Below are 57,671 nucleotides of genomic sequence, written 5' to 3' on the forward strand. Positions count from 1 at the left end.
GTGTACATGCATGCACCTCCTAGATCCGGTGAGCCTCGATACCCGAATCATTTATTGTCATATTTTTCATTATGCACGTGTCGAAAGGTATCTGTCGATGATCAATTCTTAGAGCATGGTGATGTATTCAAGGGAAAATAAATGATCCCGTCAAGTCAGCGACTTCACGGGATCCATAAAAGCGTTGTGCGTTCATACGACTCGAAATCTTACTCGATAATCTTGCTTGCCACGAACACCAGGTCCTCAATATCAATTTTCAAATCTTTGTTCACATCTAGATGTTTGATGAGTTCCCAATCCGCGCTTGCGGAAGTTTTACCGTAATTCGCCGCGATCATCGCCAAATCTCCGATGCTGACCTTGCCGTCCTGGTTCACGTCGCCCGGCATGCCAGGATGGACGATCTCCGGCTTGATCTGAACGGTAATCGAAGATGGAGATGCCTTGGTTTCCTTTCCTGCATCATCACCCATTGTGGTATCTGTGACAGAGATGGATGCTGCAGTAGCTGCCTCAACCTTGGCTGCCTTGAACTTCAGCTTCAATATCTGTACCTCACCTTTCATGCCGTTGTCGGTTCCGTTGCTTGCTAGAATGAAGCGCAGTTTGCCAGGCGTGTCTTTCACAGTCGACACGAGGTTGATGCCATCCTTAGTCGGATCGGCAGAGATGAATTGGAACAACTTTGAATCGTAGGTCATTGCAATATCCGCCGCATATACACTCTCGGTCACATTACGCAGCCCAAATTGCACGGTAAATTCCTTACTGGCGTATACACTGCTCTCAGACAACAACATTGTTTCTGATGGGTTGAATCCAGGTTCTTTGGCGTAAACCGTACTATACTTGAGACTTTCATCGGATCCTTCGCTTTGAACGGTATAATAGATTCTTCCTGCTGCCGGTCCGAAATCCAACCCTTCAATCGTTAGGGTACCGTCTTTGGAAGCGACTTTCTCCGTCAATGCTTCCGTGCTCTCCAATGATTTGTATAATCGAACCTTCTGACCATTCCGTACGCGTTCCAGGACAACTTTATCCTGCGCACCTTCTTGGTTCTCAGCGGTTACGAAATGCATCATGATGTTATCGGTTTTCGGCAATGCTCCGCGCTCGAACATCTGCCATTCGTAGATCCGGATCGCCCCCCAAGGGGATGAACCGCTATTGTAGACCTGGAGTTTGAATTCTCGCGCAGTGACCGGCTGATCGAGAATAATATCTGTCACCGCACTGTGATTATCGCGAATCCGCTTGGCGCTGATCCAATTCCCCGCATCGTCTTTATACAGCAGTTCGAAATCAATCGTGTTCATGTCCTTCGCTTCTCCGCCATATTCAGCATGTTCGACGCGCCAACGGCGGATCGTCTTCGTCTCGCCTAAATCGATGGACATATAGCCGCTTTGCTTATTCGTTGCACACCATTTGCTATTCCCTGTCACTGTGCCATCAAGTGCCTTCGCAGCAGGCTCAGCTTCGTTCTCGGCCGATACCCCTGTCACTTTGGCGTGCAGCGCGACATTCGGAGAAGCCTCGTGATCGCTGAATTCCGTCGCAGAAATATCCATCCCCCATACAAAGTCGACTTCTGCTGCCGTTCCGCGCTTATAGTCTTGGTTCACAGCCACAACGAGCAGCTTCGTGATGTTGTCTGACGAGGCATTCGCAGCTGTCCGCGAAATGTTCGACGTATAGAAGTGATTGTTCGGCGTGACGCCGATCAATCGTGCACTTCCATCCGCATTTTTCTGATAGATTTCGTAATGCAACACGTTAGATGCCTTCGTCCAGCTCAACCGAGCTTCCGCTTCATACGCCGTACGGATGAGCTGTTCATCCACCTTCGCCTGCTGCGGTGCAGGAAGGACTGGTGCAACTGAATCATAGATTTCCAGTTGTCCTAAGTGAATCGAAGATTGGTCTAACGGCGCTTCGTTACGCACTTGCAGACTTAGCGCATATGCCGTCTTACCCGCTTCACCCCCAAGATCAATGACGGTAGATTGCCATCCTACACCGTGCTTCGGCAGCGCATAATATTTCATTTGTTCCTTTGCATAGTCTGCACCATATGCTACGCCAAGCGATAGATCTGCTCCAGTCGGATTATGATAGACTAATCGAACTTTTGTCTTGTCCGAGATCTGCAGCTTGGTGCTGTAGAGCATCACATCATTCACGGATGCCGCATCGAGTGGTCCGCTGAACTTAAGCGAGTTCCCACCGTTATAAGCTTGGTCGAAATCATACGCTACATTGATCCTGCTGCCAACGCTTCGAATCCACCATCGCCATGTCGGCATAATGTCTTGGACGGAGCGGTTGTTCCATTCCTGTGTGCCTGTTACCGCACCGTCTATGAAATATTGCTTGCCGTGACCACTGTTGAAATTGGTCGTAAACGGCAACGCTTGAATAACGGAAGCGTCCGTCACGAATCGCGCCATCCCCTTCCAGCTAGAAGAATCATCTGCTAATGACGGATCCCCTTGCGGACCTGTCCATAAATATTTCTCTTTTTCATGAAAATCCGCAGGATTTGCAGCTAATCCCATCGTGGAGTTCGGGGTATAGAGCGCGATCGAAACTTTGGGCTGTTTCTGCTCATTCAGGAGTGGGGTCGTATTAATATTGGTGTTATACGAGTTCTGTTGGATTTCGAAGCCTGCATAGGCATCATAAGGATCGCGGTTATGCCCTTTCATCGTCGTGACCGTCGTATTGATCTGACTCGTCCCCCAGTTATAGTTCAAGAAGAACTCATCGACCGCATATGTACCGTCCGCCGCCGGCTTCACATACATATCATTATTGCTGTTGACCGCATTCTGGTAGGAGACATTACCGTTATTGGACTGCGCATCGTACCAGCTGAACCGAAGGTTCGAGTGTCGCTTGACGTAGCGCATCATTTCATTCATCCGTTCAGCCGTCGCTTTACTTACGCCATAGGTTTCTTGATTCATGAAGTACCCATCAAAGCCGTAGTATTCAGCAATCTCGATCATTTTGTCCGCGATAGGAAAAGATCCATCTGGATTCTGCTGTGTGAACGCATTGACTTCTGCCAGCGCACCGGGCGTGCCCGAGCCCCATGGGAAGCCCACGGTAGCATAGACTGGCACCCCATTGCGATGCGCAGCATCAACGATGTCCGGGGATGGGATAGCGAAAATGCCTTCATTCGTACCTGCCCAATAAATATAGGAATCTAGTAATTGCCAATTATCAAAAGCATAGACATTAAACGCATTGCTACCGACGGAGCTTGCTTCATCGTGGTTCCATGTAGTGATTGCGGCTGAGGTAATGCCTGCCTGTGGATGTGCTAGAGGGTTAATCTGAGATCCTTTGAATCGTTGTTTGTTCAGAGGAATGGTGGAGCGGTTCAATAATGCGTCTGGATCTGTATTTGGCGACCATCGCAGCAAGGTTTCGACTCGGAATGCTGGGGCTAGTGGCTGAAGACTCAGCCGATCGGCATAATTCTCATTAATGACATCCGTTCCGTCGCCATTCACTGCGGCATAAGCCTCGGGTGTGAGCATACCTACAACAAGGGGGAGCAGCAATACAATAGATAAAATACGCTTATACCTAGCATTTTTATTGTTCATGTATTCCTCCTAGGATTCAATAATGTGATGCCTCACGTGCCAACCGACCCTCCTTCCCATCGTCTCTAGCTACATATTAACTGATGTAAGCACTTTCATCTACTCAAGAAATACGACATTCGATGGAGAAAATAAACTTTTGAACGTGGAAAAGAAAAGAACCTCATCGATAGATCGATGAGGCTCCACTTGGATGAAGCTGGATTAGTTAGACTTCTTACGGATGTGATCAATATAAGGACTGATTTTCGCATCATATGCAGGATATGAATACTGATATTGCTTGGCAATTTGATGCGCCGTTTCTCTGAATAACGCCACACACGTATCGAGGGCTGCCCACATGGACGGGATGGAGACCATATTATACGTTGATAGCAGTCTCTCCCATATCTCTCGTGTGACGTATTGTTGCAAAAACTTATCTGACTTCCCAATGCTCAAGGTATATTCCGTATCCATACCAACCTTCCACCGCAGCATCGTGAGCAGATTCGGGCGAAATACATTGTTCATCATATCGATCGCGAATAGAATCTCTTGCCTGGCCAGCCCTTTGGCGACATATGTCGCACTCATCCAAAATTCATTGCAACAATCATCGAACGATCGCGCGCTCGGCTTCCGAATATAATATTGACGATCGGATGCGACAACAGGCTGCTTTATCCGATTGTCCTTATCAAGCAATACTTCCACTAGACCGTCGCTCTGTTCGAAGTAATCTCCCACTTCACCCAGCGGAATCAACGTAAGATCAATCTTGGTTCCGTCTTCGAAGATCATGAGATAGGAGAACCAATTCCCAAGCTCTGCCGGGAACAGCTCCATATCCTCGGGCTTCTGCAGGATCATCCGAGGGCCGAAAAAGTCGATCCATTCATCGCTGCGCTTGAAGTGCTCCATATCCGTGACAAAATATGAGAAATCATAGTCTTGAAATTCATCGGGCGGGATATTCACATTGGTAAGCGAGCCTTCCAGTGTAAATAGCCGAATCTGTTCATAGCTATGGGCAAATTGCATGCCTAAGTCCATCATTTCTTGTCTGCTTCTCACGATCGTTATCCTTCCTCGCCATATAAGGTGTTGGTCGTACGTTTGACACATTTCCAACCTATGGTACACCACGTTTCCTTACAGTATATCACGCAAGAAGAAGAACCCCGAATCGAGCCGGGGTTCACATTAACTGAGCTTATCCTAACATAGCAGCTTGCCGTTTATATTGATCTTCGAGTACGAGACAAGCCATCGCTTCGACAACCGGAACAATTCTTGGACAAATGCATGGATCATGCCTGCCCTCCGTCTTAATCTCTTGCTCCTCTCCTGCCACGTTGATCGTTCTCTGAGTTACAGAAATCGACGATGTCGGTTTCACGCTGATTCGAAAGACGATCTCTTGCCCTGTGCTAATTCCTCCAATGATGCCTCCCGCATGGTTACTAAGAAAACCATCGTTGCTCATCGCGTCATTATGCTCGCTGCCAAGCATGGAAGCAGCTTCGAACCCTGCACCGAATTCGATGCCTTTCACTGCGCCAATCGAGAGCATCGCCTTCGCGAGCTCCGCATCCAATTTATCGAATACTGGCTCACCAAGACCAGGGTCCACCCCGCGAATCCGGCATTCGACGATGCCGCCGCAGCTGTCGCCCTGCAATGCCAACTGCTCGATCTTCTGTATCATTTCAGCCGCTGCGGCCGGATCACAAGCGCGAACCGCATTCTGTTCAATCGACGCTTCGTCGAATGTCTGGCATGCAATCCCACCGATCTCGCGGGTATATGCCAGCACTTGAACGCCTCTACGTTCTAACAGCTTACGCGCCACAGCGCCGCCAGCGACACGAGCTGCTGTCTCTCTACCCGAAGCCCGTCCGCTTCCCCGATAATCTCGGATCCCGTATTTCTGCAAATACGTAAAATCCGCATGACCTGGTCGAAAAGCGTGCTGAATTTCATGATACGCGCCGGGATTCATGTCATGATTATGCAGCATGATCGCGAGCGGCGTTCCTGTTGTCCTGCCTTCGAATACACCCGATAGAATCTGAATCTTATCGTATTCCTTGCGCGGCGTCGTCACGGAAGATTGACCTGGTTTCCGCCGGTCCATCTGGCGTTGAATATACGTTTCGTCGATTTCGACGCCCGGCGTCACGCCATCCACGATGACACCGACCGCTGCGCCATGAGACTCACCAAACGTCGTTATTTTGAATACCTCACCATATGTGTTACCTGCCATTATCCCTGTACCTCCTATTTTCAGTACGCTATCGATACGCCTAATGCTGACAATCGCTCAAAATAATCCGGACACGTCTTCGACACGCAACCTGGATCCATAATCCGTACATTCGCGATTCTGAGACCAATTAGTGACAGCGACATCGCCATCCGATGGTCGTCATGTGAATCTAATAAAGCCGGCTTCGGCTGGCCTGGATAGATCGTTAAGCCGTCTTGATGCTCCTCTACCTGAATGCCGAGCTTGCTCAGTTCCTTGCATATCGCGGCGATACGATCACATTCATGATGCCTGATATGTGCAGCGTCCTTCAGTGTAATAGGAGCATCGGCAAATGGAGCCATGGCCGCAATTGTAAGCGTCTGATCTGACCATTTCTTCATGCTTAGCGTAAAACCGCCTTTGAGTTGACTTGGACCTTGCACTTCAATAAAGCTGTCACCCCGATGCACCACACAGCCCATCAATTCCAACGCATCTAAGATCTCAATGTCCGGTTGACTTACACTGTGCGCGTTCACCCCATCGATTCGAATGCATCCCGCCGTGAGTGCTGCGGAGGCCCAGAAGTAACAGCATGTCGAAATGTCCGGCTCCAGCTTATAAGACTGCGCATGATAACGTCCTGTAGGAACTTTAATCGATTGCCCATCATGGGATACCTCAGGTCTTATTCCGAAGGAAGCCATCATATCGAGCGTCATTTGAACATAATCCCGTTGAACGACTTCACCGTCAATGTGTATCGTGATCTGTTCTCTGGCGTACGGGGCGGAAATGAGCAAGCCACTAATGAATTGACTGGAAGTGGATCCTGGCAAATGGACTTCTCCACCTTGCAAACCTGCTGCTTGAAGCGAAAAAGGGAGACAACGTTCCGATTGCTGATAATCGAATTGCGTCCCTAATGCCGTTAGCGCGCTTAACAGCGGAGAGAGCGGTCTATCACTCATACGTTTGCTCCCTCGCAAAGTCCATGATCCATGGCCTATCGCTAATGCTCCCGGCAAAAACCGCGCCAACGTCCCGGCCGCGCCGACGTAAAGTTCACCTGTGCTGTTCGGCCACGCGCCACCTCTCCCATCGACATAAGCCATATCCCCTTCTATGGCGACCTGCACACCAAGCTTCGTTAGCGCATCGATGCACCAGTATGAATCATCGCTTTTTAGAATGCCATGGAGCTCCGAGTTTCCGTCCGCCAATGCGGCGATGATCAATGCGCGATTGGTTAAGCTCTTGCTTCCAGGTACCTGAATGCGCCCATTCACAGGTCTTTCCGGAGGATGAATAGTCACTTCCGCTTTATCATTGTGGGTAGACCACGGGGAACGCGCTTCCCAATCTGGTTCGGTTAATCTCATTTCCGTCCACCTCTTTTGTTTTATCGGTTAACTCCGATTATAATGAGGGATATGAAATAAGTGAAATCGGAATATTATCATATTGTCATAGAGGAGGTCTATATCATGATGAATCTCGAATGGTATCGAATATTTATGCATACCGCGCGCTGCCAAAATTTAACGAAAGCTGCACAGGAGCTCCACATTACACAGCCCTCCGTCAGCTATGCGATCAAGCAGATGGAAGAAGCGCTCGGAATGAAATTGTTCCATCGACAATCCAAAGGTGTAGCGCTCACAGTAGAAGGACAGGCATTACTCCAATATGTGGAGCAATCGTTCGCGTTGCTGGAATCAGGTCACAAGCATCTTCACAATCTGAAGCAGCTGCATGAGGGGGAAATTCGTATCGGGGCGAGTGATTCGCTCATCAAACATCTATTGCTGCCGCAATTAAATGCTTATCACCAAGCCTATCCGGGCATTCGCATCCGTCTCTCACATGGCAAAACGCCCGACATTACGAAGCGCCTAATCGAGGGCGAGATCGACTGTGCAGTGTTGCACCTGCCTATGGATGATCCGAAGCTAAGTATCGAGCCACTTGCTGTGTTGGAGGATTGTTTTGTCGTTGGGGAAGCGTATGATGAGCTGAAGAATCACTCACTTACAATGAAGGAACTTGCTTCACTACCGCTGATTCTATTATCTCCAGGCAGCCGTACAAGAATCTTCGTCGAGCAATGGTTCGCAGATCAGGGCTTCCAGGTAAAGCCGGATATTGAACTCGGTAGTGTGGATCTACTATCAGAATTCGCTAGACTGGGGTACGGTGCTGCGTTCATTAGCCGTTCATTCGTTCGTGAAGAACTCCAGAACGGGAAGCTGTTCGAACTGAAGCTTATCGACCCGCTCCCGCCTCGATGGATTGGTTTTGCTGTGCGGCGTGATATGAAGTTGTCCATGGCGGCCGATGCCTTCGTGCAGCTTCTTCGGACTTCTTCAGAAGGAATGAAATGACAGAACGCCAAAAGATCACCGTCTCCAATGAACATTGGAAGTTGGTGATCTTTTCAATGTAACGCAATCCATTTACCGCTTCGCTGCATATTTTCGCATGTCGAATGCAACCGCTGCCACTATGATGGAACCCTTAATAATGAGCTGCCAGTAGGGGCTGACGCCGATAAAGGTTAGACCATAGTTAATGACGGTGAAGATAAGTACGCCCGTCACGACCCCTGGAACCGTTCCAATTCCGCCGGTCGTTGATACGCCGCCCACGACGCATGCTGCGATGGCATCGAGCTCATACATATTCCCATAGTTATTCGTCGCTCCACCTGTGCGCGCTGCTTCGAGCACCCCTGCCAAACCGTAGAGTGCGCCAGCAATCGAATAGATATAGATGAGATTTCTGCCGACATTAATCCCAGACACTTTGGCTGCTTGCTGGTTGCCGCCGATGGCATACATATTTTTGCCGAGCTTTGTTTTGTTGAAGACGACCCAGACAAGCAATGACACGAGAATGGCAATGAGGACGATATTCGGAATCGAGATGCCGCTGAAGCCAACGCTGCCCGTACCGAATATGTCTGTAAAATCTTCACGAAGACCGCCGATCGGCTGCGAGTTATTCGGATCCATATCAAAATAGAGCGAGTTCACACCATAGACGGCGACCATCGTCCCGAGCGTAGCAATGAACGGAGGAACCTTGAACTTCGCAACGATAACCCCATTGATCAACCCGAAGATCAGTCCAACGAGAATCGCGAGTGCAATCGGAAGGAACAGATTAATCTCGCCAAGATTCGGGAAAAACTTACGCGTATAAACCGTCATCTGAAGCATGGATGCCGATACAACAGCCGTTAATCCAACGATCCGACCTGCGGAGAGGTCTGTTCCACCAGTAATTAATATAAATGCGACGCCTAGCGCGATAATAACCCGAGTAGACGATTGGTTCAACACATCGCGCAACGGGCCTAGCCCGAGGAACGTAGGATCATAGATCGCGATGGCAACAATCAGCAGGACCAATACAATATAAATCGCATTTTGTGAGATAAAGTTCTGAATTCGCTTGGTTTCCATACTACCCTCTCTCCCTTACACACACTTAGTGCTGTGCAGCTAACCGCATAATTTCTTCTTCGGTTGCTTGTTCCCCGTCAATCGTTCCTGTCAGCTTTCCCTCACACATCACGATAATCCGATCCGACATCCCGATCAATTCCGGCATCTCCGAAGAGATCATAATGATGCTCTTCCCTTGCTTCGCAAGCTCAACGATGATGGAATAAATCTCATATTTGGCTCCGACATCAATACCGCGCGTCGGTTCGTCTAATAACAGAATTTCCGGCTCCGTTAACAGCCACCGCGCTAGCAGCACCTTTTGTTGATTGCCGCCCGATAGATTCATGATGAGTTCCTTCGTGGAAGGCGTCTTCGTACGCAACTTCTCTACCATGGCATCCACGGATCGACGCTTCTTCTTTTCATTCAGCAAGAGGAAGGGGCCACGGTATTTGTCGATATTCGCAATCGCGGCATTCTCATGGACCGATAAGACAGGGAAGATTCCCGTTACCCTCCGTTCCTCCGTTAACAGGGCCATGCCATGCTTCTTCGCGACCTCGGGAGACTTGATCTGCACCTGCTGTCCATTGATATGAATCGATCCAGATTCAATCTCGCGAAGTCCGAACAACGCCTCGACCAACTCTGTACGCTGCGCGCCGACTAAGCCGCCGACCCCTAGAATCTCCCCGCGCCGCAGGTCAAAGCTGATATCTCTGAAGGAGTTCGCAAGCGGTGAAGTGAGTCCCTTCACTTGAAGCAGCACCTCGCCAGGAACATGCTCCCGTTCTGGATAGCGATTCGTAAGATCTCGTCCAACCATGCGCGAAATGATCAAGTCGGTCGTTAACTCCGCAGCTGGCCAAGTACCGATTTTATTCCCATCCCGCATGATCGTCACTTCATCCGAAATTCTTAGAATTTCTTCCATCTTGTGTGAGATATAAATGATGGCAACCCCTTGTTCGCGAAGTCCCCGGATGATTCGGAACAGTTGCTCCACTTCCACATCGGTTAGGGATGACGTCGGCTCATCCATCACGATGAGTCGAGATTGGAAAGAGACCGCTTTCGCGATTTCCAAGGATTGTATCTTCGACACCGATAACGTATGCACCATCGTCTCCGGCGACAGATCGATATCCAAACCGCGGAACAGCTCTCGCGTATCTTGGGCCATTTTCCGATGATCAATGAATTGTATCGGTCCGATACCTCTTGTCGGAAATCTGCCTAACCATACATTCTCCATCACATTCCGATATGGAACCGGATGTAATTCTTGATGAATCATAGAGATCCCAAGCCCGAGTGCAACCTTGGAATTGGGGATGACGACAGGCTCGCCATCCAGCTTGATATCCCCGCCATCCGGTGAATAGATCCCGAATAAGCATTTCATTAACGTTGATTTCCCTGCGCCATTCTCTCCCATTAAGGCATGGACCGTGCCCGGCCGCACTTGAAGCGTGACCCGATTGAGTGCCTTGACGCCAGGAAACTCTTTGACAATGTTGTTCATTTCGAGCACATATTCCTGCTGCTGCATCTTAGGTCGCCTCCTAAATCCGAAATGAAGAGGAGAAGCGTCGATAGTTCGAACGCATTCATCCTCCTCAGCATGTACTTACACATTAAGATGAGAATCCAATTTATTTCGCGTCCGCCATGTTGTCTTTCGTAATTTTCTTGTAGGAAATCCAAATATATTGGTTGTCAGAGATATCGAACCCGACGTTCTCTTTCGATGGCGTCTCGCCTTTCGCTAGGACACTCGCAAGTGTAATCGATGCTTTCCCTTGGTTCTTCGCATCATTCAAGACGGTTCCGAGCAGTGTGCCTTGTTCGAGTGCTTGCAGAGCCGGAGCTGTTGCATCCACGCCGACAACCGGCATGAATTTATTGTCTTTGAAGTAGCCATTCGCCTTAAGCGCTTCAATCGCGCCTAATGCCATATCATCGTTGTTCGCGAGCACCGCTTCAATTTTGTCGCCTTGAGATGCGAGGAACGCTGCCATTTTCTCCTGGCCTTTCACACGATCCCACATCGCTGTATCTTCAGCGAGCTTCTCGACTTTGATCCCGGCATCTTCAATCGCCTGCACGGAGAATTTCGTCCGCAGCTCCGCGTCTTGGTGGCCCGGCTCGCCTTTGAGCATGACATATTGCAGGACGCCGTCTTTGTTCTTATCCGCTTCTGGATGGGATTTCCAATAATCCACAATCAACTGACCTGACATCGTACCGGATTCTTCAGCTTTCGCGCCAACGTAGTAGACTTTCTCCCATTTCTTCATGTCTTCAGGCAGTGGTTCGCGATTCAAGAAGACAACAGGAATATCTTTAGGCTTCGCCTTATCGATAATGACGCCAGCAGCCGTGCGGTCTACCGGGTTAATAATCAGCGCCTTCGTGCTTTTCGTGATGAAGAGATCCACTTTATCGTTCTGTGTCGGCTGCGAGTTCTGGCTGTCTACAATTTCAACCTGGGCAATCCCTTTCGCACTCGCTTCGATCGCGTTACGGACCCCTGTCATGAACGTATCATCGAATTTGTAAATGGCGACCCCGACTTTGGGTTCGCTTCCACTGGATCCACCATCTTTGCTGCCTGTCGAACACCCGCTCATCACCGTCACGAGTAGCGCACTCGCTAATAACATCGACGTTAACTTCTTCATCTCTGTAGACCTCCTCATATTCAAATCCATTTGACTACGCTTACATTATCTCGAATCAGGCCAGCAGAATGAATCCAAAATCCTCATCATTTCTATCAAAATCCTCATGAGTTCCTCATCGGACAAATGGAAATAACAACTTCTGATTCTCGGGCCACAGCATATTCTCCAAATCAATAACTTTAATCCCCGTGTCGATCCGATCGGCGATTTTACGGCCCTCCATCAGCTCCATAGCATATTGAACCGCCAGATATCCGTTGTTGAAAGGGTTCTGGATGACGAGCGCCTGCACCGTGCCGTCCTGCAGCATCTCCATCGTCTCTTGAGGACTGTCGAAGGCGATGACTTGGATCAGACCGCCTTGCCCCGCCTCTTTTACGACGCGACCCACACCAATCGATGCTTCCGCATTTAACGCAATGATGCCTCTCAGATCGGGATAAGCCTTGAGCCAATCTCGCGTGATCGCAGAGGCCATCTCCTTACTCGACTGACAGTAGGCGATATTCACGATCTGCACGTCAGGATAACGTGCAATATAATCTAGCAGCCCTTCCTCCCGTTGATTGGCATTGCGCGCTTCTTGGACGAAGTTCATCACGGCAATTTTTCCGCTTCCGCCGATTAGTTGAACCATTCGTTCCGCTGCACGCTGACCTGCCTCGTAATTGTTCGTCCCGATATAGCTCTTCACGCGTGCGGATCCGACCTCCGAGTCGATGGAGATGATCGGGATATTATTGTACGCCGCGCGATCCGTCACTTGTGCCAGCTTCATATAATCACTCGCTGCGAGAAGCAGTGCATCGGGATGCTTCTGGATCGAATCGTTCACAAGGTTAATCTGACCTTGGATATCCCCTTCGTTCGCAGGAGCGAGAAACCGAAGATTCACGTTGAACTCCTTCGCCGCCACTTCTGCGCCCATCCGCAGCGTGCTCCAATAATCGCCATGATCCATCTTCACGATGAGATCGATATGGCGCTCCTGATCATCGGTTAACAATCCACCATCTACAGAACAAGAGGACTGCAGCAGACAGCTCAACCATAGGAAGACGAATAAGCTCTTCTTATACATCATGCCTCACCTTCTTTCTCCACTGGTTCCAATGGCAGGTAGATTCGCACCGTCGTTCCTTCCTCGAGTTCGCTCTCGAAGTGCATCCCGTAATCCGTTCCATAGTGGAGTTGGATCCGTTGATTGACATTCCGCACACCAACACCTGATCCTTGTTCACTTACAAGTTCGTTCGTCAATAACTGATCCAGGACTCGCGGCGACATGCCGAGCCCGTTATCGGCAATTTCGAATAGAAGCTTGCCAGACTCGATTCTCGCAACAATCCGGATCATCCCCATATCAGCCATCTGCTCGATACCGTGCACAATCGCATTCTCGACGATCGGTTGAAGAATTAGCTTCATCGTTAGACATTGCAGGGCACGTTCATCGGCCTCGATCGAATATTGGAATTTATTTTTATAACGTATCGTCTGTATGATCAGATAATGCCGGATATGCTCCAGCTCTTCATGAACCGGAATGAAATTCTTACCTTTGCTTAGACTAATGCGAAAAAATCGTGATAACGACGTGATGGCGGTCACAGCCTCGTTACTTCTTCCCTTCTCCACCAGCCGAATAACCGAATTAAGCGTATTATAGAGAAAATGCGGATTGATCTGCGCTTGCAGAACATCAAGTTCACTCTTGCGCTTCGCTTCTTGTTCCACGATGATCTGCTCCATGAGATGACGAATCTGCTGCAGCATCACATGATATCGCCTGGACAACTGCTCGACTTCATAAATGCCAGAGACGGGAATTGGTGTATTCAGATGGCCTTCACCGATCAACTTCACAGATTTGGCTAATCGCTGGATTGGTGATGCGATACGTGCAGAGACGAAAATCGCTAAGAGCAGCACGAACATGATGACGACGACCAGGAACCAGAGCAAGAACGTGTTCAGTTCCGATTTGGTTGTGAGCAGTTCATCTTTGTAAGCAACCCCGATGACCTTCCAGCCAATGGGATTGACGGTCTTGATCGTAATCATCCGCTGTTCCCCATTCAATTCATCTTGGTAGCTGCCATAGGAGTACGTGAGAACACGTTCCAAATCTTCATATTTTAATCCGGCGTGAATCAGCTGCTGCTGCGGGTGGTACACGATATTGCCATATGAATCGATAATATAGACGTAGCCCCTCTTCCCGAATACGACTTGCCGGCTGAGCTCATCGATCGTCTTGAAGTTCATATCGACGACCAATACCCCAGTATGCGAGAGCCTACCCTGCTGATAGCTCGTCTGCTTGCTGAGCGATACCGCCCATTTGTATTGCGTCTTGAACAAATTCTGAATGTGCGGAGAAGAGACATTGAGTTGATCTGGTGATTCGAGCGCGGCATTGAACCAGCTCTGACGTTGTAACAACGTATACGGACGCATCTCGAGCTTCGGAATATTCACCACCAATTCGCCAGCCTTCGTAAACATGGCAATGGAGATCAAATCCTCCCGCGTCTTCATGATCGAATTTAACTGTTCCTCTAGAATCGAACTCGTGTAAGACGGATTCCGGTTAATCGTCTCTTCTACCACGTCGAAAATACTGGTCATATTCTTGATGTACATCTCCAGATTGTATTTAACCTGTTCGACGACCTGCCCCATGTTCAGATCGGCATTGTCTTCTGCCGTATTCGAGAATTTGTTATATAACATGAAGCTTACAATTAAGACGGTGACCACGGTGATTAAGATAAAAGATGATGTAATGATAAATTGAATTCGTTTGAAATTTTTCATGTTCGGGCACCGTTGCGGTAATCTTTCGGCGAGAGGCCGAATTTCTTACGGAAGCAGAAGCTGAAATAGTTCGCATCGCTATATCCGACTTGCTCCGCAATTTCAAACGCTTTCATATCTGTCGTCCGCAACATTTCCTTCGCGGCTTCCATCCGAAGATCCAATAGATGGTTGACAAAGGTCGTTTTGGCTTCTTTCTTGAAAATGTTGCTGAAATACCCTGCGCTAATATGTAAATGCTGACAGATTCGTTGTATCGACATGTCACTCTCGGCAAAGTGAGCCTTCATATAGGCTTTTGCTTCTTCCACTAGTTTCTTATAGCTGGTCTGTCGGCCTACCGCAATCTGCTCCATTAATCGCAGGCAGACGGCAGTCATCCATTGCCTAGCTTCGTGCACGCTAGGGCATGAAGTGATTTCGGCGATCGGCAATTGATTGCTGCCGAATAAAGACTCCAGTGGAACTTCCATATCCTTTGCCACCCGAATGATCGCCATTAAGATTTCCGTGCAATAGATCTGAAAGTCCTGAATCGAGTAGGCGGACTCCTCCACGAAATGATGAAAAAGGAGCTGAATCATTTCCTGCGCTTCCTCTGCCATCCCAACTTTGATGCACCGAATGAGCGCCTGCTCCTTCATCTCATCCAGAATTAATGGATTGTGCCGTCTTGTCTCCACATCCTGTATCCAGATCACCCGATCATTACCGAGCAGTAATCGATAATTCAGCGCTTGGATAGCGTCAGGATAAGATGCGTGCAGCTCCGTCACGGTGTACTGGATCGATCCTACACCGATGGTGACCGTGAATTTCAAAAATTTATGTACGTTCAATCGAATCTCTTCCATCACTTCCATCGTAGTCTGGCTTAGGCCATGTTCGTCCGCGTCCTGCAGCATCGAGAGAACCACGACATGATTGTGATGGATGAACACATAACCGAGGTTATGATGCTGAACGATCTCCTCAGCAATATTGAGCATAGCGAACTGCAGTAGAAAGGCATCACCTTGCGTGAAGCGATTGTGATCCATTTGAATGACCGAGACCAGATACGGGCCGCATATCAGCTCCATATCATACTGGATACCCTTCTCATGAATCTCAGCTTCCATATAAGAACGCGTGATCAAGGACGAGAGGAATACACTCCGCAATACGGGCAAGCTTTTCTGGTACTTTTCTTGCAATGCATTTAGATTCTGTCTTTCGCATAATTCTTTGTCCATCTGTTCCTTGACCTTGAGCAACGCCTCGATCAAATCCGAAGCGGAGAACGGCTTCAACACATATTCATCAATCTGTAGCTTGATTGCCTTCTGAGCGTATTCAAATTCGTCATATCCCGTGAGGATGATGATCTTCATGGATGGATATGCCTTCCGAACCCATTCCGCCAATTGGAGGCCATTCATGAACGGCATATGAATATCCGTCACGACAATATCGGGCATCACCTTCTCAATCAGCTCCATCGCTTCTTTCCCATTCTCCGCTCGTTCTACCACGTGGAAGCCGTGCGATTCCCAGTCGATCTCTTGCATTAGTCCTTCTCGAACATCCTCTTCATCATCTACGAGTATCAGATTGTACATAGGCAGGGCTCCTCTTCCAGAATTAGAAAAAGGCATGAACTTAAAGAGAAGCCTCCATAAGATCATGCCTTGTAACATTACATTATTAAAATAGGAGAAAATCAGCCAATCGGCAATACTTTCGACAAAACTTCTAGAATTATTTTCATAAGATGAAGTTAATGCTGGCTTAGAATGAAGCCAAGTGAGCAGCTAGCCGGTCTAATGTCTGGTTCCCGCCTTCAATTGCGCCGTACGTCTTGACAACATAATTCCGTTCTTCCGCGGACTTGAAGAGCATCTGCATCGTGATCGCCGTGGTGTCACCTACTTCTTCAAAAGTCACCGTTGTCTGAAATTGTCCCAGACTATCCTCCTCGCCATCACTCGATGCATACACAAGGCGTTCCGGTCTCACAATCTCACGGAACACAATTTGATTTGGAAAGTCAACGCCACCCGGTCCGTGCATCACGAACCTCCACACGCCTCCAGTCCGTAATTCGTACTCCTGTACCGTAATATGAAATCCAGTCGGCCCCCACCAATGCACGAGATGCTCTGGCTTCGTCCATACTTCCCAGACCAGATCGCGCGGCGCGTTGAACGACCGGTTCAACACGATTTGACGATCCTCAATATTATCTACGTTCTGATCCACACCGATCTCACGCATTTGAACATACCTCCATTATGTAGATGATGTTTCATCGGATTGAGGCTTCTTGTTGTGCTGCAGCACTTGCAAATATGCATCTAACCGGTCAAATCGATCCTCCCACAATTGTCGATAAGATGCCAGCCATTCGTCGATTTCCTGAAATGGTTCTTGACGCAGCTTGTATATTCTACGATTGGCATCTGCAATCACCTCTACGATCCCGGCATCCAGAAGTACGCGTAGATGCTTCGAGGCTTGTGGCTGTCGAATCGCTAGGCGTTCGCTGATCTCTCCTACGGTCAGAGAACCAGATTGCAGCAGTTCGACGATTTGAAATCGGCTCGGTTCAGCTAGAGCACTGAATATGCTTGCTTTCATGGATGAACCCGCTTCCTTCCTAAATACACTTTCTTGCTATAATGAATATAACATTTTCCGAATATTCCTGTAAAGGAATATAATTGAAATAAGACGATTCTTGTACCTCTTAGAGCGCATTCATGACTTTAACAATATACTTAGCATCTTCCCCCACGCCGCCGATAAGCGCTGAACCTCTCTCATGCTGCCACGGCAGTCCCACGTAAAATAACCCGGTTACTGGCGAGACGCCACGTCGATGTCTGGGCATTCCCTCATCATTCAACGCACCTGGAAGATGCATATAGCTATAGTCGGATCGGAACCCTGTCGCCCAGATGATATTACGTACAATGACTTGACTACCATCTATGAAGGTGACGGCATCCTGATGGAACCCCGTCGTTCTCGGCTGCAAGTGAATTCGACCTTCCCGTATGCCCCGCTTCAGTTCCATGCCGAAGATCGGATCGCCTTGTCTGCGAATGAAGGCTCCGATCTTGCTGTCACGCGCAGAATGCAAGAGCCCTAGTCGATCGAACCACCAGAAGATGCTCTGACCAAGAAATTGCAGCGGAAAAAACTTCAACGCATGATTCGCCGATAAATATACTTGCCTATCTTTGGACAATTCGACTGCAATTTGCGCTCCAGAGTTCCCAGCTCCGACGACTAGAACGGGTCCTTCCTGCAAGATCGATGGATTCGTGTAAGCCGCTGTGTGCGTCTGGAATATTGATTGCGGCACCTGACAAGCGATCTCGGGAAGGAACGGCTTCTGGAACGGTCCCGTCGCTATGATCACTTGTTTCGCGATGTATTCTACCGCAGCCGTGCGGATATGGAACGATTCCCCCATCTTTGATATTCCAAGAATCTCTGTATTGAGCTGTACTGGCAAGCTCATGGATTCCGCATACCGTTCCATATAATCTGCAATTTCATTCTTCGTCGCGAATCCATTCGGATCGCCCTCCAGCCTTCGTCCAGGCAAGGCGCTGAACCATCTCGGCGTGAACAGAACCAAGGAATCATACCGATGTCGCCAGACATTGCCGATTCGGCGCTCCTTACTGATGATAAGAAAGGATTTCGCAGTATGTTTCAAATAATATCCTGCCGCTAACCCCGCTTGACCCCCACCGATGACCAGAATATCAATTTCTTCCATCATCTTGTTATCTCCTTTGAATAGCGCTCTTTTACATGCGTATATGAGCATATTATCATATATAGAATACTACAGTGTCAATAGGTAGGTCCATTGCCATCTGAGTGCTACTAACTACACAAAAAAGCCGCCTTGATGTCAAGGCAGCTCTCAGAACGATTCAATTATTTCTTCAAATGATAAGGTACCGTCGTAATGATCACATTGCGTCGGAAGAGCAAATGGGCACGGATCAGCAAGCTCGACTGATTGTGAAGAAAATTATGCCAACCCTTCTTCGGAATGAACTGTGGGATAATGACGGTCACTTGATAATTCGATTCGCTCGCTTTCCGTTGAACGGTATCAATAAATTTCGTTAACGGATTAATGATACTGCGATAGGGTGAATGCAACGTGACAAGTCTGACATCCGGCTGCCATTTATTCCACTTCTCCTCGAAGATTTGTTCGCCTTCCCGCTCAAAAGGCACATGAACCGCGATCAGTTGATACGGTTTCAACGATTTCGCATAGTTCAGCGAGTTCTCAACGGCATGGGTGATGCCGGCTACTGGAACAATGATGACATTCCCCTCGATCGGTGGCGCAGGCTCACAATCCGTAATGCGCAGCTGCTCGCCAACTGCATCATAGTGCTTACGAATTTGATGGAAGAGCGCAATGATTAACGGCAAGAAGATGAGTACGGACCATATTTGCGAGAACTTCGTAATGAAGAATACTAAAGTAACGACTAAACTGATCGTTGCGCCGGTCGTATTAATGATGAACTTCGTTACCCAACCCTTCGGCTTCTCACGAAGCCATTTCAACAGCATCCCGGTCTGAGATAGTGTGAACGGAATGAACACCCCGACAGCATAGAGCGGAATTAGCTGCTCCGTCTTCCCTTCGAAGGCTACAATCAAGATGATGGACATGACGGCCAAGAAAATAATCCCATTCGAATATCCTAAGCGATCGCCGCGCATCGTGAACATTCTTGGAATGAACTTATCTTTCGCCAGATTCACAGCAAGCAGCGGGAATGCGGAATATCCGGTATTGGCGGCAAGAATCAAGATAAGCGCCGTCGTGCCTTGAATGAAGAAGTACATAAAGTTCCGTCCGAAGGTCATCTCAGCAATCTGGGAGACAACCGTAACCTCTTCTTTCGGAGCAATGCCGTAATAATAAGCCAAGAAAATAATGCCCGAGAATAATAACGCGAGCAGCGTTCCCATCGCAATTAATGTCTTTGCTGCGTTATTCGGCGCCGGATCCTTGAAGTTAGGTATCGCGTTCGAGATCGCCTCTACCCCTGTTAACGCAGAACTACCTGATGCGAATGCTCTTAAGAGCAGGAACAAGCTGATTCCAGCCACGGGTGTTCCGAGCGATGTATGCAGCTCAGGCGATATTTGACCGGTTAGAATTTTGTAAATCCCTACACCCGATAGGATGAATAAGGCAAGGACGAACAGATACACCGGATAAGCCAGGATCGACGCCGATTCTGTGACGCCTCGTAAGTTCAAGATCGTAATAAATACGACGAATAGGATCGCAATGCCTACGTTATGTTCGTGCAGACTTGGAAAAGCAGACGTAATCGCATCGGTCCCAGCCGATACACTCACGGCCACGGTCAGAATATAATCAACAAGAAGAGATCCGCCTGCGACCAAGCCCGGGTACATACCCAAATTTTCTTTGGATACGACGTAAGCTCCGCCACCATGCGGATAAGCGAATATTATTTGCCGATAGGATAAGATAAGTGCTGTCAATAGAATTAATACGCCAATACCAATGGGGATGGAGTACCAGAAAGCTGCAGTGCTGATGGTAACCAGAACGAGCAATATTTGCTCAGGTCCATAGGCAACGGAAGATAACGCATCAGAAGATAAGATAGCTAATGCTTTGGTCTTGTTGATTTTCTGCTCTCCTAACTCCGTTGACTTCAGTGGTCTACCAATTAATAATCGTTTGATAATGGATAACATCGTGAATCTTGCTCCCCTTTTGGTTAATACATAGATGTGATTATGAAGCTATAATCCCTTGTTTCGCACGCTTTTATCCATAACAGCAACCTACCCCCAAACCGCTAATTATGTTTTTTGGCAATAAAAAACCACAGAGGCTTGAACCTCCGTGGTCATATTGACATGATCACAGTATTCATATCCCCTCTCTTACGACGCTTACGAGGTTAGCTGTCGGATTCGGATGGCGAGAGTCACCCTACTGCATGCCTGCAGATTCACCCCATGTGATGGACTTTCATGTTCATCACGTTGGTTCCCCCGTTTTCCCTTCTGGAAAACTCAGCGAATATGAGAATATAGTTGAACGATATTTTGTGCTATGCGCATTTCCAAGATTGAATATTACGCCTTTCTGTTCTCCTTGTAAAATGCTAAAAAGTTGGTTGCAAAGAATAATTCAGACGATTCATCACCAAGTAAACGCTTACTTGATTCTTACTCTTTTATTATCTATTTCACACGCAAGTTCTCTTTGATTTTTATCAAAAGTCCTCTTCCGTCAAGTCATAGTTAACCGTCATCGCAACTTTACTCCCCGCTGCCGCAGCAATTACAACCTGAGAAGGTCTCACATAAGCCGCATCTCCAGCCGCATACAACCCTGCTACGGAACTTCTCCCTGCTGCATCCGTTCGAATTCCACCTTGCTCCGTCACCTCATAACCGAGTTGTTCGCGGAATGTTGCTTTATTCACGAACGTGGGACTAACGAATCCGCCACGGCGCTCAATCCAACTCCCATCCGTGAAAGAAACACGTTCTAGCTGTCCGTGCTGTCCTTCAAAGGCTGCAATAGGTGTCTGAATCACCCGGATCCCTCTAGACATCAGGAGGTCTTGCTGCTCATCGGATAATATCGTGCGGCCATTCGTGCTTACGATTAGATCTTCGCTCCAGTTATATAGCAATTTAGCGGTATGGAAGATGCCAGCATCCTCAGATATGGCGATCAGAGGCTGATCACGCATCTCCCATGCGTCGCAATATGGGCAGTTAAATATGCTTTTCCCATAAAAATCGTGAAATCCTTCGATAGCGGGGAAGATCTCCTTCAGTCCCGTTGCGATGATCACCTTGCGCGCCTGCAACTGGTTGCCGGAAGACATAACAATGTCGAATCCCTGCCCTGCTGCATGAACATCGGTTACATCAAGCTGCCAATGGTGCACAGACGGATAGCGCAGTACTTCTTCATAGGCCACTCGTCTGAACTCAGCTGGCGCGACATTGTCCCTTGTAATAAATCCATGCGAAGCATGGGTAACGCTATTCCTCGGCTGGTTGTTATCCAGCAGCGCGACACGTCTCCTTGCTCTCCCTAACACTAGCGCCGCATTAAGACCTGCAGGTCCTCCGCCTATAATGGCACAATCATACATCATTAGACTCATCCTTTCTTATATCATCGTTATTAAAGATATATTATGTCTATAATAATCCCAAAAAATAACGATGTCTTACTCAGACAACGTTATTGCTCGGGCAATCTCGAAGAGTTTCCTACGGCGAAGCTCCTGCTCCATCGCTCCTTCAGCAGATACCATCACTTTCTGGATTTCGCATTCTGTATCGTCATGAAGCCCGCAGTGGAACAAGGATGCCGTTCCTTCGATCGCATGAATGACATCAAGGAATGAGATCTCTTCCTTCTTCGCTTTAAGCCGATACCCTCCATTCGCACCGGAAGCCGATTCAATCAACCCTGCCTTAACCAGCTTGGTCAAAATCTTCGACAGGTACGTCGATGAGACGCCCTGCCTATCCGCGAGCTGCGATACACCAACTGGTTTGCCTGGAGCGACAGATATCAACAGCAGCATCGTATGCAGCGCATAGTTCGTTGCCTTGGAGAACTTCATCTTCACACCTCGAATCATAGACTATATCTATCTACAATAACCCTAAAATGAAGATTCGTCAAGATTTGCCGAACTTTACGAGTTTTGATTTTGAACGGTGTTGTCCTGTGATGATGTCTTAACTCAGCATTCCGATGATCGTCCCCCCAACCGCTCCTGCCACGACCACGACCCATGGCGGCAGCTTCCAGAAGACGAGCAACAAGAACAACAGTGATGTGAAGGCAAAATCAACAGGCGTAAGAATGGCCGTCGTCCAGAGCGGATGATATAACGCTGCGAGCAAAATACCGACAACCGCCGCATTGATGCCAATAAAAGCACCCTGCATCTTACGATTTTTACGAATCGTATTCCAGAATGGCAAGGTTCCTGCAATCAATAAAAACGCGGGCAGGAAGATCGCAACCGTTGCCAGCAGTGCTCCGCTTACCCCGCTTTTCATCGCACCTAAATAGCTGGCAAAGGTGAACAATGGACCGGGAACGGCCTGTGCCGCGCCATACCCTGCCAGGAAGTCAGCCTTCGTAATCCAGCCTGTCGGTACGACTTCACGTTCAAGCATTGGAAGGACAACATGTCCTCCTCCAAAAACAAGGGAGCCTGATCGATAGAAGCTATCAAATAGAGATAATCCATCAGCATTCACAATCGGCCTTAGGATAGGCAGAATTATGAGCAATCCGAAGAAGAGCATCAAGCAAATGATCGCTACGCTACGACGAATCGGGATGATGACATCTGTAATCATCGATTGCTCTGTTCTCTGGTAGAGCAGTATCCCCATGATACCTGCAGCAAGGATAATAACGATTTGACTCAGTGCAGTCTGCCATAGAAGTGCTGTCGCCATGGCGATGATCGCGATCGTTGCACGACTGCGGTCTGGCGTTAGCTTCTGCCCCATGCTCCATACGGCCTGTGCCACGATCGCTACAGCGACAAGCTTAAGACCGTGAATCCATCCGGCGTTGCCTACATCCAATCCCTGGATTAAGAAGGCGAAGAGCATCAACATGATAACGGATGGCAAGGTAAATCCAATCCAGGCTACGACTCCTCCGAGCAGGCCGCCTCGCACAAGGCCGATGCCCATGCCGACTTGGCTGCTGGCAGGCCCGGGCAACAACTGACACAATGCAACCAAGTCCGCATAGCTCCGTTCGTCCATCCATTGACGACGACGAACATATTCATCATGGAAGTAACCCAGATGCGCGATTGGCCCTCCAAATGAAGTCAAACCAAGCATCAATGACACCCCGAACACTTCAACCAACCTCTGTAATTTTGATGCTTGATCGTCGTTCCGCGGCGTTTGTTCTACTTCTTTCACGTGTTAATGACCCTCCTTAGCTGTGTAGAGCTTATATAGATATCATTATAGAAGGGAAATATTCGGGGATTGTTAACGTTTCACCTTTCAATTTTGTAAGGCGCATGTAAGTGAATCCAATAGTACCTTGATTCGGGTTGCCTTAAAATGTGGTGTAGTGGAATAGCTGGATTTACGCTGCTGCAAGAGGAGGACCAAGACATCATGAGAACTGGACTAACCGAAGAGCAAGTACGTTTACGAATCAAGCAAGGGCAAGTCAATAAGCAACCACAAGAACCATCCCGAACAATCTGGGAGATCATACGAACCCATTTATTTACAACGTTTAACTTCCTAAATGCGGTGCTAGCCATCGCCGTCTTGATTGCAGGATCCCCGAAAAATGCACTATTCGTTGGTGTGATCCTATTCAATACGTTTATAGGACTGTTCCAGGAATTACGAGCCAAGGCAACGTTAGAGAAACTGTCTGTTCTTCACGTTACACAGGTTCAAGTGTGTCGTAGCGCTCAGGACCGAGCCATCCCAGCAGAAGAACTGGTCATGGATGATATGATGATTCTGAAGCCTGGGGATCGCATCGCTGCAGATGCCATTGTGCTGTCTGATGGTTCACTTGAAGTAGACGAATCCCTGCTTACAGGTGAAGCGGACCCGATTGGCAAGCGTGAAGGATCGCAGATTCTAGCTGGGAGCTTCGTCGTGGCGGGCACGGGTTATGCGAAGGTCAGTAAGGTCGGTGCTGGCACCTATGCAGCGAAGCTCGCCAATGAGGCCAAACGCTTCAAACGGATTAATTCTGAACTGCAAGGCGCAGTAAATAAGCTGTTCAAGTTCATTATGTGGCTCGTCGTCCCCATCGGAGCCATGCTCATTCTGACACAATTGTTCTTTACCCATGCCACTTGGCAGGAAGCTGTCATTGCTGCTGTCTCCGGCATCGTAAGCATGGTTCCGGAAGGATTGGTATTATTAACTAGCGCAACCTTTGTTATGGCGATTGCCAAGCTTGCGAAGCATCATACGCTTGTACAGGAACTGCCTGCGACAGAGGTCCTCGCCCGGGTTGATGTCCTATGTCTTGATAAGACGGGCACCATTACGGAAGGAAATCTGGAGCTTGTGGATGTTGTCCTGCTGGATCATGATCCTGCGGAACGGGTGGATGCTGTATTATCTGGCATTGTGCATGCCTTGCCGAGTATGAATCCAACTCAAGATGCGATTCGGGAAAGGTATAATCAAGCATCTAGCCTTGATGTCATCGATAAAGTCCCCTTCTCCTCAGATAGAAAATGGAGCGGCGCCGCATTCGAATCTGAAGGTGCTTGGGTGCTTGGCGCTCCCGAGATGATCCTAAAAGATGATTATGCTCGAATCCAAAAGGATGTCGAGCGTGAAGCATCGCAAGGCAGACGCGTGCTCGTGCTTGCTCAAGTGGATCATGAAACATTTCAGAACGAGAGGATTCAAGGCGCTCGCGTTGCTGCCCTGCTGCTCATTGCGGATCGCATTCGGGAAGAGGCGCCAGAAGCCTTAGGTTATTTTGCGAAAGAAGGCGTAACGATCAAGGTGATATCAGGAGACAATCCGGTTACCGTTTCTGCAGTTGCGTCTCGAGCTGGTGTGTTTGGCGCGGAGAGGTACATCGATGCTAGAACATTGCCGGAAGATCCGGATCAATTGGCCAGCATCGCTGAAGCATATACGATATTCGGACGTGTGACGCCGCATCAAAAGAAATTACTCGTCCAAGCATTGCAGTCGCGAGGGCATACCGTAGCCATGACGGGGGATGGTGTCAATGATGTCCTCGCGCTCAAAGAGGCCGATTGCGGAATCGCAATGGCGAGCGGCTCGGATGCAGCCAAGGCGGTATCCCAACTCGTGCTGCTAACATCTGATTTTAGTGTACTGCCTAAGGTGGTCATGGAAGGACGGAAAATCATCAATAACTTGGAGAAAGTATCTGTTCTCTTCTTATCGAAGACGGTATACTCCATCTTATTATCCATCATCTTTACTTGTATTTTGATGCCTTACCCGATGATGCCAATCCATGTCACACTCATTGGTGGATTAATGATTGGAATTCCAGCGTTCTTCTTAGCGATGAGTTCGAACCATGCCCGTGTGCAGCCGGGATTCCTTCGAAGAGTCTTGCGATCGGCCATTCCCAATGCAGTCATCCTGACAAGCGTGACCCTTGCGATGTTCTTATATGCGCACAACAGCGGAGTGAGCACTGCGGAGGCCCGGACCCTTGCCGTTCTTGTCCTCGGGGGCGCCAGTGTCGTCGTGCTCACGCGAATCGCCAGACCGCTGAACGGCTACAAGATCCAATTGGTGATCGCTATGCTGATGTTGTTCACGGCAGCATTTGTAACCCCTTTGGGTAAAGAAATCTTCATGTTAACGACCGATACCTTATCCCATCTCATCCCTGCGTTCTCGTTGGTCTTCCTCACATGGCCGATGCTGTCACTGAGCAACCGCCTGGTGAGGCGAATCATATAGTTATTCGATACCAAGCTGAATACGGCGTGTCTGAGCAATCCCTTGCAGTCCTGTAGGGTCCTCTTGAACTTTATGATGAACGAACCGCTCTGCTGCTTCCGATGTCCGGAGCCGGAGCGGTTTTATTTCCATTCGAGTGAGCTCCAGCATCAGGTCAGCGATCGATTCAGGCGTTTGAGGCACAGCATTGCGTTTGGTGAAGCTATCGATATACGTCTGAACAATCGGCTTATATTCGTCATCCAGTACACCGCCTGTCTGAGCGACTTGATCCATTGCTGTCTGGACAAATTGCGTTGCAATGGCACCAGGCTCAATCAGAGTCACATCGATATTGAACAGAGGCTTGTAGTACGTGGCGAGACTTTCCAACAAACCTTCAACGGCAAATTTACTTGCGCAATAGATCTCGTTCAACGGTTGACCGACCAACCCGCCGACGCTGGAAGTCGCCACGATGTGTCCTGACTCCGCCTGGGTTAATAGAGGTAGTGCAGCACGAATCGTATGCATAACGCCATACACATTGGTGTCGAAGACGCTCTGTATTTGCTCGAATGAAGCTTGACCTAACGTTCGAATAAATCCAAATCCCGCATTACAGAATAATAGATCAATTCTTCCCTGCTCATCTGAAATTACGCGCATCGCGCGTTCAATCGAAGCAGGATCCACCACATCGATTTCCAGGAAATGCAGATTCTCCTCCGCTGCATATAAAGCCTGATCACGCTCCAAGTTCCGAGTTCCGGCATAGACGCTCCATCCGTTTTTGGCAAACGTTAACGCAGTCGCTAACCCGACACCAGATGAAGCACCTGTGATACATATGATTTTATTCATGATTAGCATCTCCTTTGTTCAAAAAATATATTGTTTAGTATCTAAACAGTATAAAATCTAAACATAGTTGTCAAGCGAAATTTTCTTCATTTAGAAAGGCAATTTATCAAGCAATTGACGCAGCAGCTTGATCTCTTCAGGCGTATAGTCCGCGAACAACCGCACAATTTTTTGATCATAATCAGCCAGAATCGAGTCGCTTAGACGCTGCCCTTTATCCGTCACTTGGATGAGCAGACTCCTGCGGCTTATCGGGTGCGGTTTGCGTTGAACCAGATGATCCTGTTCCAATTTATCGAGTAATTGTGTCACTGCACCGCGGGTTAATCCAAACTCATTTGCAATATCCACGGCAATGGAATCGGGATTTCTTCGTAAAAATTGCAACGTATATATCATAATGGGCGTAACCTCGTATTGAGGCAGCACTTGTGTAAAATAAGTAGATAATACACTCTTAATTTCTCTAAATTTCGTCGTTACGTGTTGTAGATCTTCCATGTCGATCCCCCTTCTTTTGTTAAGTTTCTATACAGTATAGCAAATGTAATAATCGTTTTGAATAAAGAAAAGAGGCAGCTCTCCACATGTGTTCGTGGCAAGCTACCTCTTCCTATTCTGTCAATCAACCAATGATCTCGACGACATTTCCCTCTTGATCTTTTATCTCGGTTTTATCAATTCGAATGGATGTCCCTGCAATAAATGGAAACGCGAATATCCCTGCCTCCGGCTGAAGCAGCTTGCGTAGTTCAGTGACACAATTCTCATTCAACGTGAAATGAACTTCCCCATCTTCCAAGTTACAAGCTGCGTGTTCCCCTGGTTGAAAAACAATCCGGATTTCTGGACCGATTAGCATGAGATCTTTGCCCTTCGGAATTCGTCCCTGCAGCAATGTTCCGATAATCCCCGCCTGCTTGGCTCCTAGGGTAAGGATATCAGGCGACTTTTTCAGCCATCCCTTCTTCCCAGCTTCCCAATTCAATTGTTCCACGAATAAATAGCCTGTATTGGAACCTTCTGCTTCCAACCCAAGTTGTACAGTGGAGGCAATTGATTCCACTTGGAGTAACGATTCACGCGATAAATCTGTTATGTATAGCGGCATATAGGGCTTACAAGCATTTAGTACGCCGAGCGTATTCCAGGTCTGCATCGCTTCCAGCTCATCCACGGTAATACCTACCATTTGGAGGAATTCAACGCGTCCATTCGGTGTATCGATAGCCGACAGTTCGGGATCCTCAATGAAGGACAACGCCATAAGCAACGTATCCGAATGAAGGCAGATCGGACCATTCGCATCCAAATAATCCCCCGCTCGGAAAACATTCCCGCTGCGGAACACATATCTTCCCATATTCTGCAAAAGATTCAGCGCCCATGCAGGCGGTTCTTCTTCATCCGCCGACCTCGTTAACCGAAACGTCAACTCAAAGCCATACCCACTCGTATCTGCATCCTGTTGTTCCTTATCATAGAGTTCGGAGAATCCATACGTCACGAAATGCCAATGCGGCTCAGGCGAATCAGAGGCATACACACTGATGCCGTCTAAAGGGTCGTCTCCCCCTAAAGCGTAGGGAATAACGGTTCCATAGTGCTTGGGTTCTTGTTCGCCATAGCGCTTCTGTAATATTTCATCTATTGCGTCCCAACCCGTTGTGTTCACTTCTTCTGTCATTCTTCATTCCTCCCAAATGATCCGTACCTCTTCATGTTAATCTCACGTGTGTCTTATCGCAATGCGTCGTTGTTCGTGATTCTCTTCGAAGGGAGCATTTTTGCGTAAAAAAAGAGCCACTACTGAGTGGCTCGCAGCTTGTAATAATGGTACGCTTGTTCTTCTAGCATGAGATCTTGCTGGAGCTGAAACCCGCATTTCTGGAGCACGCGGTTCGATGCCGGATTGCGAACCTGAGCGATCGCGATAAGCTCCTGCACCCGAGTATGCTCGAACAAAAAGCGGATCAACGCCTGCGCGGCTTGCGTCGTATACCCTCGATTCCGTGCATGCTCGGAAATCCCATAATAGATCTCGCGGTTCGCCGGCGAGACGCGATCTAGGATGCCCGATCCGCACACGCCAATGAACTCGCCGGTTGTCCGGTGCAGAATCGATAGACGCAGCCTGAGCTCGCCAATGTCGCTGCCTTCTGCTACCGCTCGAAGAAATCGCTGATTCTCCGGAATTTCATATTCCTTCATCCACGCTACGCGCTGCTCGAGCGATACATTCCAGTCGATCAAGAACTGATGGAAATGAGGCTGCCAGGTAAGTTGATACAACGCATCGACGTCCTCCAATCGATATTCACGCAGATAAATGTCTTCACATTCGATCCTAATCCTGTTCTCGCTAATCAAATGTCCTTTCCCCTCTCCATGCTTCTAATCGTGATTGTATCAACTGTGATGGAGATCGGACTATGTCAAAAATAATTATAACGAACATTACGACTTAGACTTGGGCAGCACCTCTACGGCAATCTCCGCCCATTTTACCGATCCATAAGGCAAAGTCATGCCACCCACGAACACATCCGGACTATAGATGTTGATCAGATAAGATCCCGGTTCATCAATCTTCACGGAACCGCTAAAAGCTTTATTTGAATCAAGCTTCAAGACGGTCTGATTCCCAATCACTTTAAAGTCGCCATCTTGAAACTTCGACACACGAAATGAGACAACGTTGCTTTGCGTATCCTCTTCCGTCGTCACCGTACCTGCGATTGGAATCACTTCTCCAGCCGGAACCTGAAGATAGCCTTGCGTAGGCTCTTCGAATGTAATGCTCTTCGCATATTCGTCATGATTATATCGAATAGGAATGGACGCCGGGTTCGCGACTTTGCGGTAGACCATCACATCCCCAGCCCCCATGTAGTTGGAATACAACTGCAGCGGATTCGGTCCTGGACGCAGATCCACCGTATATTCGATTCGGTTAAATTCCCGGTTACCCACTTTGATCGCTCTGTCGATCGTTCGCTCCGAACCTTTTAAGGAGCCGATGCCACCTCCAATAACGCTGGTCATGCCGCCGACGCCCATGTTCTGCATGAGATAGACCCGATCATACCCTTTCTGCACGAGCGCCCGGAATGTGATCCGTTCCTTGTCCGTCGTATACGTCGGATGCAGCACAGTGACCGATTTATCGGTCCATGTCCACTTCAGTATTCCTTTTTCCGAGCTATAGTTAATCCCCATCCGCGGCAATAGCGACACCGGGAGGTATAACGTGTTATTTTTCATAAAAGGGGCTGGTATCGTCGTATCTTCCAGAGGCGTAAGTTTGCCGTTCGATTCGGTATACAATTGGGTGCTATTCGGCTTGAAATGAAAAAATGAAAAATAGGTCGCATTTCCCGGATTAAATTCCGCCCAATAACTGTTCGTTTTCGTCTTTTTCATGATTTTGGCCAGCTTGGCGGTTTCTAGCCATTTCGCTGGAAAATAGAGACGACCATTCTGACGGAGTAAAGAATTGACTTTCGTCGATACCCCATCGATCGTTACGGTCGATTTATTCAACGCTGCCGTTAATGTATGAGGAACCAACTGGAACACGGCCGTATCTTCAGACGTAATCGGGAGGTCCGACTGTACCGAAGCGGCATAACCGACAGTGCCGGGACCGGGGATCGTAACCGAAGAAGCTAGTATGCTTAGACCGATAAAGACAGGGAGTACAATGCGTCGCATGTTATGAACACCACTTTCATGTATTTTCCATATAGACGCAAATCGACAAGAAAGGTTGCGCCGTACAACAAAAAACAGACTGCCTGGTGGCAGCCTGTCTCGTTAATCCTACGGATCGATTAACCCATATTTCACTTTGATACGTTCCAGCTTCTCAAACATCGGTCGCGCTAGAATAAACAAGAAAAACACCGTTGCCACTGCATGCACCATATCGAACCAAAAGCCTGATGCGTACACTGCAAGCAGTCCTTCCCATGTAAAATGAGGCGTAAACATGAGCAGCGATCCAAGGTTGATGATGCCGCCATAGACGAGCAGCGTGGATATGCCGCCGAAAAGGCATAACGAGAGCCTTGTCTTACGCAGCCAGCCTCGCTGGAACAAAATGCCGGCAATGAATCCGATGATGCCAAAGCAGAACATCTGCCAAGGCGTCCAAGGTCCTTGGCCGAAAAAAAAGTTCGACGCGAAGCCTGCCATCGCGCCGACGAGGAATCCCGACTCGGCTCCGAAACAGATGCCGGCGATGATCACGATGGCCACCACTGGCTTGAACTGCGGCAGCATGAAGAAGGCACCCCGCCCCGCGACGGCGATAGCTGTAAGTACGGCAATGACAATCAGCTCCCGCGCTTGCGGCTTCCTCCGCTCGAAGACGATCGCAAATGGCACCATCGTGTAGAGCAGGATGAGTAGACTGATGAAAAAATATTTACGATCATCCAGGACGAAGATGCCAATCCCGATCGTGATCGGGATAACGATAAGAATGAGCAAGGAAGCGAGCAGCGTTCTACGGCTTAGGCGAGATTTGGTGTCGGATTGGCCTGACATCGTGCGATCACCCCTTCCATTGTCACCGCTTCGGGCCATAGATGTCTTGCCATGCGATTGGCTGCCGTCGTATAGAACCGGTTCCCTGCGAAGAACTGCTGCGCAGGATGCGACGCGATGATGCTGCCATCAAAGAACATGGCGCAACGCTCGCCGTACATTGCGCAGAACTCGACATCATGCGAGACCATCACGATGGTTACACCTTGACGCTGCAGCTTCCTTAGGAACAGACCGAGCTTCTGTTTGAAGAAGCTATCTAGTCCTTTGGTCGGTTCATCGAGCAGGAGGATCTTCGGATCTAACAGCAGAACTTTGGCTAATGCGGCACGCTGCTGCTCCCCGCCGCTAAGATCGTAGGGATGCATCGCCAGTAAATGTCCGAGTTCCGTAAATTCAACGACGGCGTCGACTTTTTGCTTCTTCTCTTCCTTGCTGATCGGCACATCCGTAAGCATCTCATATAAATCGAGCTCCACGGTCTTTTTCACGAACAGCGACGACGGGTTCTGCGGAAGAACCCCTAATCGGTGCTTCACGATCGGATGACGCTCCCGCTTCGCATGCTTCTCACCTTGCATCGTGATCTTGCCACGATACGGTTGCAGGACGCCGCTGATGAGCGACAAAGTCGTCGTCTTCCCGGTGCCGTTCCCGCCGACCATGCAGTAGAATTCCCCATCCCGCACGTCGAACGAGAGGTCTTTAATCACATCCGGTCCGCTCCGGTCGTGCTTGAACCAGACGTCTTGGAAATGAATCACTACAGGTGCTGAAGTTCGTGATTCCTTCGTGCTAGTCGCTGCGATGCGTTCAACCTTTCGATCGTGCGTATAGGCATTGAGCCACTTCCGACCTTCTTTCACGGTCAACGGACGCTCGCCCCCTCGCGCTACACCCGCATGAATCTGCATCGGCGTCGGCATCGATGCGAACATCGGATGCTGCATCGCATGCAGCTTCTCTCCCGCTAGGGCTGGCGTGTCGTCAACGATCACGCGGCCTTGATCCAGCACGATAAGTCGGTCCGATAGTGGCAAGACTTCTTCCAGGCGATGCTCCGATAGAATAATCGTCGTGCCCAACTCCCGATTAATCTTGCTGATCGTCTCCAGGAAATCGACGGCCGCGATCGGATCGAGCTGCGATGTCGGTTCATCCAAGATTAAGACGGACGGATTCATCGCCATGATAGAGGCCAGATTCAATAGCTGCTTCTGCCCACCAGATAGTTCCGTGACGTTCTTGTGGAACCAGGCCTGGATGCCGAAGAAGCTTGCCATCTCGGCGACGCGGAGGCGGATCGTCTGCTGATCGACCCCTAAGCTCTCAAGGCCGAATGCGAGCTCATGCCAGACTTTATCCGTCACAATTTGATTATCCGGTTGCTGCAGCACGAATCCGATCTCGGCGGCCTGCGTCCGTTGTTCCACGTCCTTCAGCGGTCTTCCCTGGAACAGGACCGTACCTTGCGTCTGTCCATGCGGCGTCAAGATCGACTTCAGCTGCCGGAGCAAGGTGCTCTTCCCGCAGCCAGACTTGCCGCATACCGTGATGAACTCTCCGCTCTTTATCGTTAGGTCGATTTCCGACAGTGCATGGCCTGAAGCGAGCGGAAACGTAAAGCTTACATTTTCGATTCGATAGATTTCCATTTCATATCCTCCACAAGTCGTATCGCCACCGGCAGCAAGCAGAAGCAGCCATAAGCGGCAAAGCCGAAGATGCTCCCCGTCGTCATCGATGACATTCGAATCGACGGAAAGAAGCGAATCGCGTTCTGACCGAAGCAAGCCGATCCGACGATCCCTCCGATGAGCCCCAGCATGATGATCAGCACGACCCGATCCCTGCGATCGAATCGGTACATGGAGAAGCTGGTGCGTCCCGGCAGCCCATAACCTCTCGATTTCATCGAATCGGCTGTCTCAATCGCATTCTCGAGCGCCCATGTGATCATGATCGATAGGATGCGTATGCCGTGGCGTGCTCTTGCGAGGATGCTGCCTTGCGTGATATCCCTGCCGATTGACCGCTGCGCGTAGGTAATCACTTTGACCTGTGCCGCATAGCGCGGAACGAATCGAAGCACCATCGAGAAGATCAACGACAGCGCAGGGATGATTCTTCCGAAGAGATAGATGAACTTATCGGAGGTCATCACGGCGTTGTAACATGAGAACCACAGGATGACCGTCACATACATTACAGCTGCGGCAATTCCATACATGATGGATTCGAGCGTCATCGGATTGCCGTTCCGCAGATAGAACAGAATTGTTACTCCTGCATGGTTGAAGAGCGGATTCATGACCGCCATGACGATCAGCAGCGGCAGCATATAGAGCAGCTGAAATCGAACCGCTCTTCTCCCTTTCAACAGAATGGAATAGATCATGGCGCTGAGTAGAGCGATGAGCTGAAAGACAGGATGCATGAACAACATACTGCATGCCAATACCGCGACGAAATAGATTAGATTGATGATGGGATGGTACGTAGAGAAGGAATCTCGCATTTTAACCCTTCCCTCCTCCGGCAGCCGTATCGCCGCCTACATCTCGCCCGAGATCACAGGTATACACCCATTCGATCACATCGCCTTCTTGCAGCATGTAACGGCTTGCGCCGTAATTCGGAAACCAGCCGTTCACCTTATACATCCAGCCGCTGAGCTCACCGCAGTCGAACTCATAAATATTGTGAATGCCCTCAATATAATTGCTGTTATAAATCGGTGTCATCGAAAATTCCATATGAATTTTGTTCTTTCGCATTTCCCGGAGCAGCACATCGAAGACGGATTCGCCTTCATAGAACGTGACCTTTTGTGCGGGATAGATCACACCGTCCTCCGGCAGCATCTCGAGCTTATCGGGATTGAAATCGTCCAAATGATCCAGAATTGTCTTGCTGGAGACCGATAACGTTGCGGTATGCTTCTTCTTTTTATCGACCGTCACGTCTTGCCATTCCACCGGCTTCGGCTTCCCGGTCGGGACAGGATCGGTCAAGTATTTATCCTTCTTGGCCTCCGGCTTTTTGGCTGCTGCAGGCACCTGATCCGACTTGCCTTTTTTGCCGTCCGCAGCCTCTTTCACATCTTTAGCTTTCGATGCAGCAGCCGGTGAATTGGATGCCTTCGCCTTCTCCGCAGCGTTTGTTTTTTCTGCGTCTGTCGTGTTGGCTGGCTCTTGTAGCTTCGCCTCTTGCGTATTCTCGTGCTTCGGCTCGGTGATCGCCTTCTTCTCTTCCTCAGGATGCTTCTCTGAGGAAAGCTGTTCCTGGTGTGCAGACTGCGGATCAGCTTGCGGCACAGCATGCTCGGACTCCTCAGGCTGCTGTTTCGTGCCGGACTCGATTAGATCCGACGGCTTCACAACGCTGCTGACCGCCGTTCGATCGGATGACTTCGGCACGTTGCCGCCCCAGAAGTAGCTCAACACGAGTAGACCTACAATTCCGCAGGCAACAAGCCATTTCTTAATCGACATGAATGACCACCTCAAATGATAAAGCAAGGGCGATGAATCGCCCCTGCTTCACAGCTTTTCTATCCTTCTATTTCTTCTTCACGTCCGACATATCGTACAGTCGTGTCTTACCATTCAGCAAGCGGTCATAAGCGACCAAGGCATACATCGCCTGATCGGTTGCCATCGGATCGACTTCGCCCGGCTTGGCGCCACCATTATCCACGCCGCCCGGCTTCACGTGATAGAACCCACCGCTCTCTGCCGCGAAGCTAAGCAGCGCATCGACAACGGATTTGCCGCTCTTCACGAATCTCGCATCCGTATGCGGGTTGATGCCTAGTCCCGTTAAGGCAACGATGACTTGCGCGCTGCTCTCGGAGTTCGCCGACGCCCAGCTCGCATATCCGCCATCGACCGTCTGTGCTTGCGATAACCACGTAATCGCGCGATCGACAGCCGCTTTGACCTCTTGATTCGTTGCATAGTACGGCGTTAAGCCTTGAATCGCCATGGATGTAATGTCCGGATCCGGCGTCGTCGCCTTCTCGCCTAAGGCCCAACCGCCGCCTGCGATTTCTCTTTTCAGGATGAAATCGATCAGCAGCTCTCTGGTCGTCTGCGTCTTCACGCTAGGAACAACCGGGATATCGTAAGATTTGCTGTCCAGCGCGATCAATGCGAAAATCGGACCGTTAATCCCTTGCTTGATCAGCGTATTGTAGTCTGCAAGCCATTCGCGAAGATTGTATCCGGCGACCTGGTCTACGTTTTTGCCGATGGCCGTTAAGCCAAGGATAACGCGATCATATTCCGTATATTTGACGGCATGCAATTTGCCAGTTTGCTCTTTCATGATCTTCTCGACATTCGCATAGTACTTAGCATAATAGGCATCAGGAACAGAGATCCCCGAGCGTGCCAGACCGAATACCGTCCAATCGCCGCCAAGCGTACCGATCACCGGATCGGTGATCGTCTTCTGCATGAATGCTGCCGTTTTGCTGATTTGCTGCTTCACTTGATCTTTTAACGATGGCGAAGCATCCTGCACAGGCTTCGTCGTCTGTTCAGGTTTCGGTTGCGAGGTTACTGCATGATCTTTTTTGTATTGATAGGAACGCATCGCGACCACAGTCGCCATCTCGCGCGTCACTTGGCCAGCTGGTTCGAACCGATTATTGGCACCAGTTATGACGCCGTGAGCAATCACGGCTTGAACCTCTGCTTTTGCCCAAGTAGATACTTGAGCGAGGTCTTGCAGGGCAACCGATTGGTCGGCAGCTTGAAGGCCTAGTGATTTGTATAAAATGACTGCCATTTGTTCACGGGTCAGCTTGTCATTCGGACGGAACTGATTCCCATCCCCTTTGATGAACCCGGCTTGATAAGCCGCATTGACGTATGGATAGAACCAATCGGTTATCTTGACGTCTTTGAAGGCGATAGCCTGATCGGACGTTGGTTCGAGTCCTAGCACAAGAGCCAGCATTTTCGCGAACTCTGCTCTAGTCACTGTCGCTTGCGGGTTGAATTGCCCTTCACTGCCGCTGACGAAATGATTCCGGCTTGCTTCACGGATCGCTTCGGCGGCCCAAGGCGAGATCGACTTCGCATCCGAATATAACTGCTCTAACGATAATGGCTGCTCCGTGTTCAACGTATCCACGGTGTAGCTAACGAATTGCGTGAAATGATTCGTCCGGATGACGATATCATTATCTTTGGTGTATGCATACGTGATTTGAGCTTTGCCTTTCGCCGCTTCGATGCCTTTGCTCTCGGACTCGTAGATCGAAATTGGCGTGAACGCGTTGCCTTCGATATACCCCACAAATTGTCCTTTTGCGCCTTTGAGCACGAGCGTAAGCGTACGATCGAATTGTACGGATGCCTTGGCATTTCCCATCACGAAAGCATGAATCAGCTTCGCTTGCTTGCGGCTCTCGCTGCTTAGCGTTGCCTGTACGAGCTTCTGTACGGCAGCATCGCCCGTATCGACCGGCGTGAGCACTTCGACGAGCGGATCTCCGGATTTCAGTACCGTTCCTTTATCGATCGTGAGTGTCGTATTGCCTTTGACAGCGGTGATCGACGGCAAGTTGTCCTGTACATTCGCCAGATTGAGGATCACTTTCGGGCTTGCTTTCGGGATATTGATTGTCACTTTATCCAAGCTGCGCATTTCTTTCGTCACGTTCAAGATATAATCTTGCTTACCATCAGCTGGAACCGTGATTACCGGGTTTTTATTGGATGCATCCAGTGTTGGCGTCACGCTACCTGCAGGCGGCGGTGGTACGTTCGGTTGAGGGTCTTCTGGTATTTTCCAACCCAGATCCTTGCCAAGATCCGTTGTATAACGCCATTCTAGCTTATCACCATCCTTTAGAACGTAAAGGCTAGCGCCATAGTTCGGGTAAGTACCATTGACATTGTACATCCAACCACTACCACTGCCGTGGTCAAATTCGCCGTCTCCTGCGATGGATTGAACGTAGATGCTATTGTATTGGCTATTCCAAGTTGATCTATAATCGATACCTCGACGATCCAGTTCACGCTGCAGAACCGTCCACGCCGTATCCCCCGCCTGCAGGTCAATGCTAGTCTGAGGGATCACGTAGCCTTTCTTGATCGTTAACTTATCAACGGATAACGTCACATGCTTCGTTGGCTTCGGCGTCGTGCCTCCATCGCCTGGGTTTGTTACTGTACTTGTCGCGTAGACAACGAAATCAGTAAAATGCTTCGTCTTCACGATAAGATCGTTCCCACGATCATAAGCGAAGACATCTTTGCCACTCTTCTTACCTTCAGATTCACTGCTGTACTTGTCGATAGCGTTAGGTACGCCGTTCTGAATGAACGATGCATCCTTACCTTTCATACCGGCAAACGTCAATGTGACGTGCTGATCGAATGCGACCTGTGCAGCTCCACCGATCGTCACCGCTTGGTTGATTTGCTCCAACTTCTTCTCTTTTGGAACGAGCGAAGTGATCTTATTCTTCAAATCTGTATTGGCTGCATCCAACGCTGTCATCAATTCGATGGCCGATGCATCGCCGTCTGTTACCTTCGTTCCCTTCGGAATCGTTAACGATACATTACCTTTCACGGCTTGAATGCCTGGCAGATTGCCGTCAGAGGAAAGGTTCAATTGCGTTTTGGACGGCGTATTGCTTGGGATCTCAATGCTGATATCCTTCGCTGCATCTTCTTTCGAAATGTTGACGATGTAATTGTTGTACCCCGTCGGAATAACAACTTTAGGTTGATCCCCGCCTGGAATCAGTACTTCAATATCGTCCGGTGCATCCGGAGTTTCTTTGGTCACATCAGTCATGTCATATAAGCGATTTTGGCCTTTCATGAATCGATCATAAGCCGCGAGGGCGTATGAACCTTGATCAGTTGCCATGCCATCGGCTTTCGGAGGGTTGCCTGATACCGGTTTGGTATGCATAAACCCTCCGTCAGGTAGAGCAAATGATAATAAAGCTTCCATTGCCGAGTGACCGTTCTTGATGAATCTTCGGTCAGTACTTGCATCTATGCCAATGGATGATAAAGCAGTAACCACTTGAGACAGGCTTTCACTGCTAGTGCTACCCCAAGCTGTATAACTGCCTTCATTATTTTGCTGTATCGATAACCAGTTGACTGCTCGATCTACAGCTGATTTAACTTTTTCTTGCGTAACATAGTATGGTGCAAGGGCTTGAATCGTCATGCTTGTAATGTCTACATCTGGCTTTGAACCTAATCCCCATCCGCCTGCATTACTTGTGTTCACATTCGCTTCTTTACTCAAAATATTTCCGATGAGATTATTTCTTGTAGTCTGTATTTTACCTGCCTTCGCGGTTGGTATGGCATAATTTCTAGTGTCTAAGGCGATCAGTGCAAACACTGGTCCATTGATGCCTTGTTTATTCACGACATAGTCGTAATCAGACAATCCTTGTGTTAGATCAATGCCGCCGACATTCTTAGGATTTTTGCCAATCGAAGCAAGAGCTATTATTACTCTTGAGTTTTCCGTGCTTTTTGAAGGATCCAATATACCGTTATTTGCTGCGGCTAGTTGTTTGACCTTTTCTACCACATTATTGTAGTAATATGCATAATAACCATCCGGTACAGGATAATTCCCTCGTGCCAGTGAAAGGACTGACCATTCCCCATTCAGCGTCCCAAATTGAGGTTTTGATACTTTGTTAAGAATATAATTAAGATTTTTATCCAGTTGTTCTTTAGGCGTATTCGTATTAACAGGTGCTGGCTTATATGTAATCTTAAAAGTTTTTTCACTCGAATTTGATTTGTCGTCTGTTGCCTTGATCGAAACGGTATTCTCTCCTAATTGCAGCGAAAGATTATATTTGCCATTCTCGACCGAGACAAGTTTCCCATTAAACGTAACCACTGGTGTAATCGCATTGGCTTTGTAATCGGTAGCAATCACGTTAAAGCTTAGTTCAGGTTGGTTTACTTCCTGTTTATCTTGCAATCCGTTAACGGTGATGCGAGGATTCATGGACTTCGTCAACTCAGTGAGCGTACTATCGACGCTAAATTGCGGACTCTCCATGGTGCGAAGCACGGTATAAGCTTGATCATATGCGGATCTTACCGCAGGGTTTGAGAGAATTGAACCCTTTTGCGGGTCACTGTTAATGTCCCCGATAGCCGCAGTTAAAGCGTCTTTGTTCGCCGGTTGAATGTAGGCCGGATTCGAATCGCTTCGTCGCCCAAGATCTGCCCCACTTCCGTATAACGTGAATTGCGTACGTATAACATCTCCATCATGTGGCTCATATTGTGAAAATCCAACATTCAGGAATTGGTTGTTTACTTGATACATCCAGCCTGACATAGGAGTATAATCTTTCTCTCCCAGCCAGTCACTGTCCATCTTCGTTCCGATATTTAAACCATTTAAATGAATTTGATCTAAAATATACTGCGGAACATCTATACCATAGGTAGAATCTTGAACACTGGATAGATAGAAACTGTCTTTAATTCTACCTTGATAATCAATATTATCTTCCCCCAGCACGCGCGTGAGCACCGTGGCTCCATTCTCGCCCGCATAGAAAGGCACTTTGACCGGCTCACGGTAGTACCCTTGCCCAAGGGTGAACTTCTCCACCGACACCGTGACATAGCCATTCGGCGATACATCAGTCCCCGCCGCGAATACGTTGATTCCATTTGTAAAGAATACCGTAAATAACATGCTGAACAAGAGCAGCCATGTCATCCACTTATTATTTTGTCGCATTGTCTTGCTTCCCTTCCTTCAACAGAAATCTAATCATGCTTACGATTGCTAGAGAGGCATTTGCCCCTATACAGCAACAAAACCTCTTAACGGGTAGCGTTAAGAGGTTTACTCAAATAAACAGCTTGAATAAGCGTTCAAGAAACACCCCCTATCGCTCGTAGAGTTCATGGTGTATCAAGACAGGCAGGTCTTCTGACTCGAGTATCATTGCCCTTGCTTCCTTCCCGGTTAACCCAGTGGATTCTAGCAAGAACTCCTCTCTTACAGCGGCGGGACCGTGTGGGATTTGCACCCAACTTCCCTTTTAAGCAATGCATGGTTACAGATCTCTACCAACATTGCACCTGAATTTGATATTCGATTATATGATGATTATGATAGCTAATTATTTCATATTTGTCATTGCAAAATTTTATACCCGTACGTCAAAAAAAAGACAGGCCGCGAGCGGCCTGTCTCCTCATCCGATCCTATGCGGAATATTTCTCTCTAGCGATTTGCGTAGCTTCGACCATGTTGCGAAGTGATGCAACCGTCTCTTCGAGCCCGCGTGTCTTCAAACCGCAGTCCGGGTTGATCCAGAACAGTTGCGGATTCAAAACGCGGAGCGCACGATCGATCATGCCTGTCATTTCTTCCACTTCCGGTACCCGAGGGCTATGGATGTCATATACGCCGAGACCGATACCAAGCTCATACGTGTTCTCTTCGAAGCTATGAATCAGCTCGCCATGGCTGCGCGAAGTCTCAATCGAGATGACGTCCGCATCCATCGCTTCAATCGAATCGATCATGTCATGGAATTCACAGTAGCACATATGCGTGTGGATTTGCGTCGTCTCTTGCACCGTGCATGTGGTCATGCGGAATGCTTTGACAGCCCAGTCGAGGTATGTCGCTTGATCTTGTTCCTTGAGCGGTAAGCCTTCACGAACGGCTGGTTCATCCACCTGAATCATGCCGATGCCTGCTTGTTCCAGTGATTCTACTTCTTGTCTTAAAGCATACGCCAGCTGATATGCGATCTGCTCGCGGGTAATATCTTCACGAACGAATGACCAGTTCATGATCGTAATCGGACCGGTAAGCATCCCTTTGACCGGACGCGTGGTCTTCGATTGTGCATATTTTGTCTCTTCGACCGTCATCGGCTCGACAAAAGCCACATCCCCGAAAATAACCGGCGGCTTCACGCAGCGTGATCCATACGACTGCACCCATCCATATTGCGTGAAGGCAAACCCGGCCAGCTTCTCCCCGAAGAACTCCACCATATCCGTACGCTCGAATTCCCCATGTACAAGAACGTCCAATCCAATCTCTTCCTGCAACTTGACCCAGATATCGATTTGATCCCGAATGAAGCTTTCGTATTGCTCAGGCGACCATTCTCCTTTACGCCAGAGCTGACGCGCCTTGCGGACTTCAGCCGATTGCGGGAAGCTCCCGATCGTCGTCGTTGGCAGAATCGGCAATTGCCACTTGTCCTGCTGCGCGATATGGCGTTCCGCGAATGGGCGGCTGCGCTGCGGCTGCTGTGCGCTGATCGCAGCAACGGTCTGCTGCACGTCTTTACGATTCCGTTCATTCGATTGTTTCAGACCGAGCAGCGCCGCATCACATTGAGCAAGCGCATCTTCAATGCTCGTACCACCGGACACAATTCCTTTCGTGAGTAGAACAATCTCGTCCAGCTTCTCATCGGCAAAGGCAAGGGCTTCCTTCAGTTCAGGCAAGAGTTTCGCTTCATTCGCTACGGTCACTGGAACATGCAGCAGACTGCAGGAGGACTGCACGAGGATACGATCTTCCGAGACGATCTTCGACAACACTTCGAGTAGACCCAGCTTCTCACGCAAATCTGCTCTCCAGATACCGCGGCCGTCAATAACCCCTGCACCCAGGAATTTGTCCGCCGGGAATCCGATGTCCTGGATCGCTTTCAAGTTGCCTGTTAGTCCGTGTACGAAATCAAGTCCGATCCCTTGCACTGGCAGTTGAATGATCTCGCTATAGTGCTCGACAGATTCAAAATAAGTCTGCAATAACACATTCAGCCCTGGAACCGCCGTAGCGAATGTCTCATAAATCGTCTTCAGTCTCGCGATATCATCGCCGCCTATTTTCGTAACAAGAATCGGTTCATCGATCTGTACCCACTGTACACCCGCTTCCGCAAGTTCTTTAAGGACTTGCACATAGAGAGGGACAAGGCGATCCAGCCACGCATCTGTCTCTTCAACCTTATACCCTTTGGATAATTTCAAGAAAGTCAGCGGCCCGAGAATGACGGGTTTGCCTTCAATGCCAAGTTTCTCTTTCGCCTCTCGGTATGCATTAAGCGGTTTATTCTCTGTCAACGTCGGTGTCGCACCATTCAACTCCGGCACAATATAGTGATAGTTCGTATTGAACCATTTCGTCATTTCGCTTGCCGTCGCATCTTTTGTACCGCGAGCAATGCCATAATAGAGTGACAACGGCACCGCACCGCCCTCATATTCAAACCGACTTGGGACAATCCCGAACATCGTCGCGGTATCCAATACATGATCATAATAGCTAAAATCATTAACCGCGATGAGGTCGATCCCCTTCTCCTGCTGCTTGCGCAAATGATTCAATCGAAGCTCTTGCAGTCGACTCTGAAATGCGGATTCATCCAGCTTCCCTGCCCAGAATGCTTCAAGCGCCTTCTTCCATTCCCGATCTGCACCTATCCGTGGATATCCCAATACACTACTCTTTGCCATCTCGTAACACTCCTTGCCAAATGTTGTTACAAGAAAGATACCATGTTTACTCGGATATAGTGTAACTGGATAATACTATATCCAGTTATAGCCAACAGCTATACCAAACAGCAGAATTGGCAGACTCCAAATTACTTCATGCATGTTCCTTAGAGTATGGTCCGCCGAATTATTGACGCGAATATAACGACAAGAAAATATACTCATTAGCGACATGAATATCCCGACAATAGAAAAAAGCATGTATGTATAGTGTTCTATACTGGTAATTAACGTAAGCTCTCTGACGAAAAATAACTGGTTATCTTGATATAAATGAATTATTACCTAAGCATTTGAACACATGCACTGCGTCAATAATTGAATCTGGCCTTATAGAAAGTACAGCACCATATTTCTTTATTGTGTAGATTCGACCTCATTTGCAAACAACCATAAATTCATAGCAGCCATCGGCAGCATCGATACGATCAGAATAGCTTCACGGGATTGCCTTCTACTTCAATGCTTTCAACATAGCGGAGACATTGCCCACATGATTTGACGCATGCAGAGCTGTGGAAACGACCAGCCCCCCGAACGTTTCGGCGCTGAAGAAATTATCTTTCACGGGCTGCATCAGCCTATCCTTCAGCCATTCCCGCAGTTGGTCGGGCTGCACCTTCAGTTGCTCGATCAGCGTTTCCCAGGTTGGAGGTTCGTTAAGCCAATCCGAAGGCTTCGTGCCGTAACCGAAATAAGCCATATACTCGGGCGGAAGCGTCATCGCTTGCATATTGCCAGATAAATAGAAAATATGAAATTCTGTGGAGACGAGCACGTGGCCTATATGCCAGTGAATCGAATTGTTGAAGCCGTCCGGCACCTTATTACGCCCGTCCGCTGGGCATCTCTCTGCAAGCTCCAGAAGCTTGGCGTATTGATCGTTTAGAATATGGAATACAAAGTCCTCTCTCATCGTGGTTGTTCCTCCCCTTGTCCATCATCCGTCGGTTTTGCTCCGACTTCCTATGGAATGATTGTAGCAAGGACGGCACCCGAGCAAACGTGCGAAAAGTAATGAATAATCAAGGGGAATCTCTATACCAAAAGTAATGTCATTTCCTTATAAGAGACGGCGAACCGCAAAAATAGCCGCCTGCGTTCGATCACGCAGTCCCAGCTTCGCCATCACGCTGGACAGGTGGTTTTTGGCGGTGCCTTCCGTAATATGCAGGGCATCCGCGATCTCTTTATTGTTTAAGCCTTCGGCAAGGAAGGTCAACACATTCTTCTCACGTTCAGTCAAGCTGGCAAGCCCTTCCTCCTCATCCTTCAAGAAAGCAGGAATCGGCATGGAGCTCCCAGCAATCCCCTTGTTCAGCCCCTTCAGCAGCATTGACGTAATCTCGGGCTGAAGAACTGTTCCTCCGTTGCAGACGGTGTGAATCGCGCTGACGATCGCCTCGGACGGCATATCCTTCAGGAGATATCCGTGCACACCTTGCTCCAAAGCTCTCAGAATCAGCTCCTCGTCGTCAAACGTGGTCAGGATCAGGATTTTGGTCTCGGGAAAATGCTTGAGGATGAGCGCGGAAGCCTCTACACCATCCATTACCTGCATTCGGATATCCATCAACACAACGTCGGGACGCCACTCCATCACTTTGGCATAGGCGTCTCTCCCGTCCACCGCCGTGTCTACCACCTCCATGTCCGGTTCCAATTCCAGAATCGTCGCTAACCCTTCCCGCATGAGCCTCTGATCATCTACTACGAGAATCTTCATTGTCTCTCTCCTTCCATGCCTGCAGCCGGATACGGTAGACTCGCTCTCACCGAGAAGGTCCTATCGCCTTCCTTCCCGAACGAAACCTCTCCGTGCCATTCCTTTACTCTTTCTTGCATATTCAACAAGCCGAAACCCAGCTTCATCTCTCCCGGTACAACTCCATCATTGCTTATTACTATCGAAAGCCCACCCGTGTCATAGGCCAGTTGAATAGAGGCTTTGTTCGCGCGTCCGTGTTTCTTCGCGTTCGTCAACGATTCCTGGGTGATACGGTACGCCGTGAGCTGAAATTCACCGGGAAGTGGAACCGGGTCGCCCTTGAGGTAAAACCGGGTCTCGACCTCCGCATACCTCGTGAACTCCTCGGACAGCTTATCCAAACTTTCGGGCAGGAATGTCGATTGCACAGGCTCGTCCCGTATCGTCCGTACCGCCAACCGTATCTCCTGCAAGGAGGCCCGCAGCAATTCCTCACATTCCGAATAGATCCGTCCGCTACGCTCCGAATCCACCCGGCTCAGCTTGCGAGCCGCTTGCATCTGAACGATCAGTCCAGTTAATTTATGGCCTACCGAGTCATGCAGCTCTCTTGCGATCGTGACCCTTTCCCGTTCCGCTCCCCATTCTTCGGCTTGGAGAGCATATTCCTGCAGCCTCTCGTGGGATTCCCTCAGCTGCGCGTACAAGTGAAGTGCATCCTGCCTCGCGCGTTGATAGAAATGAAGCAAGAAGCACACGATGCCCGCAAAAACGATAAAAGAACAAGTCATAAAATAACTAACTTCGTCCAGCTGTTGGAATACATACCAATCGATAGCGATCATGATCGCTAAATAGACGGCAAGCAATACTACACAGGTGATGATGATGGATCGGAAGCTCTTTGGGAACATCAGAATGGCCAAAGCCGTAATCCCGACCAGCAGTTGATTGGGAACTTGTCCTCCAATAAAGACGTAGCCGTAAGCCGCCGAAACTAGAAAATCCAGAATCAGAACCCGAATAAGCACGTTCCTACGCGCCTTCGCCTTGGGCAGCCGAAACCGAACGAACAAAAACACAGCTATCGAAAGAACGATAAAGCTCAGCCGCCAGAAGAACGCGGTCGATGTTTCATAGTAAACGACCCCCGTCACGGCGAGACTCACGATCAGCTTCAGCACGAAGAACAACTGCCAGAATAGAAGGCCATTTCTCGTTAAATATCCTGTCAGATCCATAATCGCGTTCCTTCCTTTCGATCGCCTTGAACTAGCACATTAAGCAAAAACGCCTTCGGCCTCCTTATGGACGCTGGAGAAGCTTTACGGAGACGATTCAGATAAAGACAGGATTAATCTTATCTTTCAGAATCGTTAAGTAAAATCGTCAATGATCACCCTACCGACTCTTTGACTTTTGTGTCTATCAGCGTAGATGTATGCGTAGCCATGTAACCTTTATTGTTCACCTGGCACAGACTCCTCCTGAGGCTTAACAGGCAAATTACGGTGGCCCGTCGAATGCCATCCAATATGTAAAATCAAAAAGCGTTCAAAATAGATAAAATCTCCTAACAGAGGTACAGTTAGCCTGTCCTAATCTAGGAGATATCCACATGGTCAAGAATACACGACTCACTTCATTTGGTAAATGGGTTGCGAATATAATTTCTGAAATTCTTCAAGATAAGGAAAATACGACTGCTACTCTCGACCGCTAATTTTCTTGCTTCTATGTTTGGAAGCATTTAATATGGATCCCTGAACATATTCTTGACACAGAGAATCGACAAATGTGTAGTGATCAAGTCACTTGATGGTTTTGGAAACTATGTGATACAATGCATCCTAAATTGAATACGGACCTTCGGGGCAGGGTGAAATTCCTGACCGGCGGTGAAGGGCCATTTTGATAGGCTCCAGCCCGCGACTCGTCGATTTCCTCTAAGGAAGGGACGACTGACTTGGTGAAATTCCAAGGCCGACGGTTACAGTCCGGATGGAAGAAGGTCACAACTAAGCATGAATCGTTTTTGAAAACGACTACGATCCATGTTTGTTTGGATATGCCCCGTTATTCTAATAACGGGGCATACTTCTTTAGAAGTGTCCTATTCAAAAACCGTAGGAGGTTGTTGAATATGGAAAATGCAACGAATTCAATCTATTTTTTGACTGCTCTTTTTCTCGTTCTTTTATCTGGATTTCTGCATGCGTTGTGGAATCTTTTTACGAAGAGTAGTATAAAAAAAGACGTATTTTTGTGGTTATGTCAATGGGCGGGGGTAATTGTTTATTTACCTTTGGTTGTACTTTATATTCCCCAATCAGTCGCGGACATAAAAAGTTATTCTTTACTATTTGCTTCTATGATTTTGCACGGAATCTATGTAATACTGCTCGCTAAAACGTATTCATTAGGAGATCTTTCTCAAGTCTATCCAATCATGCGTGGAACAAGTCTATTACTGGTTCCACTAATATCTGTATTTTTTTTAGGACTTCACCTAGGTATCGTAAGCTGGATAGGTATATCTTTAATTGTTTTGGGGATTTTTTTCATTAGTGGAGCTAAGATTAACAAAATTTCGCCTCGACCGAGAGTGGAAATACTCCTCGCAAGTGCAGTAGGTATTTGTATTGCAAGTTATATTCTGGTGGACGCAATATCTATTAATTATTGGCCACCTTTCGTACTGAATGAAGCAACAAACTTGGGGAATGGAATAGCTTTATCATTTTCAGTTTTTCGTTCCCGAACAATAAGGAATGAATGGAAAATCAATTGGAAAACGGTTCTATTAGGGGGGATTTTTGCACAGGGTGGCTATCTGTTATTTTTATATGCTGTAACAATTGCCCCTGTCGGACAGCTAGCACCAATGCGAGAGATTGGGACAGTTTTTGGCACAATGCTTGGAATTGCTATTCTTAAAGAGAAACAAGGTAAGAGTCGAATTATTGCTTCTATTTTCATTACAACGGGGATCATTATTCTTGGATTCTCAGGACGCTAATTTAATTTTTAACGTGTCAGTAAAAAACGGCGTTGTGATACTCTATTTGTTGAATGATCGTTTCGTTTAGCTAGCATATTAAAACGTCATCTTTCTGCCGTACCCGTCAATGAACTTATGTCATCCTTAATCGCCTTACCCCGATCTTCCATTTTCGCATTGAATTTCGGGAAACATGACTTCTTGCATAGAGCATGAAAACATTCACCAAAAGTCATACTCGTCCTCATACGTTTATCTATCTTTTCGCACATTTGCCTCCTTTCTTTTCTTGATAACATAAAGGTGAAAGGAAAAACGGATGCGAGGAGCTGTAAAATGAAAAATATTAAAATGATCAACTGGATTCTTGTGGCCATTGTTGCTTTATATTTCTTTTTAAGTGCTTATATAGATTTGGCCCATACTCCGCAAGCCGTAGAGACGGTGAAGAAGTTAGGTTATTCGGAGTACTTTTTAGATATACTTGGAATCGCAAAAGTTCTGGGAATTATCGCACTTCTTGCTCCAAAATTCAATAGATTAAAAGAGTGGGCGTATGCCGGATTTACTTTCGATGCGATTTCAGCTATCTGGTCAAACATTGCTAGTGGCTACCCTTCGGAAAGTATTGCAGCTGTAATAGCAATTGTGCTTCTTATGGCCTCCTACATTGTGTCCCGCAAGCTACAGAACGAAATCCTTGCGGAATCCGCCAATAAATATTCGTTCATTAAGAGAGAAACAAAAATTCGTCCTTTATGAAAGAAACAAAATAAGCATATTCCCGAACTTCGAGTGATAATGTCAACCCAAGGCGCGTTTGCTTTGGGTTTTTTGGCACTAACCCGACTCGGTAAAAAGCCAGATTCCATACGAGCATTTGGAAATATTAAAGAACCCGCTCCAGAACAACGGAATGCGGGTTTACTTCTCTGTATCTAAGTGATTGCAATAAGCAATGCTCCAAATATAACTATAAGGCTACCGTTTTCGTAGCTACTTTTTTTTGAAATGTCTGGTCATGCTCAACAAAAACCATTGTTGGATTAAAGCTTTGAATAAGTTCTTCAATTTGCATACGTGAATAAACATCAATAAAATTTAGTGGCTCATCCCAAATATATAAATGTGCTTTTTCACATAAACTTTTGGCTATAAGCAACTTTTTCTTTTGTCCACCAGAATAGTGGGATATATCTTTTTCAAACTGAATACGGTCAAAATCCATTTTTCGTAGAATAGATTTAAATAACTGTTCATCAATCTGATTTTCTTCAATAAAGTCAGATAACTTTCCCTTTAAATGAGAGGTATCTTGTTGTACATAAGATATGACAAGGTCTGAACCAACGTTCAAAGCACCTGTATGTTGGAGTGGCTTCTTTAGAATTAGTTTTAAAATACTACTTTTTCCACTACCATTCTTTCCATCAAGCACAACTCGGTCACCTGGTTCAACATGAAAACTTATTGGCGTATTAACGAATTCACCATTATACATAACAGACACATCCGTTAACTGAATTAGTTCTTTAGAGTTGTATTCCAATGGCTCTAACTGTAATGACTCCGTTTTTTCCACATTTTTTAGCAACTTTGACTTTTCTTCAATAGCTTTCTGTTGCCTTGACTCCAGGTTCTTTGCACGTTTCATCAATTTTGCTGCTTTATGTCCTACATAGCCCTTGTCTAATTTAGAACCAGAATTTGTTGTACCATTTTTGGAAGCTTCTACTTGATCAGACCAATTGGCTGAACGCTTTGAAGATTGTTGCAGCCTCCCAATATCTTTTTGCAAACGCTCATTTGTTGCTTCCTCATGTTCCTGCTGTCTATCAAAATTCAGCTTCCAAGAAGAATAATTACCACTTTGAATTTCTATATTGGCTCTGTTTATTGACAAGATGTGATCAACACAGCCATCCAAAAAGTTTCTATCATGTGAAATTAAAATGAATCCTTTTTTCCTTTTTAAATAATTAGAAACCATCTTTCGTGTATGGGTATCTAGGTGATTGGTCGGCTCATCAATTAATAAAAATTGCCCTTCATTCAAAAACAGTGCAGCAAGTAAAACCTTCGTTTGTTCCCCATTCGATAATGTTTCAAATGGCCGGTACATCACTTCGGCATCGACATCTAAATAAGATATTTCTCGAAGAAACTCCCAATCTTCTGCCTGAGGACATATCTCTTCTAAAATATCATGTGTGAATCTGCTTTTATCCGAGACTGGATATGGAAAATAATTAAATTCTACCGAAGAAATAATTTTTCCGCTGTATTCATATTTCCCCAATAATAGATTAAAAAAAGTTGTCTTGCCTCGTCCATTTCGACCAATAAAGCCAAGTTTCCAATCCGTATCTATTTGGAAGCTAACATCTTCAAAAATATTATCAAAGCTGCTTGGATAAGAAAAAGTCAGGTTTTGTACTTGAATCATTGACATGTGTGAAGTTCCTCCTTTTTATAACACATTACTTCTTTATAAAAAGTCGGTACATATCCATCTATTCTCATTTAACTCCGTATAAGTTTAATGGATATTAACGACTTATACGGAGTGAGTCATGTGTAACAACCGTGTCTGTGCTCATGTTATCCCTCCATCATAAAATTTTTTGTTTATACAAAACGATACAGAGACATTTGGTGTACAGTGTGTTACGAAGTTATTTGATATTCTATGTGTACGGAAGAAATATTCCCGGCGTTGAAACCGTAATAATTACTGAAATGAATACAAGATGATCTTAGTTTCCAATCCGTTGCAATTATCTCTGATGAAAGGAGGAATATTCATGGCATTTGACGGGTTACTAATGCATCAACTTGCCAAAGAAATCAAGACTAATCTACCGATGACAATCAATAAGATTGTACAAATTTCCGATAAAGAGATTCTCCTGGATGGACTATCAAACGAACGTAATATTAGACTGATTATCAGCATTCATCCACAAAATAACCGTATAAATTTCACAGAAGAAAATTATTCGGAATCGAAGCAGGAAAATGAATTTTTATTATTACTGGCAAAACATCTACGCGCTGGTGTCATCCAAAGTATGGAACAAGTCGGTGTTGAACGAATATACTGCTTTCAAATCAGTGCTAAGGCAGTTCGCTACTCACTTTATATTGAATTGCTAGGCAAAGATGCCAACATCATACTTGTCGATGAAGCGAATAAAATTATTGGTGCAATGAAACAAACATCGCTCAGCAAAACTAGTACGCGGACACTCACGCCTGAGGCCGTATATCACCTTCCATTTGATTATAGCGGAAAACAGAATCCTTTTCAGCCGTCATCCATAAATGAATCAGAGTCACTTGTAACACAATTTCATGGTTTCTCGCCTCTGTTAAATCGTGAATTTCAATACCGCTTGCAACAGGGGCAGTCATTCTACGAAATTATGCATGAGCTAAATAGTAGCGACAAGCTTTATTTGTCGGAAACAGAGCAGGGTATCCAGTTTCATTCCATTCCGCTTACACACTTGAGGGGGGAATCGACTTTTTATCCAATTATGGAGGGCGTAGATATTGCCTTGTATAAAATGCTAACTCGTCGGCGAACTGACAGTTTACACCTACTGGTACGTAAAGAATTAATTAAACGATCCCGAAAACTTTCAAAATTGGAGAAAGCAGTACTTGAAGTCGGGCATTTTGAGCAGTATCGTACCTATGCGGATCTACTTTACACATACTATCATCTGCTCCCCCGCAACGCCGCTTCTGCCGATCTCGAGGATTTTGTGACAGGAGAACTGCTTCATATTCCGTTAGACACCAAACTGAGTGCAAAACAAAATGCTCAAAAATACTATGAAAAATACCACAAAGGAAAATTTGCTTATACCAAACTCAAGGAGCAAATTGTGCTTAGTAAAATGGAATCAGATTATTTTTGTATGCTTGAGTCCCGGCTTGAACAGGCTGATAGCATAGATGCATTAGAAATTCGCAGGGAACTTGAAAAACACGGCTATTTCAAAGCAAAAAAAAATCAATCAACGAAGAAAAAGCAGAACAGGAAGCCTAGCATTATGACTTTTCAATTCGATCATGATATTAAAATCTTCGTAGGTAAGAACAGTATTCAGAATGATTACCTAACATTCCATTATGCCAAGAAAGAGGATATATGGCTGCACGTGAAAAGTTATCACGGAGCACATGTTGTTATAAATAACGCAACACCTGATGAAGAAACGTTATATTATGGGGCTTTATTGGCTGCTTACTTTTCACAAATCAAGGCCTCTGGTTCGGTCGAAGTAAACTATTGTCAAGTCAAGACTCTTAAAAAGCCTAAAGGCGCCCCTATGGGAATGGTGTTACTTGGAGCCCATAAAACAATTTATGTCAGGCCAATGGAAGATGTTATTCAAAAGCTCCTAACCGAAAATTTAGTTCAGATGGCGTAACTTATTAAGTGATTTTATTTTCGGACAATTCTATTTGTGCTGTTCCTAAATGGTATTTTTCTATTGGAAAACCCTATCAGGAGCTAGTTGCCAGTTATCGCTAAAAGCCTGCCCTCTCATAGGACGGGCTTTCGTTTTGAGAGAAATAGCAACTATTCTCAGACCATTGGATTGAGACTCTCAATCGGACTTCTGTTGCTTTGCTTAAGGTAGCATGTGTGAATATATAAAAACAGCAGCTCAAAGGCAACTTTGAACTGCTGTTTTTATATAACTCATGTATTCGCATAATGAAATCCATCACTTTTTACCGTTTCAGGCATGTTCCTTATACTGTTCATCGATGATTTCATAGAGCTTCGCCTGCTCCAGATAATGCTTTGGTGCTTGAAAGGTTACAGTGACGACGCCAGGGTGGCGGCCAATCTCAATCGAGCCGGTAATCGTGGCGCGGTTCATAATCTCGGGCACCGTTACGTTAAACAGCCTTGCGGCGCGAGCGAGCCCGTTTTCAGTAGCTGCATTCAAATCTGGTGCCGTTCCGACTATAGAAAGCGGAAGCGATGTTTCAATCTCCTTCAAGCCCCACTTGGCCGCGAGGTTTCCTGCAATGCGCTTCTCTGCTGTGGACAGCGGCTTGGCCGTGTAGGGCAAATCCTCCACGTTCGGCAGCAGAATCGGTCCTTCAAGTTTAACGTTCTTCAGCACTTTGACCTGGAGATGGACGATCCCTGCAACGTCGGCCGTGTGACCCGCAATTTCACCGTCGCCTTGCAACGCATGCATGTCACCCAGATAGACACCGCCACCCGGAACTTTGACCGGACAGATTAGCACTGCGCCTGCACGTACACGACTGATATCCATGTGCCCATCTGTGCGATGCTCGTCCAGTTCCTCTTGGGTCACGGCATACGAATGTGGCGCCCCGATCAGGAACGAGCCGTAATCACCAGCATTGTGCGAATCGGGCAACGCTTTGGAAGGAGTAGTGCCGAGTTGGCCCAGAAACGGCCGCATGCGCGCGACGACGCCAACCAGATCATGCGGGGCAAACGTCACAATCGGATTCTGCACCGACGCATCCGGTGTCCGCATATAATGGCGGCCTTCATGCGCAATTTGTTCGGCTGCTTCCTTCGGCAAGGTGACTCCGACTTGACCATCTTCATCAAATGTAATAGTATAACCATTCGTAAAAATAAAAGGAGTAATGTCTACACCGCAGTTGGCACAGCGGATCGCCTCTTGTCCGATGCCTTTAATGACCGTATCCGGGTTCAGCGTGGTGCACTCGGGGCATTTCACGGCTACAAAAGGATCACCAAGGAAACGACCTTCAACCGATTTTTCGTTCCCCGAGGAAGTTGCGATAGAGGTTACTTCGATTGATTTGATTTGAATAACAATTGCATCACCTATTTCCGCTCCTTCCACAAAGATCGGCTTCGTAACCTCATGCCCGCCTTTCAGGCAAGGCGTAATCATCGGTCCCCAACAGCCGGGTGCCGTATTGGCAACAATATGACCGCCATCCTTGACAGGGCCAAGCATTTCTATGTCCGGGTCCAGAATTCCATCCGTAAAGGTATTGACGAACAGTGTTTCAACAGCTTGTTTCATAGTTGATTACCATCCTTTATATATGTATTTTATTAAATTCACATTATTTTCGGCCTGTCATACATTACGTACACTTAGAATATCAAACTACTTCATAACTCACTATACACAAAACGTCTCTGTATCGTTTTGTATAAACAAAATAATACGAGTTACCTCAGATTATTCATCTTTGCTACATAATTTTTCTAAACATAGGAAAGGACCGAAATCCGGAGGAGCTGCAGCTTTGAACGTTCCAAGCGGGTCGCCATCAAGTAATATTGGAAGGACGCATTAAACAACCTTATGAATAAGACACTCATTTTCCTGGTTTAGAACATAATCATCAATTCCGATCTTTAAAGCGGAAACCGCATAATCGTAATAGTCATATCCCATCATGATGGCGATTCTGGCGTTTGGTTTCAGCTCCTTGGCTTTTCTGGTATAATCTAAGCCGTTTCAATTTGGGAACTTTAATGTCCAACAAGACGATGTCCGGACGATGGGTTTGAAAGAGATCAAGCCCTTCCTGACCAATTCTTCATCTTTCACGATCAGCAAAGTGTACATAAAGCCAGATCCCTTCCGATTTATTCAACTGTTGATCGTAAATATCCATAGCCTGCCTGCTGCATGTCATCCAGCGGGACAAACCGGATAGAGGCGCTGTCGATGCAAAATCTTTTGCCACCTTTATCTTTAGGTCCGTCGTCGAACACATGGCCTAGATAAATTTTCCCTACGCGGCTAATAACCCTCGTGCGAACCATATGGTAGCTCTTATCTTCAGCGTATGTCACTACTTCCGGATCAATGGGTTTCGTAAAACTCGGCCAGCCACAGCCGGCATCGAACTTATCGCGACTGGAGAACAATGGCTCGCCTGTTGCAACATCGACATAGATGCCTGGATCGAACATATTCCAGTAATCGTTGGAATAAGCTATCTCTTCACCTCCAAGAACTGCCACATTGTACTGAATATCTGTTAATTTCTTTTTTAGTTCTTCGTCGCTGGGCCGGGAATACAAGGTAGAATCAACTTTAATCGGTTCATCCAGAATCGTGAGATCAATATGGCAGTACCCATCCGGGTTTTTCTCCAAATAATCTTGATGATATTCCTCTGCCAAGTAGTAATTCGTTAACGGCAGCACTTCGGTGACGATCTTTTTAGAATATTTCACCTGTTCTTTGGCTACCACTGCGTTGATAACCGGGACGTCACTTTCATTTACATAATAAATGCCCGACCGATAATCGATACCTACATCGTTCCCCTGCTTGTTCACGCTTGTCGGGTTTATCACTTTAAAGTAATCGGTCAACACATCGGATAACTGAATTCGCGCAGGGTCATACTTCACCTCAACTGTTTCGGCAAACCCTCGATCTCCGCGATTCACTTCTTCATAGGTTGGATTTTCTCCTGTTCCGTTAGCGTAGCCTACGGTTACGTCCTGTACACCATAAATGCGCGAAATATAAGCTTCCAATCCCCAAAAGCAGCCTCCCGCCAAATAGATCGTTTGCAGATCACTGTGCGTGTAATCAATCTTGGCATTCGGGTTTTCGGATAGCGAAGTCGTGGGTCCCCTCTCAGCAGCCATCGTTAAGCCCTCCTTCTGATTACCGCAAGCCGCGACCAACAACAATAGCAGCAATGAACTTGCAAATAAAAGTCGCTTCACGGCATTCCCTCCATTAATTTTTTGGTACTCAAGATACCTCTTTGAATGTATTGATTATGACATCATTGGAGTTATGGCCCGGTGTAGTTTTAACTAAAACACCATCAGAGCCGATGTACAGCGAGGTGGGATATCCCCTTATTCCGAACTTTTGAGCATATTTTCCGCCTTCATCCAGTAATACTGTTAGATTATTGCCCTTTTGTTCAGCCTGAAGCCCCTTAAACCATTGCGTGAAGTCGTCTGTTGATTGTTCCCCTTTAAAATTGGGACTGACGATTGTGATCACCTTGAAATCATTATTTTGACCCGCTAAAGTATTCAATTCATCAATCCCGCTCAAGCAAATCGGACACCAGGAAGCCCAATATTTCACATACACTTTTTTACCAGCAAAGCTGGCCAAAGTAACCTGACTCCCATTCAAATCTTTTAGCTCTACCATAGGAGCAACTTGCCCGTTGTTCAACGTTGTCTGCGATGAAGGCTTATTCCCACAAGCTGCAAGGAGCAGCACGTAGAGCAGCACCATTGTTATTACAGTCCATTTTTTATTAATCACCATAATCAGCCTCCTATCATATAGTCCAACTATTGAAACATGCTTGTAATCGTGTTCAGTTTATCCGTCATGAGAAGCACACCCATGATAATAAGCAGGAATCCGGAAATCACTTTCAACATACGCAAGTGCTTATTGATCGCCTTCAGCCGCATTAACAATAGATCCGAAAAGAGCGAAAGGAGCAGAAACGGAATAGCTAATCCAAGTGCGTAAATCAGCATATACCATCCGCCCTGTGCCGAAGAACCTTCACTGGCAGAAAGGCTAAGCACAGCCGCGAGGATCGGCCCGATACAAGGTGTCCAACCGAAGCTGAACGCGAATCCTAGCAAAAATGCTGCAGAAAAACCCCTTTTACCCTTGATTTCGATCGCCAACTTTTTTTCGCGCTCCATAAAAATCAGCTTAAATATTCCCGTTTGGTAGATCCCGAATAAAACCACTATAGTCCCACAGATGACGATAAACCAGGAGCTGTTTACAACACTCCCCAATGCCCCAGCACCGAAACCGAGAAGTGCATAAACAGTGGAGACTCCGAGTATAAAGAACACGGTATTTCCGATTAAGATGGGTTGAATCCGAATCTTTCCAAATTTGATTCCTGCCAAATGACTTCCCGCAACAACGCCACCGAGATGGGCTACATATACAGGCAATAACGGCAAAATGCAGGGCGAAAAAAAGGAGAGCAAACCTGCCATTAACACACTTCCCACGAATACATGGTCCGTCAACACGAGAACCACCTCCCTTCATTTTTAGTTATGGGCAATTGGAAGAGTCAAATCATTGAGTTCCTTGAAAGCAAATGGCTAGCAACCGGGATTCTTGCGATTTCTGCTTCGTAGTTTACCGAAGTGAGCCTTGGGGTCGGGTGGCTTTCGCTCTCCATTATCTCAAGAAGGTAGTAGTGAACCAAGAATGCACAATGGCGGCGCGAGAGTAGCATCCCTAGCGCCGCCATTAATCAAATAAATACCCTTTTTCTCAAATGAGCTGTTCTCAATGTGAACTAGAACTTACTGTTGAGTCAGCCTCTATTCTATATAAAAGCCATTATGGATTGACGAAATTAATGATCTCTTGGTTGTACTTGTCTTTTTCCTCATAGAAGATGGCGTGTCCGCTGTGATCAAAAGGTATCAACGTGGAGTTTTTGATTCCCTTATGCAATGCTTCCGCAACTGCAAATGGGACGGTTTTATCTTGAATGCCGTGCATAATAAGAGTCGGCACTTTGATTTGATTCAATTTTCCGCTCAAATCCGTAGCAGCCACCGATTTAATGCTTTCGATGGATGCATGGGAATCCGCTTCGAGTTCCAACTGGCCGAGCCACGCCAAAAAC

General features: G+C 47.3%; 43 protein-coding genes and 3 riboswitches (2 of these 46 running past the window's edge). Of the genes, 5 read left to right on the forward strand and 38 right to left on the reverse strand.

Features of this window, described 5'->3' with window-relative positions; translation table 11 throughout:
• The 5 genes from GCU39_RS10500 to aroA form a co-directional block, all read right to left on the reverse strand.
• A protein-coding gene (locus GCU39_RS10500; RefSeq protein WP_152393457.1) for a response regulator crosses the window boundary here: on the reverse strand, positions 1-8 show its start. It extends 1,624 nt beyond the left edge of the window; the window shows 8 of its 1,632 coding nt (coding positions 1-8); the start codon lies at positions 6-8; its stop codon lies off the left edge, out of view.
• Between the two features lie 201 nt (positions 9-209).
• On the reverse strand, positions 210-3,626 hold the full coding sequence (locus tag GCU39_RS10505) for an endo-beta-N-acetylglucosaminidase (RefSeq protein ID WP_152393458.1): 3,417 nt from the start codon (positions 3,624-3,626) through the stop codon (positions 210-212).
• Positions 3,627-3,830: 204 nt separating this feature from the next.
• Positions 3,831-4,685: an aminoglycoside 6-adenylyltransferase gene (gene ant(6), locus GCU39_RS10510; protein ID WP_152393459.1), complete on the reverse strand. Its 855-nt coding sequence runs from the start codon at positions 4,683-4,685 to the stop codon at positions 3,831-3,833.
• A gap of 139 nt (positions 4,686-4,824) precedes the next feature.
• Positions 4,825-5,880 (reverse strand): chorismate synthase, encoded by a 1,056-nt coding sequence (gene aroC / locus GCU39_RS10515; RefSeq protein WP_152393460.1) that lies wholly within the window; start codon positions 5,878-5,880, stop codon positions 4,825-4,827.
• 20 nt (positions 5,881-5,900) lie between these two features.
• Positions 5,901-7,247: a 3-phosphoshikimate 1-carboxyvinyltransferase gene (gene aroA, locus GCU39_RS10520; RefSeq protein ID WP_152393461.1), complete on the reverse strand. Its 1,347-nt coding sequence runs from the start codon at positions 7,245-7,247 to the stop codon at positions 5,901-5,903.
• Positions 7,248-7,352: 105 nt separating this feature from the next.
• Between aroA and GCU39_RS10525 the strand changes: the two genes are divergently transcribed.
• Positions 7,353-8,249: a LysR family transcriptional regulator gene (locus tag GCU39_RS10525; protein WP_152393462.1), complete on the forward strand. Its 897-nt coding sequence runs from the start codon at positions 7,353-7,355 to the stop codon at positions 8,247-8,249.
• Positions 8,250-8,321: 72 nt separating this feature from the next.
• Here the strand turns inward: GCU39_RS10525 and mglC are convergent, their stop codons facing one another.
• From mglC to chrA, 13 genes are all read right to left on the reverse strand, one after another.
• Positions 8,322-9,332 (reverse strand): galactose/methyl galactoside ABC transporter permease MglC, encoded by a 1,011-nt coding sequence (gene mglC, locus GCU39_RS10530; protein WP_152393463.1) that lies wholly within the window; start codon positions 9,330-9,332, stop codon positions 8,322-8,324.
• Positions 9,333-9,357: 25 nt separating this feature from the next.
• The gene (locus GCU39_RS10535; protein ID WP_152393464.1) at positions 9,358-10,869 is read right to left on the reverse strand and encodes a sugar ABC transporter ATP-binding protein; all 1,512 of its coding nucleotides are present in this window, start codon (positions 10,867-10,869) and stop codon (positions 9,358-9,360) included.
• 103 nt (positions 10,870-10,972) lie between these two features.
• Positions 10,973-12,001 (reverse strand): galactose ABC transporter substrate-binding protein, encoded by a 1,029-nt coding sequence (locus GCU39_RS10540; protein WP_152393465.1) that lies wholly within the window; start codon positions 11,999-12,001, stop codon positions 10,973-10,975.
• Between the two features lie 115 nt (positions 12,002-12,116).
• The gene (locus tag GCU39_RS10545; protein WP_227793534.1) at positions 12,117-13,088 is read right to left on the reverse strand and encodes a substrate-binding domain-containing protein; all 972 of its coding nucleotides are present in this window, start codon (positions 13,086-13,088) and stop codon (positions 12,117-12,119) included.
• A complete protein-coding gene (locus tag GCU39_RS10550) occupies positions 13,085-14,824 on the reverse strand; it encodes a sensor histidine kinase (protein WP_152393466.1) in 1,740 nt (579 codons plus the stop codon). The genes GCU39_RS10545 and GCU39_RS10550 overlap by 4 nt, the downstream gene beginning before the upstream one ends.
• Positions 14,821-16,425 (reverse strand): response regulator, encoded by a 1,605-nt coding sequence (locus GCU39_RS10555; protein ID WP_152393467.1) that lies wholly within the window; start codon positions 16,423-16,425, stop codon positions 14,821-14,823. Before GCU39_RS10555 ends, GCU39_RS10550 begins: the two co-directional genes overlap by 4 nt.
• 169 nt (positions 16,426-16,594) lie before the next feature.
• Positions 16,595-17,080: an SRPBCC family protein gene (locus GCU39_RS10560; protein ID WP_152393468.1), complete on the reverse strand. Its 486-nt coding sequence runs from the start codon at positions 17,078-17,080 to the stop codon at positions 16,595-16,597.
• A gap of 15 nt (positions 17,081-17,095) precedes the next feature.
• Positions 17,096-17,443, reverse strand: a complete 348-nt coding sequence (locus tag GCU39_RS10565; RefSeq protein WP_152393469.1) for an ArsR/SmtB family transcription factor — start codon at positions 17,441-17,443, stop codon at positions 17,096-17,098.
• A 109-nt stretch (positions 17,444-17,552) separates the two neighbouring features.
• Positions 17,553-18,599: a flavin-containing monooxygenase gene (locus GCU39_RS10570; RefSeq protein ID WP_152393470.1), complete on the reverse strand. Its 1,047-nt coding sequence runs from the start codon at positions 18,597-18,599 to the stop codon at positions 17,553-17,555.
• A 161-nt stretch (positions 18,600-18,760) separates the two neighbouring features.
• A complete protein-coding gene (locus GCU39_RS10575) occupies positions 18,761-20,587 on the reverse strand; it encodes an APC family permease (RefSeq protein ID WP_152393471.1) in 1,827 nt (608 codons plus the stop codon).
• 182 nt (positions 20,588-20,769) lie between these two features.
• Positions 20,770-20,927, reverse strand: a riboswitch (cyclic di-AMP (ydaO/yuaA leader).
• A gap of 187 nt (positions 20,928-21,114) precedes the next feature.
• Positions 21,115-22,014 (reverse strand): NAD(P)/FAD-dependent oxidoreductase, encoded by a 900-nt coding sequence (locus GCU39_RS10580; RefSeq protein ID WP_152393472.1) that lies wholly within the window; start codon positions 22,012-22,014, stop codon positions 21,115-21,117.
• A gap of 75 nt (positions 22,015-22,089) precedes the next feature.
• Positions 22,090-22,491 (reverse strand): Rrf2 family transcriptional regulator, encoded by a 402-nt coding sequence (locus tag GCU39_RS10585; RefSeq protein ID WP_152397186.1) that lies wholly within the window; start codon positions 22,489-22,491, stop codon positions 22,090-22,092.
• 118 nt (positions 22,492-22,609) lie between these two features.
• On the reverse strand, positions 22,610-23,743 hold the full coding sequence (gene chrA / locus GCU39_RS10590) for a chromate efflux transporter (RefSeq protein WP_152397187.1): 1,134 nt from the start codon (positions 23,741-23,743) through the stop codon (positions 22,610-22,612).
• A gap of 288 nt (positions 23,744-24,031) precedes the next feature.
• On the opposite strand from chrA, the gene GCU39_RS10595 reads away from it, so the two are divergent.
• Positions 24,032-26,347, forward strand: coding sequence for a cation-translocating P-type ATPase (locus GCU39_RS10595; RefSeq protein ID WP_227793536.1), 2,316 nt, complete (start codon positions 24,032-24,034; stop codon positions 26,345-26,347).
• On the opposite strand, the gene GCU39_RS10600 is transcribed toward GCU39_RS10595, so the two are convergent.
• The 14 genes from GCU39_RS10600 to GCU39_RS10665 all read right to left on the reverse strand — a co-directional run bounded on the left by GCU39_RS10600 (position 26,348) and on the right by GCU39_RS10665 (position 46,254).
• Positions 26,348-27,190: an SDR family oxidoreductase gene (locus GCU39_RS10600; RefSeq protein ID WP_152393474.1), complete on the reverse strand. Its 843-nt coding sequence runs from the start codon at positions 27,188-27,190 to the stop codon at positions 26,348-26,350.
• A 90-nt stretch (positions 27,191-27,280) separates the two neighbouring features.
• Complete coding sequence (locus GCU39_RS10605) at positions 27,281-27,691, reverse strand: MarR family winged helix-turn-helix transcriptional regulator (protein WP_152393475.1); 411 nt, start codon at positions 27,689-27,691, stop codon at positions 27,281-27,283.
• Positions 27,692-27,815: 124 nt separating this feature from the next.
• Positions 27,816-28,877, reverse strand: coding sequence for a suppressor of fused domain protein (locus tag GCU39_RS10610; RefSeq protein ID WP_152393476.1), 1,062 nt, complete (start codon positions 28,875-28,877; stop codon positions 27,816-27,818).
• Positions 28,878-28,996: 119 nt separating this feature from the next.
• Complete coding sequence (locus tag GCU39_RS10615) at positions 28,997-29,560, reverse strand: GNAT family N-acetyltransferase (protein WP_193726865.1); 564 nt, start codon at positions 29,558-29,560, stop codon at positions 28,997-28,999.
• 87 nt (positions 29,561-29,647) lie between these two features.
• Positions 29,648-30,904, reverse strand: a complete 1,257-nt coding sequence (locus GCU39_RS10620; RefSeq protein ID WP_152393477.1) for a hypothetical protein — start codon at positions 30,902-30,904, stop codon at positions 29,648-29,650.
• 108 nt (positions 30,905-31,012) lie between these two features.
• Positions 31,013-31,741 carry an ECF transporter S component gene (locus tag GCU39_RS10625; RefSeq protein ID WP_152393478.1) on the reverse strand — a complete coding sequence of 243 codons (729 nt, stop codon included), beginning with the start codon at positions 31,739-31,741 and terminating at the stop codon, positions 31,013-31,015.
• A complete protein-coding gene (locus GCU39_RS10630) occupies positions 31,708-33,396 on the reverse strand; it encodes an ABC transporter ATP-binding protein (RefSeq protein ID WP_152393479.1) in 1,689 nt (562 codons plus the stop codon). The genes GCU39_RS10625 and GCU39_RS10630 overlap by 34 nt, the downstream gene beginning before the upstream one ends.
• Positions 33,369-34,259, reverse strand: a complete 891-nt coding sequence (locus GCU39_RS10635; RefSeq protein WP_152393480.1) for an energy-coupling factor transporter transmembrane component T — start codon at positions 34,257-34,259, stop codon at positions 33,369-33,371. Before GCU39_RS10635 ends, GCU39_RS10630 begins: the two co-directional genes overlap by 28 nt.
• A gap of 1 nt (position 34,260) precedes the next feature.
• On the reverse strand, positions 34,261-35,235 hold the full coding sequence (locus GCU39_RS10640; protein WP_152393481.1) for a DUF4430 domain-containing protein: 975 nt from the start codon (positions 35,233-35,235) through the stop codon (positions 34,261-34,263).
• Between the two features lie 67 nt (positions 35,236-35,302).
• Entirely contained in the window at positions 35,303-40,507 is a 5,205-nt protein-coding gene (locus GCU39_RS10645) for an S-layer homology domain-containing protein (RefSeq protein WP_152393482.1), read from the reverse strand.
• A 169-nt stretch (positions 40,508-40,676) separates the two neighbouring features.
• Positions 40,677-40,873: riboswitch (cobalamin riboswitch) on the reverse strand.
• A gap of 107 nt (positions 40,874-40,980) precedes the next feature.
• The gene (metE, locus tag GCU39_RS10650) at positions 40,981-43,263 is read right to left on the reverse strand and encodes a 5-methyltetrahydropteroyltriglutamate--homocysteine S-methyltransferase (protein WP_152393483.1); all 2,283 of its coding nucleotides are present in this window, start codon (positions 43,261-43,263) and stop codon (positions 40,981-40,983) included.
• A gap of 496 nt (positions 43,264-43,759) precedes the next feature.
• A complete protein-coding gene (locus tag GCU39_RS10655; RefSeq protein ID WP_152393484.1) occupies positions 43,760-44,221 on the reverse strand; it encodes a DinB family protein in 462 nt (153 codons plus the stop codon).
• Positions 44,222-44,368: 147 nt separating this feature from the next.
• Positions 44,369-45,031 (reverse strand): response regulator, encoded by a 663-nt coding sequence (locus GCU39_RS10660; RefSeq protein WP_152393485.1) that lies wholly within the window; start codon positions 45,029-45,031, stop codon positions 44,369-44,371.
• Entirely contained in the window at positions 45,028-46,254 is a 1,227-nt protein-coding gene (locus tag GCU39_RS10665) for a sensor histidine kinase (RefSeq protein WP_152393486.1), read from the reverse strand. Before GCU39_RS10665 ends, GCU39_RS10660 begins: the two co-directional genes overlap by 4 nt.
• Before the next feature lie 620 nt (positions 46,255-46,874).
• Positions 46,875-47,030: riboswitch (FMN riboswitch) on the forward strand.
• A 126-nt stretch (positions 47,031-47,156) separates the two neighbouring features.
• On the opposite strand from GCU39_RS10665, the gene GCU39_RS10670 reads away from it, so the two are divergent.
• Together GCU39_RS10670 and GCU39_RS10675 are read left to right on the forward strand one after the other, a co-directional pair.
• Positions 47,157-48,032: a DMT family transporter gene (locus tag GCU39_RS10670; protein WP_193726866.1), complete on the forward strand. Its 876-nt coding sequence runs from the start codon at positions 47,157-47,159 to the stop codon at positions 48,030-48,032.
• Positions 48,033-48,350: 318 nt separating this feature from the next.
• Positions 48,351-48,776 carry a DoxX family protein gene (locus GCU39_RS10675; protein ID WP_152393488.1) on the forward strand — a complete coding sequence of 142 codons (426 nt, stop codon included), beginning with the start codon at positions 48,351-48,353 and terminating at the stop codon, positions 48,774-48,776.
• 211 nt (positions 48,777-48,987) lie between these two features.
• Here GCU39_RS10675 and GCU39_RS10680 read toward each other — a convergent pair whose 3' ends face one another.
• Positions 48,988-50,466, reverse strand: a complete 1,479-nt coding sequence (locus tag GCU39_RS10680; protein WP_152393489.1) for an Lsa family ABC-F type ribosomal protection protein — start codon at positions 50,464-50,466, stop codon at positions 48,988-48,990.
• A 352-nt stretch (positions 50,467-50,818) separates the two neighbouring features.
• Here GCU39_RS10680 and GCU39_RS10685 point away from each other — a divergent pair, with 352 nt between their 5' ends.
• Positions 50,819-52,456 carry an Rqc2 family fibronectin-binding protein gene (locus GCU39_RS10685; RefSeq protein WP_193726867.1) on the forward strand — a complete coding sequence of 546 codons (1,638 nt, stop codon included), beginning with the start codon at positions 50,819-50,821 and terminating at the stop codon, positions 52,454-52,456.
• Positions 52,457-52,771: 315 nt separating this feature from the next.
• Here the strand turns inward: GCU39_RS10685 and GCU39_RS10690 are convergent, their stop codons facing one another.
• The 5 genes from GCU39_RS10690 to GCU39_RS10710 all read right to left on the reverse strand — a co-directional run.
• Positions 52,772-54,079, reverse strand: a complete 1,308-nt coding sequence (locus tag GCU39_RS10690; protein ID WP_152393491.1) for an acetamidase/formamidase family protein — start codon at positions 54,077-54,079, stop codon at positions 52,772-52,774.
• Between the two features lie 575 nt (positions 54,080-54,654).
• Positions 54,655-55,755: a peptide-methionine (S)-S-oxide reductase MsrA gene (gene msrA / locus GCU39_RS10695; RefSeq protein ID WP_227793537.1), complete on the reverse strand. Its 1,101-nt coding sequence runs from the start codon at positions 55,753-55,755 to the stop codon at positions 54,655-54,657.
• A 28-nt stretch (positions 55,756-55,783) separates the two neighbouring features.
• Positions 55,784-56,320, reverse strand: coding sequence for a TlpA family protein disulfide reductase (locus tag GCU39_RS10700; RefSeq protein ID WP_152393492.1), 537 nt, complete (start codon positions 56,318-56,320; stop codon positions 55,784-55,786).
• 26 nt (positions 56,321-56,346) lie between these two features.
• Positions 56,347-57,060: a cytochrome c biogenesis CcdA family protein gene (locus tag GCU39_RS10705; protein WP_152393493.1), complete on the reverse strand. Its 714-nt coding sequence runs from the start codon at positions 57,058-57,060 to the stop codon at positions 56,347-56,349.
• A gap of 319 nt (positions 57,061-57,379) precedes the next feature.
• Positions 57,380-57,671, reverse strand: the 3' portion of a protein-coding gene (locus GCU39_RS10710) for an alpha/beta fold hydrolase (RefSeq protein ID WP_227793538.1). It continues 638 nt past the right edge of the window; the window shows 292 of its 930 coding nt (coding positions 639-930); its start codon lies beyond the right edge, outside the window; it ends in the stop codon at positions 57,380-57,382.

Source organism: Paenibacillus guangzhouensis, from assembly GCF_009363075.1.
Classification (GTDB): Bacteria; Bacillota; Bacilli; order Paenibacillales; family Paenibacillaceae; genus Paenibacillus_K; species Paenibacillus_K guangzhouensis.

Bases quoted from the DNA above. Each gene is read 5' to 3' on its own strand.
- GCU39_RS10505 (WP_152393458.1), bottom strand. From the start codon at position 3,626: ATGAACAATAAAAATGCTAGGTATAAGCGTATTTTATCTATTGTATTG.
- aroC (WP_152393460.1), bottom strand. From the start codon at position 5,880: ATGGCAGGTAACACATATGGTGAGGTATTCAAAATAACGACGTTTGGT.
- aroA (WP_152393461.1), bottom strand. From the start codon at position 7,247: ATGAGATTAACCGAACCAGATTGGGAAGCGCGTTCCCCGTGGTCTACC.
- GCU39_RS10525 (WP_152393462.1), top strand. From the start codon at position 7,353: ATGATGAATCTCGAATGGTATCGAATATTTATGCATACCGCGCGCTGC.
- mglC (WP_152393463.1), bottom strand. From the start codon at position 9,332: ATGGAAACCAAGCGAATTCAGAACTTTATCTCACAAAATGCGATTTAT.
- GCU39_RS10535 (WP_152393464.1), bottom strand. From the start codon at position 10,869: ATGCAGCAGCAGGAATATGTGCTCGAAATGAACAACATTGTCAAAGAG.
- GCU39_RS10540 (WP_152393465.1), bottom strand. From the start codon at position 12,001: ATGAAGAAGTTAACGTCGATGTTATTAGCGAGTGCGCTACTCGTGACG.
- GCU39_RS10545 (WP_227793534.1), bottom strand. From the start codon at position 13,088: ATGATGTATAAGAAGAGCTTATTCGTCTTCCTATGGTTGAGCTGTCTG.
- GCU39_RS10550 (WP_152393466.1), bottom strand. From the start codon at position 14,824: ATGAAAAATTTCAAACGAATTCAATTTATCATTACATCATCTTTTATC.
- GCU39_RS10555 (WP_152393467.1), bottom strand. From the start codon at position 16,425: ATGTACAATCTGATACTCGTAGATGATGAAGAGGATGTTCGAGAAGGA.
- GCU39_RS10560 (WP_152393468.1), bottom strand. From the start codon at position 17,080: ATGCGTGAGATCGGTGTGGATCAGAACGTAGATAATATTGAGGATCGT.
- GCU39_RS10565 (WP_152393469.1), bottom strand. From the start codon at position 17,443: ATGAAAGCAAGCATATTCAGTGCTCTAGCTGAACCGAGCCGATTTCAA.
- GCU39_RS10570 (WP_152393470.1), bottom strand. From the start codon at position 18,599: ATGATGGAAGAAATTGATATTCTGGTCATCGGTGGGGGTCAAGCGGGG.
- GCU39_RS10575 (WP_152393471.1), bottom strand. From the start codon at position 20,587: ATGTTATCCATTATCAAACGATTATTAATTGGTAGACCACTGAAGTCA.
- GCU39_RS10580 (WP_152393472.1), bottom strand. From the start codon at position 22,014: ATGATGTATGATTGTGCCATTATAGGCGGAGGACCTGCAGGTCTTAAT.
- GCU39_RS10585 (WP_152397186.1), bottom strand. From the start codon at position 22,491: ATGAAGTTCTCCAAGGCAACGAACTATGCGCTGCATACGATGCTGCTG.
- chrA (WP_152397187.1), bottom strand. From the start codon at position 23,743: ATGCTTGGTTTGACTTCATTTGGAGGGCCAATCGCGCATCTGGGTTAC.
- GCU39_RS10595 (WP_227793536.1), top strand. From the start codon at position 24,032: ATGAGAACTGGACTAACCGAAGAGCAAGTACGTTTACGAATCAAGCAA.
- GCU39_RS10600 (WP_152393474.1), bottom strand. From the start codon at position 27,190: ATGAATAAAATCATATGTATCACAGGTGCTTCATCTGGTGTCGGGTTA.
- GCU39_RS10605 (WP_152393475.1), bottom strand. From the start codon at position 27,691: ATGGAAGATCTACAACACGTAACGACGAAATTTAGAGAAATTAAGAGT.
- GCU39_RS10610 (WP_152393476.1), bottom strand. From the start codon at position 28,877: ATGACAGAAGAAGTGAACACAACGGGTTGGGACGCAATAGATGAAATA.
- GCU39_RS10620 (WP_152393477.1), bottom strand. From the start codon at position 30,904: ATGCGACGCATTGTACTCCCTGTCTTTATCGGTCTAAGCATACTAGCT.
- GCU39_RS10625 (WP_152393478.1), bottom strand. From the start codon at position 31,741: ATGTCAGGCCAATCCGACACCAAATCTCGCCTAAGCCGTAGAACGCTG.
- GCU39_RS10630 (WP_152393479.1), bottom strand. From the start codon at position 33,396: ATGGAAATCTATCGAATCGAAAATGTAAGCTTTACGTTTCCGCTCGCT.
- GCU39_RS10635 (WP_152393480.1), bottom strand. From the start codon at position 34,259: ATGCGAGATTCCTTCTCTACGTACCATCCCATCATCAATCTAATCTAT.
- GCU39_RS10640 (WP_152393481.1), bottom strand. From the start codon at position 35,235: ATGTCGATTAAGAAATGGCTTGTTGCCTGCGGAATTGTAGGTCTACTC.
- GCU39_RS10645 (WP_152393482.1), bottom strand. From the start codon at position 40,507: ATGCGACAAAATAATAAGTGGATGACATGGCTGCTCTTGTTCAGCATG.
- metE (WP_152393483.1), bottom strand. From the start codon at position 43,263: ATGGCAAAGAGTAGTGTATTGGGATATCCACGGATAGGTGCAGATCGG.
- GCU39_RS10655 (WP_152393484.1), bottom strand. From the start codon at position 44,221: ATGAGAGAGGACTTTGTATTCCATATTCTAAACGATCAATACGCCAAG.
- GCU39_RS10660 (WP_152393485.1), bottom strand. From the start codon at position 45,031: ATGAAGATTCTCGTAGTAGATGATCAGAGGCTCATGCGGGAAGGGTTA.
- GCU39_RS10665 (WP_152393486.1), bottom strand. From the start codon at position 46,254: ATGGATCTGACAGGATATTTAACGAGAAATGGCCTTCTATTCTGGCAG.
- GCU39_RS10670 (WP_193726866.1), top strand. From the start codon at position 47,157: ATGGAAAATGCAACGAATTCAATCTATTTTTTGACTGCTCTTTTTCTC.
- GCU39_RS10675 (WP_152393488.1), top strand. From the start codon at position 48,351: ATGAAAAATATTAAAATGATCAACTGGATTCTTGTGGCCATTGTTGCT.
- GCU39_RS10680 (WP_152393489.1), bottom strand. From the start codon at position 50,466: ATGTCAATGATTCAAGTACAAAACCTGACTTTTTCTTATCCAAGCAGC.
- GCU39_RS10685 (WP_193726867.1), top strand. From the start codon at position 50,819: ATGGCATTTGACGGGTTACTAATGCATCAACTTGCCAAAGAAATCAAG.
- GCU39_RS10690 (WP_152393491.1), bottom strand. From the start codon at position 54,079: ATGAAACAAGCTGTTGAAACACTGTTCGTCAATACCTTTACGGATGGA.
- GCU39_RS10700 (WP_152393492.1), bottom strand. From the start codon at position 56,320: ATGGTGATTAATAAAAAATGGACTGTAATAACAATGGTGCTGCTCTAC.